The following is a 57,671-nucleotide window of genomic DNA, read 5'->3' as shown; positions in this document are numbered from 1 at the left end:
GGAACATCTTTCCAATCTGTTACCCAAATCGGCCAGGTCGCATCGTTGCTGAAATCCGCTTTGGTGTAATTATTTTTGTTCTTTTTGTCTTTTGCAAATGCATACAAAGTACGGCCGGTAGCATCTACAAAAAATTGCGTATCGCCCGTTCCTTCTTTTGAATCCGCTGTGTAATTTTTACCGTCATTACCAATCAACTGAGTGTTAGCAAGCATAATCGAGTAAGATTTTTTTGCAACTATCCATACATTTCCAACATTTTCACCATTAACATCACCAGCAGCAGCGTCGGGTGTGTAATAGTACAAGGGCCAACCTTTGAAAGTCGTTTGCGTTTTTCCATCAGCTCTTGTAATTGTACCAAAATCGGTAGCAACAAGTCCCGTGTCCAGTTTCGGAGTAGCAGCTGAAAATATCGGCCAGACATCCAGACAACCACCGGTACAAGCGGAAGTTCCGTTCACATCTTTTGTGAAAAAGTACAGCGTTTTGCCTTTCTGATCCACAAGTACATTTCCATACTTGGTTGATTTCTGTGCAATGTCGAAGGTCGGAGCAGGTGGCACAACTACTACCGGAGTAGCGTCATCGTCGGAACTGCATGACCAACCTGCCAGTGCGACACATCCCATCATCACAACAGAATGAATTAAACTTTTAGCTTTCATATAAAATTTGTTAGGGGTAAGTATTGGTTTTGTAGCCAATACGGGCGAATCTTCCGTCAGGTTGCGTGACTTTAAAAAGAAGATTTACAATTTCCCTTAAGAACCTTTATGAAAGCGTTAAGAAATATGAAATTTCAGGGTATTTAGCATTCTTCTGAATTCCGGTTGATAATCAGCCGATATGGTGATAATATCTTCATTATCAGGATGTGAAAATTTTATTTCCCGCGCATGCAAAAGCATGGTATCCATCTCAAAATGCTCTTTGAAAAATTTATTCTGTTTGTTGCATCCATGAGGGCGATCACCTATTATCGGATGAAAAATATGGGCCATATGCTTCCGTAGCTGGTGCATTCTTCCCGTGGTCGGGTGAAGATCCAGGAGCGAATATCTGCTGGTTGGATGTTTTCCAAAAGGTAAATCCAGCTCGGTTTTTTGTAAGGTTTCAAAAGCCGTAAAGGCGTCCTGAATCACACCGTCATCGCGTTTCAAGGGGTAATCGATTTCCAGATAATCAGGTGTAAAACCTCTGACGATAGCACTGTAATATTTTTCCACTTTGCCATCCTGAAACTGCATTTGCATCAGGCTGTTCATGCGGTCGTTCAGGGCAAAAAGCAGGACACCGGAAGTTTTTCGATCAAGTCTGTGCACGGGATAAACGCGCTGGCCAATCTGATCCCGGAGGATCTGAACGGCAAATTCGGAAGTATCTGCTGCAATAAAAGAGCGATGGACAAGCAGTCCGTGAGGTTTATTAATGGCTACAAGGTCCGCATCCCTGTAAATAATTTCCAGCACCGGAATGGGAGAAGGAACAGGTAAAATGAGATCTTTTATAACAGAAAAAATTAAAATATGGAAAGATCCTTTTCTGTTTTCGACGTCAGAACCACATACGCATTGGGCTTTATACCAAGAAGATAAGGGAACATTTTAAGTAAGAACATTTTCAGTTTTATGATATAAAAACCCACCTTGTTATTTTCATAAAGCGGTTTTAAAACATCATCCTGAAAAAGATAACATTTGTCTTTTTCTATCTCGAAATTTTCAGACAATAACAGAAAACGAAAAAGACCTGGCGTATAAATATTAATATGACCGTAAGCCAGAAAATGTTTTATTTTTTTATCAACATAAAAAGAAAAATCAATCGGAACCTCAAAAATCTGGTTTTTGGAAACTCTTTTTATTTCACGCAATAGTATACGCTCATGTTCAACATGTTCCATTACATGTGAGCAAATGACGAGATCGAAGTGATTATCCGCATAAGGAATTTTATAACCGTCAAAAAGAAGAACATCTTTCAAATGTTCAATATTTTTTGACTTGATCATTTCAATACCACTTTCAGAAATTTCAACACAGTTCAGATTCTTACAAAAATCCCATTTTGACAGCCAGTAAAGAATACTTCCTTCACCGGCCCCTACTTCCAGTACATTTTCAAATTTTATATTTTTGGCTAATTCTATGATATTCTGCGCTTTGTATTTGGCACCCATTGTGCGCCAGGCCACAGATTTTTCGTCGTACTGGGAAGAATAAGAATCTTTTACTTTTTCGGATACATTCATTCTGAAAAGTGTCTTAGGATAGCCCTGAAATCAAAGCGTAATTATTCTGCAAAGTAAAACATTATTGTCTCAATTTAAGCAAAACCGCCATGTCACTTTTCAGTTATCTCTCTTGTTGTACCGTACCCTGAACCTGACAATTGCCCAAAGTACCAGATAAAGCATACCTAAAAGCAGACCGATTTCAAGACTGATCACGAGCGCTGTCCTGTCTAACATACTCTTAAATAAATTGTCAAGTATCAGGCGCGGATCGTGAATAATATCCCAGCTGTTCATCCGCCTGACCCGCCCCAGATAAACACCAAAACCAGCCAGCGGCAAACTGGCCAAGAGAAAAGTAGTACTAACCGATTTTCTGAAAACCCTTCGCCAGGTCTGGTGAATCCAGTAAAGAGAAACCAGACCGTTGAACAGACTTACTTCTGCATAGCAAAACAACATAATGGTGTCATGCCAGGTAAGATCACGCTTTAAATCAATGCTTAAATGCGAAATATCGGTAATCATGTAAGGCGCATTTGGGAAAAATGCAAGCCAGAAAAGACTGGAAAAAATGACTAAAACATGCAGATGCCCAAACCTTCTTGTGATATTATTGATGAAAAATGCAGTCATCAAGGGTATCCAGCTCAGAAAAAGATTCCAGTCCATGGAAAAATCAACCGGAGCATTAAAAAGAATGCGGACAAGATGAAAAAATACCGCTAACAGGCTCAATACCAAAAGCAAAAGCAGTGGATAAAGCCCCTCCATCGAAATTATAGGAGGATCTGCTATACTAAAACGATAATTTTTCCACCATTGAAGGATACGTTCCAAGTGTATTTAATTTAAGTTTTTCATAACGTCTACAAACAGCCCGGATACGACAGAAGTATAGGAAAAGGCTTAAAAAAAATTATACCGTCAGAATTTCTCAATGACCTTTTAACCGTACTACTTTTTCAAGATTTCATCCCAAAAATCCGTCCATTCCCTGTTTTATAAACGCAAGATAAGGCTGATTACGTTTGCAAAGGACTTTTTTTGTCATTCTTTTGCTTCGGTCGCCTGCTTTTTGAAGCGCCTCCCTGATTATTACGGGTTCCCTGAGAACTTTTATTTCGGGGAGCTGAATTACGAAATTTGGCTGGATCAAACTTAGGTGCTTCACCTAATCCCAGCTCTTCTGTCACCGATTGTTTCTCTACTTCTTTCTCAAAAAGTTTTTCGATCTTCAAAACATATTTCTGATCATGCTCATTGATAAAAGTAATAGCAGTTCCTTTTGACTCAGCGCGCGCTGTACGGCCAATACGGTGAACGTAGTCTTCCGGATCACGCGGTACATCGTAGTTTACCACATGGCTTAAATTATCAATATCAATTCCCCTTGACAATACGTCCGTGGCAACAAGTACCGGAAAAGTCCTGTTTTTAAAATCACGTAATACAATCTCTCTGTCAGCCTGATCCGAATCCGAAGAAATTCCGCGGGCTTCTAAACCCAGTTTTCTTAACGCTCGGACAATAGGCTCTACCGTTGATTTCCTCGAAGTAAACAAAACCATACTGGTATTTTGTACCTGCGAAAGCAAATGAGCCAGCAAAGGCAGTTTTTGCTCATCCGTTGTCATATAAAACTGTTGGTCAATTCGTTCGGCAGGTCTTGAAACCGCCAGACGAACTTCCTCTGGTTTCTGAAGAATCCTTTTTGCAAGCTCTCCAATTTTAGGAGGCATCGTTGCAGAGAACATCAAAGTCTGACGTTTTGCAGGCAAAAAGCTCATGATTTTTAGAATATCACTCAAAAAACCCATATCCAACATCCTGTCCGCCTCATCCAATACAAGATGTCTGATCGACCCAAAACTTACATAACCCAATTGCAAATGTGCAATAAGCCGACCCGGTGTAGCAATAATAATGTCAGCTCCTTGTGTCAAAGCACGTTTTTGCTGATCCCATTCCGGGCCTTTGTTACCACCATAAACGGCAATACTGGTTGCTCCAACAAAATAACCGAGCCCCTGAATCTGCTGGTCAATTTGCTGGGCCAGCTCACGTGTTGGCACCAATACGAGTGCTCCAATCTGGCCCATCGGATTGGTTGCAATTTTATCAAGAATAGGAATAAGATAAGCAGCCGTTTTACCAGTACCCGTCTGGGCACAGGCCAAAAGATCTTTTCCAGCTAAAATATAAGGGATTGCCTGCTCCTGAATCGGGGTAGCCTGTTGGTAGTTCATAGAATCCACGGCGTTAAGTACGTCTTCGTGGAGTTCAAATTCGTTAAAATTCAAAATTCAGCTTTTTAAGTCAAAACCATCAAGTGTGTTGATACTTTTACAGGTTTTAACAGTTGTTTAAAAATAAGAAGCTGACTTTTAATTTCGCTAGTCAGCAAACCGCTTGATTATAAACAAAGATACTCAATAAAGTTGTAAAAATGACAATTGAAGCAATTGATTGATTGTCAATTATTTAGCTTTCATTTTTTTAGCTAAAAATACGACGGGATCAGTATCACAAAAGATTCCGCAGACAAGTTGCTATTTATTAACCAATTAGCCTCCCCGGTTACATTTTTTTTGTATTATTGTACAAAAAAATGTAACGGTCATGAAAAACTTAGTTCCTGTTTTGCTTTTCACTCTTATATTTCTTTCTTGTTCTAAAAAACAGAAAACAGAAGATCCTGTTATTGAACCAACCAATGAACTTGTAGGTACAATCTGGGAAAGATATCTGACCAAATTCCCTGAAAACAATAAAGATCTGTACAATTATCTTTCGTTTAAGACTGCGTCAGAAGTTGAGTTTTCAAGTAAATTTGACAGAGTTGAACTAACAACCGCTCCTATAATTTTCCCATACAGCTATGACAGTAAGAAAGTTGTATACAGCGGCGACGGCTACAATTACACCGGTACATTTTCAGGAGATACTTTGAAAGTAATAGGCACCGCTGGTATTTTGTACTACACCAAAATGAAGTAACGCAGCATTTTTTAAGTGATAAAGAGAAATGGCTCTTTTCACTACTCCCCTTGGCATATATGAATTCATGTCCAAAATCGATATATTTACAAAAATAAATCAGACCATGGACTTAAAAAAAATAGAGAAAATTTCAAAAGCTTTGGGCGATCCGTACCGTTTAAAAATTATCGAAGCGATCAATAAAGAACAAACATGGCTGCCGTGCTCAACGATCGTTGAAATGTTCAATCTGGCCCAATCTACGATTTCTCACCATTTGAAGCAATTGTCCGATGCAGACCTTCTCATAACTGAGAAGGATGGTCGTAACACAAAATATATCGTGAATAAGGAAGTTTTCAGTTCTTATATCAATTTCTTAAACTCTTTTAAAGACTAACGTTCGTTTTATTCCAATTCGAACTGACAAAATTATTTTCAAAAGAGACAAGATACCTAAAAGTATTTTGTCTCTTTTTTTGTTGTGATATTACGCCATCCTGTGCCACAGGAATTGTTTTACTATTACTATTAGATTGAAGTAAAATGGATAAAATAAAAATTGCCGTTCTTGATGATTACCAGAACGCCGCTATAAAAATGGCTGACTGGACAGCGCTTGATAAAGCCTGTGAAATCACTGTTTTCAACGATCATTTATTTGGACAAGATGAAATCGCAAAGCGTTTACAACCTTTTGATATTATTTGTCTGATGCGGGAAAGGACGCCTGTGAACCGCGCATTGCTTTCAAAACTCCCAAATCTTAAACTCATCGTTTCAACCGGGCTTCGAAATGCTTCTATTGATTCTGCGGCCGTGAGTGAGCTTGGTATACAACTGGAAAATACGGGATATATCGGTACGGGTGCGCCGGAATTAACCTGGGCACTACTGATGGCAATAGCACGAAAGATCCCTCAGGAAAATGCTTCCGTCAAAAAAGGTGGCTGGCAAAATACAATTGGTACGGACATAGCTGGCAAAACGATCGGAATTATTGGCCTTGGCAAAATAGGAGATAAAATTGCGTCCATGGCCCGCGTTTTCGACATGAACGTCATTGCATGGAGCGAAAACCTGACAGAAGAAAAAGCCTCAGAGAAAGGTGTAAAAGCAGTTTCAAAAGAATATCTCTTTCAAAACGCCGATTTTATTACAGTGCATCTGGTTTTAAGCGAACGATCGAAAGGAATAATTGGAGCGGCAGATCTTGCGTTGATGAAACCCTCTGCTTATCTTATCAATACTTCTCGCGGCCCGCTAATCGATGAGAATGCCTTAATTGATGTTTTAAAAGAAAATAAAATCGTAGGAGCCGCACTTGATGTTTTTGAAACAGAACCGCTGCCGCCTGATCATCCTTTCCGGACGCTGGACAATGTGCTGGCGACTCCGCATATTGGCTATGTTACCGAAAATACTTATAAATTATTCTTTGAGGATATAGTAAAAATCATCGAAAACTGGATTGCAAAAACAAGACCTTAAAATTTTCGCCTGCCTAATTTTTTATACTAATTTACAAAAATGAAGTCCCGCGTTTTTCCTGACGCGGAACTTCATTTTTATTTCAAAGCAGTGAAACCAGCTTTTCAGAAGCACTCTGGATTTTGATTTCCTTAATCAGCGTTTGTTTTTTGCTGTACAATTCGAAATAATAAACACCATCTGTCAAATCATTCATATCAAATTGTCTGCGGTATTTTGATTGTTTGTCATCATTTGTTTCAGAGTAATAAATTTTCCCGTCCTTTCCGGTAAGCAGTATTCTCAATCTGCCCTCCGTGTTTTTGTCAACCATCAGCTTTACTTTATTGGTGTTAGGGACTTTGACCAAATAAGCTTCAAATGCTTTTTTTGTTGATTCCTCTTTTTGGGGATGTTCCTTTTTATCGGAAGCCTCAGAAGTAAATGAACCAAGGGAAAGGGCCAACGCAAGTACGCATGGCAGGATTAAAGTGCTTGTAATTTTCATGGCTATTTTGATTTATGGTTAAACAATGTTTTACACATTATTACACCTTACTGGAAAAAGGTCGTACCAAATTAAATTTGCCTGATATGCCACTACCTAAAAAATACACAACTAACTTATAATCAAATATTTAAAATACAAAAAAAATATAATGATACAAATTTAACATGTTCGTATTCGAACATATTTATTACAAACTGTGCGTTTATATGTAAAAACAAAGGAACCTGATTTTCAAGTACTTTCACCGCTGTTCAACGGTAACCGCATTTTTCTTTTTGTTTAAACAGAACAAAATTTTCGAATAGGATTTTTACGGGTACAATAATTGGTATAAAAATTAACAGGCATTGAAAAGTCGCCGCATTTTTAATTTTTATAATCAACAGATCAGACAAATATTACTATCAACCAGCTATTAATGGATCATTTATTCTCACCCCAGTTATATCAAAAAATAGCTCGAAATGCGGCGCATATTGATCATGAAGGCTGTTTTCCGGAGCAGGAATTCAAATTGTTCGCAGAGGCAGGTTTGTTGGAAATCGTTCTTCCCAGCAATTCTCTTGATTTTGAGAAACATAAAAATCAGGGACTTTTAACTCTTTTGAAAACAATTGGTAAAGCGAGTTTGCCCGTTGGCAGAATTTATGAGGGGCATATTAACGCACTTTTTCTTGTTTATTTATTTGGTAAAACTGAACAAAAACAAAGGTGGTTTGCCGATGTGATTTTGGGTAAAAAAATGTTCAGTGTCTGGAATACGCAGGATTCGGAAGGCGTGCGGATTTATGATCTGGGAAATGGTAAATATAGATTGCAAGGCTGTAAAACATTCTGCTCCGGCGCTTCCAGAATCGCAAGGCCGCTTGTAACGGGAGAACTGGTTTCTGCCAAAAAAAAAGGCTGGCAAATGTGCATTATCCCCACAGAGCAAGTAAAGGAAATCAAGGTTGACAACAGTTTTTGGAAACCACTGGGTATGCGCGCTTCCGCCAGTTTCAGAATGGATTTTTCTGGTATTGAAATCAGTGAGAGTGATCTGCTTGGTGCTCCGGATGCCTACTATCAACAACCTTATTTTAGTGGAGGAGCGATTCGTTTTGCGGCAGTGCAACTGGGAGGAGCGGAAGCATTATTTGAAGAAACACATACGTTTTTGAAAGGTTTGAAACGTACCGATGACACCTTTCAACGCGCCCGTATTGCGGAAATCGCTTACCTGATCGAAACCGGAAATCTTTGGATTAAACAGGCAGGTTTAAAAACCGATTCTACCACAGAAAATACGGATTCAATAGCTCAGCTGCTGGCTTACGTCAATATGACCCGAACGATAATAGAAGAAATTTGCCTCCGTTGCATGCAACTCGCAGAACGATCCATTGGTGCGCGTGGATTGATGCGGCCCAATCCTATGGAGCGTATTCACCGGGATCTTACAACGTATCTTCGTCAACCGGCTCCTGATGCAACGTTGACCGCTATTGGAGAATATGTTTTAAAACAGGAAAGTACAAAGGGAATCTGGGATAATATAGCAAAAAAAAGTCTCTGAAATTTTAGGTGACTTTTACAATTGCCAGAGCGATATTCGTTACGGAAACTGTTAAACTGATCTCCATTTCCTGAACTTTTTCAAGTTCGATAGTTTCAATTTCTCCTAAAAGTGTATTCCAAATGTGAACCTTATAGCATCCGTTTTCCAGACCCGGAACCTGAATTGTGAGCAAAACTTTCTTAGTATTAGATTGAATAACTTTATTCCTGCCAATTTTTTCATTTTTCAAAAGCCACACAACTGCCTGATTTCCATCACCGCATCCAAATGCAATAAAAGCCGGATCAGAAACTTTGATATGAGGATTTAAATTTTTCCTACTGAAAATTTTCCAGTTTATCAATTTTACAAATTCCGACAAATTCTGTTGCGCCCGGCGCATTCCATGCGTCAGCACATGCGGCTGACGGTAAGGCCAGCGCATTCCTCCCCCAGTCGCGCCCGAAGCCAGATGCGCCCACTGCATATTCAAAAAGTACTGATCGTCAAACAATTCTGGCAAATTCCGCTTTCTTCGATAATGATCAATAGGGCCATGTTCACTATCAAAAAAAGGTCTTTTTTCAGGCAAATGCATGATTGCTTCTTCAACCAATTTTCCGGAGGTAATTGCTGCATCAATAGCATTTCTCGGATTATTGATTGTACCCGACTCGTACAAATGTGTGCTGGCAAAATCAAGTTCAGGATGTCTGAAAATCAGGTCTTTCATTTGATAACGCGCTATCAATGGCGCAAAAACGGACACCGTTTGAGGATGCGTTTTGCCATAAAGCCCATTTTCCAAAGTTTTGACATGAACACTGAGCTCGTTGATAAATTCATACAGTCCATCTGTTTTTCCCAAAGCGTGCGCCGGATTTATTTCATTCCATAAATCCCAGGCAAACAAAACGCCGCTGCTCCCCCATCTTTCGGTCACAAATGTCAGTCTGTTTTTTATAGCTTCCAGCGTTTCGGGAGAAGTCAGCCATTGCGATTTCCTTTTGCAGGGACCATTATTCGAAGCGTTGTAGGGATGATTTTTCCAGCGCCTTTCCATCCAGAAGGTATCAAATGGAGTCAGTAAAATCCGCAATTTATATTTCTCGCACAAGACAAACAAGTCATCCCAAAACTGAACCATATTGGGTTGAAACCGGCCAGCCGGCCGTTCAAAATAACGGTTTTCTGTCTGACAATATTCCAGCATGATGCGCAGACAATTTACCCCATGAGCGGCCAGAAAAGCAAAATGCACTTCAACCGCCTTTATATTTTTTCTTTTGAACAATCCTTCCAGATCAGGCCAGATCATTGCATCGTTTTGCCCAATGGGCGTCCAGTTATTTCCTTTTTCATCAACAAAATAAGGAGAATCCATACTCAGCTGAATCCAGGTCAACTTTTCGTTTTCTTGATTTCCTGTAATCATAATTTAATTAAATCCTTACCGCTACTTCCATTTGAATTTGGAACGGTTTTTTTTAAGATGATAAACTATAAACACATAATGCTGTTAAAATCTGCGTGCCATCAAAAGAAGTGCATTTTACAAGCATTAAAATCGAACCGAAAAATTTTATGGAAAATCTTAACAATGTAATTATCCACGCAGCACGCCTGGGAAATATTGACGTGATAAGAGAAGTGATTGCTCGCGAGACGGACGTAAATGCAAGGGATGACAAAGGCTATACGCCCTTGATCATAGCATGTTATAACAACCAGTTGGAAGCTGCAAGATTTCTTCTTGAGTCCGGTGCCGATGTAAATGCACAGGATTACGGAGGAAATACTGCTTTGATGGGCGTTTCTTTTAAAGGATATGCAGACATTGCTACAATGCTGATACAAAAAGGAGCAAACCTGGACATGCAACACGGAAACGGAGGAACTGCACTCATGTTTGCGGCCATGTTTGGTAGAAATGAGCTTGTAAAAATACTGGTCGACAGTGGCTCAAATATATCCATACTAGATACACGCGGACTTTCAGTTTTTGATCTCGCTGCCCAGCAGGGAAATGAAGTGGCAATAGAAATTCTGGAAAATGCCCGGCAATTAAAGTCTTAAAATTCCGTTAATGCCTCATTTTAAGACTTTAATTGCCCAATTTTTTAAAAACTTAAAAATATCTGATTATCAATTGGTTAAATGATTATTTACTGAGCATAACTGAACCACTCAGGAGTAAATCCGGGGTGGTTTCGATTTTCTTGACCTTTACGGCTCACCAATACTCCTTCTGACTTATTTCTATATTTAAAAGTATATTAAATTAATGCAGGTGCGGCACCAAACGCTTTTTGAATGCAAAAGAAAAGTGAGACAAATCTTCAAAACCGACTTCCAGGTATACATCAGAAGGTTTTCTGCTTTTTTTTCTGATCAAATAATAAGCCTGATTTAATCTTATAAAATAGCTTCCTGCACTTTTAAAGTTGTAAGCAATTTACTTACCGGTTCACCATTATTTTCGTACGGCAAAAGTGAAGCCGCGAAATCGCTGTAAAGTATATTTCGTTTTAATAGGATCAGTTCTTCCGGGGAATGTTTTTTCTTGACTAAAATTCTATTCTGCGTACTAAAATCCTGCAAGGTTTTCTGATCAAATATGACACTGATCGACATACATTCTCCGTTTTGCAGCAGGATATTTTTATTATTACAAGCTGGTTTCTTTTGACAAAATAAGAATCAACTTCATTAAAAACGATCTTGAAAATATATCTTTTGTCAATAGTTAGCTCTGCTATAAAGCTCAAATTGGCTTTCCTGAAAAGTTCAGTTTCTAAAATTCACTTTATTACATCACCTCCCGGAATAATTTCTTGATCACCTCAGTTTCACTCACATAAATCGTTTTCTTTTTAGTACCAAAATATAAAGTATTGGTCAGTTCTTTATCACCTTTCCAAATCATTTTCACCAAACCGTTCTCCACTTCTTTTTTACAAAGGAAATCGGGAATAATTGCCAACCCCTTTCCACTGGTAAGGCACCGCACTATGGAATTCAGGTTTGGAACAATGTAGTTTGGCCTGAAATCCGGATATTTATTAAAATTCAGTTGCCAGAATCTTCTCAGATGCTCCATATCACCCGTTGTGCCATACCATTTCTGCTGTTTCAACCAAGCTTCCAGAGCTTCTGAATCACCTTGGGCCAGTATTGTATTGAAAGCCTGATCATCAATCTCATGCCCTCCTACCATCACGATTGTTTCAGATGAAAAAGCTTCATGCTCAATCTCAGTACTAGTCCCTTTTTGAGGAGTTATGATCAGGTCAAGAATCCCCTTTTCCAGGTTTTCCAGCATCTCAGGATACTGTCCAAACTGAATAATGACATTGAATGGCAAAGTAGATATATACTGTTCCAAAGTGATCTGAAACGTTTCAAAACACATCCCCACACTGATCGTTGGTGTCTGCTTTTCGGTACTTTTCTGAAAATTCTTTTCTGCTTCTTCCAGCTTGATAAGCGGCTCTATAATAGCATTATAAAATACTTTCCCTTTTTCGGTAGGAATCATTTTCCGGGCCGTTCTGTCGAACAATTTATAGCCAACATAACTTTCCAATGAGCTTAAATGCAAACTCACGCCGGGTTGAGAAATAAATAAAGTCTGGGCGGCGCCCGTCAGCGTTCCGGTTGAATATATCGCTTTAAAGGTCCTGTACCACTCTAAATTAACCATTTTCTTATCTATCAGTTAAATAATACCAACCTATAAAAGTACTTATTTTTATGATATTTCTTTTCATTGCAATTTTGTAAAAGAATTACAGAAACGGCGGGTCGATCAATGACAAACTAGCTGTAAGCAATTCTTTTATTCAAAAGAAAAAAGCAGTTTCCATTTCAATAATGGAACAATAAACAAATTCAAATATGGAATACAGGAAATTAGGAACAACGGACTTAAACTTATCAGCGATAACGTACGGAGCATTTGCCATTGGCGGTTCTATGTGGGGCGGGAATGAAAAACAGGATTCTATTGACGCCATCCACGCATCTCTGGATCACGGCGTAACCAGTATTGACACGGCTCCATTTTATGGTTTCGGACTTAGCGAAGAATTAATTGGTGAAGCTATAAAGGGCCGGGATCGCTCTAAAATCCAGATCCTTACCAAATTCGGACTTGTTTGGGATAAAAGTAACAATGGAAAAGGTGAACATTTTTTTGATGCTGCGGATGATCATGGAAATGCCATACCGGTTTTCAAATTTGCTTCAAAAGAAAACATTATTAAGGAGGCGGAAGAAAGTCTGAGACGTTTGGGAACGGATTATATTGATCTTTTGCAGATCCACTGGCCGGATGCAACTACGCCGATTTCAGAAACGATGGAAGCAATGGAACTTCTGATCCAGCAGGGAAAAATAAAAGCGGCCGGTGTTTGCAATTATGATCTTTCCAAAATGCAAACGGCCGCTGAAACGATCAAACTTGCTTCAAACCAGGTTTCTTACAGTATGCTGAACAGGGGAATTGAAAATGAACTGGTCCCCTATTCCGTCGCGAATGATATTTCAATTATTGCTTACAGTCCTTTGGAGAGAGGACTTTTGACCGGCAAATATTTTAAAGATGCTAAACTGAAATCCGATGATCACAGAAATGGTTATTTCGGCCAGTTTGATCCTGAACAGGTTGAAGCTTTTTTAAACAAAATGCAACCTCTTGCAGATCGCAAAAATGCAACTTTATCACAACTTGTTTTGCGCTGGACTACCTTACAACCTGGCATTTCAGTTGTGCTTGCCGGTGCCCGAAATGCAAAACAGGCTATTGAAAATGCAGCTGCAATCAATATCAGCCTTTCGGACGAAGATTTAAATTTCATCAATAAAAATCTTGCATTCATAAATCAGCAATTGGCTTAAAAATCAGAAATCATGTCAATAAATAAAGTATTCATCACGGGCGCAACCGGATATTTAGGAGGTTCCGTAGCACATTTGCTGCTTCAAAAAGGTTATCAGGTTTCTGCTTTGGTCAGAAAAGATTCGGATGCTGAAAAATTGCAGGCACTTGGAATTACTCCGATAATGGGTACAATTCACAATATGCCCGTTCTCAGAAAGGCAGCAACCGACGCCGATGCAGTAATTCATACGGCAGATGCGGATGATTTTTTCTCGGTGATTACTTTTTTGGAAGAATTAAAAGGAACCGGAAAAACTTTTATTTTCACTTCCGGATCAAGCCTTGTAGGTGACAATGCAAAAGGTGAAAAAGGAAATATTGTATATTCTGAAGATATTCCTGTACAACCCAGGCTTGAAAAGCTTCATCGAGTAGCGATTAACGATCATATTCTGGCCGCAGCGAAAGATAATGTGCGAAGTATTGTGCTGGTGCCGACAATGGTTTATGGAAAAGGTTTAGGAATAAAGCCCGACAGTATCCAGGTTCCTATGCTGATCGATATTTCCAAACAAAAGAAAGCGGGTGTTTATATTGAAAAAGGTGAAAATATCTGGAGCAATGTACACATCGAAGATTTAGCCGAATTGTACATTCTGGCATTGGAAAGGGCTAATGCCGGTTCTTACTTCTATACTGAAAATGGCAGTGCATCCTTAAAAGACGTTGCAATAAGTATAAGTAAAATGCTTGGTTTTGAAGGAAAAACAGAATCAATCAGTCTGGATACTGCGATTGAAAAATGGGGACCTGATGCTTCGGCTTTTGGATTCGCTTCAAACAGCATCGTTAATTCTGATAAAGCAAAGAAATTGCTTGGCTGGAATCCTAAACATTCTTCTATTCTGGAAGATATCGCAACGGGATCTTACCACAAGATTCATGTAGCTACACGGGAAATTTAATTATTCCGTTAACCAGTTTTCAGCAGATCTCCGTCATTTTTTCTTGTAAAAAGAAGTAAAGGCGGAGATTACTTTTTTTTGAAAAATTAGTAATTTTTTTATTCAAAAACTGCTTGACATTGCTGAGATTAATTTTTATACTTACTTATATTTCTCACAAAACAACCAGACTCTGAATTATGAAAAGCGTTCAAAAAACACCTTCTGTTATCGGATTTAATAACGAATCCTACATGCATTATCTTGCTATTCGTTACATCTACAACTCAAACGATCCAAAATGGGAATTGATCCGTTGGACAGGGGTTTCCGAGATTTCTGAACAAACCTGGATAGAATTGCACCATACTGCAAAACATGATGTAGAAAATGAAGGAGGAAGTTTGAAAGGTTACGAGTTTGTAAATAATGAACTTGTGTCTCATGACTGGATCAATACAAAATCATGGCCGACTAACTGGATGTGGGTCATTCAATCTTAAAAAATTTCTATTTGAAAAAACTTTGCTTTTGAAATAATTAAATAAAAATCCATAGGAGCTCAAACGTTCCTATGGATTTTTATTTAAGTGCAATCTTTGACTATCTCCTGTCATTACAATTGATTTACAATGAATGATCGTATGCTCATTTGTGACAAGCACATAACACCCATCGTTATCCCTGTCTATCGTTTCAACGACTTCACCCAAGGAAAAACCAGGATTAAATTCTGCGATTTTCTCCAATAATATCCTGTTCAGCGATTCATCATCGGAATTTTCCAATAATTCCATGTATCCGAAAGACGACCCGTCAAGGACATGACAGCGCATATTCAGCAGCCCGGCTTCCAATACTGCGAACAAACCAGCAGGCCCGGCTCCAACAATACATAAGTCAGTTTGAATCATTTTCTTTTTTTGATAAAGATTACCAAAAGGCAGCCTTAAGCATTTCCAGCAAAAAATACAGGTCACTGGCACTTTTAAATAAAACATGTAACTGCTTTTCGTCCCATGGCTTAGAAATATATCCGTAAATCTTTGCCGTATTATCAACGTAAATCCCAGGATAGTCAGTCACCAGAATTCTTGCACACTGGCTATGGCTTATCAGCGTTTCTTCCAGGAATTTAATACCTGCAACATTCGCAATGTGATGATCGCTGACAATAATCTGAACATCATTATCCCGCAACACCTGGAAACCTTCTTCGGCTGAACTCGCCAAAAGAATCCTGTAATCCTTTCTGAAAATTGCAGTAAAAGCAGACTGGTTATTTACCTCACTGTCAACATAAAGAATGGTCGCTTTTTTGTTCATTTTTTCGGAGGAAAAACCTAAGCCCTGATGCCGGTTTAGATACTGTAAAAACAACTTACCGACCGTTTTGCCCCAATGCTTTTTTATAGGCCGCTTCATTGATCTTGTATTCAACTTTGGCATCAATAATGTTGCTATTGGCCTGCTGCCATAGTGTCTGCGCCTCCAAAACATCCTGTCCGGTTACGGTTCCTGCTGAAAAACGGTCATTACTAAGACGAAGGTTTTCCTCCGCCTGTTTTACAGAAGCGATCGAAAGGTCGATACGCTTGGCTGATTGATTTAGCATCAAATATGCATTTTGGACTTCGATTGAAATCAGCTCTTTGGTTTCATCCAACTGAACCTGATTCGCTCTGATCTTAAAAGACTGCTCTTTTACTTTGCTCGCTTTTTGTCCCCAATCCCAGATCGGGATGCTTACGCTTACAAAACCCAGATAGGAAGAAAGGAAATTATTCCCATTTTCAAAATTCATTTTTGGACCGATACTGGCAAAACCGCTTGCCAATAATCCAACGGTTGGCTTAAAATCAGCTTTTAATAATTTTTCCTGTAATTGCTGCGCTTCAAGTGATCTTTTCAGCAAACGTATTTCCGATCGGTTTTCAGCAGCGAGCAAAAAACTATCGGCAGCAAACGTGTTAAATGAGCCAGTAATCGAATCGCCAATCATGATGTCGGCATTTCCGACCATGCCAATACTTTGTGCAAGGCCTAATTTTGACATAACCATACCGTCTTTTGCTTTGCTCAAATTCAATTCGGTTTCATTCAATTGTACCTGAACACGGAGAATATCATTTTTGTAAATCATCCCGGCATCATAAGAATTCCTGAGTTCATGAAGCAGTGATTCCAATAATGTCCTGAAACGGTTGGCGAGTGCAATTTTCTCATTCATATTGGCAACCTGCCAGTATGCCTTTTCAACATTAAATAATACTTCCGATTCTGTAAGAACCTTTTGCTCTTCATAAATTTCAATTCCCTTTTCAGCAGCCTGTCTTCCCAGTTTTATTTTTCCTCCTGCATATATAGACTGCTTGACAATCACGGATGGGCTCACTCCATATTCAGGTAATAAAGAACTGAGTGGCTTTCCAAAATAAAAACCCGCCACCGAGCCGTCAATGGTCGGCTTGTCCATGCCGTTCAAACCTTCACGTGCTGCTTTCGCTGCATCAATATTAAACTGAGACGATTTTATCTTTTTGTTTTGGGCAAGTGCCATTGAACGCGCTTCTTCCAGAGAAATAAGTTTTTGCCCGAGTACGGCATCACTATTTCCAAGTAAAAACAAGATGGAGAAAATCACACAAACATGGGTATATTGAAGTGCTCCGGTTTTAAAAAGTTTCATGATCTGATTATTAAAATGTATCGATTATTTCAGGTTCCTGATGTTTGGCAGTTTTTAAAATTGTCAGCGGCCAATGTTTTCAGCTGACAATTATCCATTATCAGACTATACTCTAAACATGACAGGAGCTTTTTACCAGGATAAATATTTTTTTGAACAGGTTTCAAGTTTGATAAAATTGAAAGTGGCGACGGATCTGCCGCCACTTTCAATAAGCACTACTCGTACATTATAAACCTTGATCAATTTATGCGTGTGATGGCTTGTACTGAATATGCCCGCTTTCTGGCTGTGGCATTTCAGGCTCTGGTACTGGTTTTATAAACCGGTAGTACAAAACCGGTACAACAAATAATGTCAGGATCATGGAAACAATTAACCCGAATGCGAGCACACTTCCCAACGGTCCCCACATCGGCGATTTGCTCACGATCATTGGTACCACACCTACGGCAGCAGCCGCTGATGTAAGGAAAATCGGTCGCATCCTTCTTTTTGCTGCGGCAAGAGCGGCGGCTTTTATGGTATATCCATGTTCAATAACAAGCTCATCTGCATAGTCTACCAGGATGATACCATTCCTTACCACGATTCCGATCAGACTGATAATACCCATGAAGGCTGTAAAACCCATTGGATTTCCTGTAACGTAAAGTCCAAGAAAAGCACCCAGAAGACTCAATGGAAAGGTTGCCAGAATGATCAGTGTTTTCCCAAAATTCTTGAACTGGAAAAGTAACGTCAGGAAAATCAATATCAAACTCACACCAAGCGAAACGCCCATACCAGGGGCACTTTCTCCACTCGATTCCAGCTCTCCGCCATAGCCGATTCTAATTCCATCGGGCAATTCCAGTTTATTTATTTCAGGTAAAACATCGGCCATAATCCTTGAAGCTTTTGTTCCCAACTGCGCTTCTGAGAGAATTGTCAGCGTACGCAGTCCGTTTCTGTGTGCAAGTGTTCCTGTATGCCATGCAGGAACAAGTTCAGCAACTTCTTTCAAAGGCACTTTTCCTCCGTATTGCGTACTCACATAAAGATTTGCGAGGTCATTAAAATTCTTCCGGCTTGCATCGTCCAGCCGCATAAAAATATCGACAGGCTTATCCCCTTCCCAAAGTGTAGACACCGAATAACCTTTTAAACCAGCACCCGCAGTTTGTGTAATTACCTGATTTGAAACACCCAAACGGCTTGCAACGTCTTCTTTGATTTTCAGCGTTACACCCATGTAATCCTGTTCATAATCGCTGCGGACCCAGTTTGTTCCAGGATGTTTTTCAAGTATTCCGGCAATTTGTTCCGATACACGTTTCTGATTATTCAGATTATTTCCAATCACCCTTACCTCTATTGGCGAACCGGCCTGCATACTAAGTTGCTTGATACGGACATATCCATCCGGTACAATGCCATCAAACCTCGAAAGATATTCTTTCACCATTTCATTTGTCGCTTCCGGACTTGTGGTAGTAATAAATATCTGCGCGAAATTTCTTCTTGGTACTTCCGGCGCATAGGTCATTTGAAAACGCGGTGAACTTGTACCGACAAAACTGGAAAGTCCAGCTACTCTTTTGTCTTCTTTTAGTATATTTTCAACCTTTTTGACAACACCTTCCGTTGTTGAAAGAGAACTTCCACTTGGCAACCAGACCTCGATATTAAACTGATTTCTTTCCGATGTCGGGAAAAACTCCTGCTCTACATTCGCTGCCGTTAAAAAGGCAAGGCAAACAGAAAGTACTGCTGCGACCATCGTAGCTTTGGGCCACCGGAAACAAAATTCTACGCCGATGTTGAACATATTTTGCAAGTAATCCAGCAAACTTTTTTTCGGGGGCCGGTCACTCACTTGGTGTTTAAGTCCTTTTTTGATAAATACATAACACATATACGGCGTCAACAGCAAGGCCACAAGCATGGAAGCGATCAGCGCGACCGCAATAGTCAACGGCAAGGCCGCAATGAAATCCTTTGTGATACCGTCCAGAAAAAAGGCAAGCGGTGCAAAGGCAAAAATAATGGCAAGCGTCGCCGTAAAAATAGGAAGCGACAATTGTGTAGCCGACTGCCAGGCCGCCGTCCAGGGTGTTACGCCTTCATCCAGTTTTTCTATATAATTATCAACAACGACGATCGCATTATCGACCACCATTCCCAAAACGATAATCAATGCCGCCAGCGTAACCTGATGCAGTTCAATACCCATAATATTGATAATCCCGAACGTGATGGCAATGGAAATTGGCGCAGCTACCGATGCAATAGACGCTACGCGGAACGGAAGCAAAAACATCACCACCAGAATAACAGCCAAAATGGCAATACCAAATTCCACCATAAAGTGCGAAATACTATCGCCCACAACTTTTGGCTGGTCAACGATCGTTGTCACTTTTACGTCTTCGGGAAGGCCGGACCGAATTTCTTTGATCTTAGCCTGGACCACATCTCCGAATTTCACAATATTATTTCCAGGCTGCATTTCGATACTAAGCATCATTACTTTGTCCTCACCCATACGGATATACGACGACACTTCTTCATAACGTCTTTCGATCGCAGCAACATCTTTCAAACGGACCACGGTGCCGCCAGGATTACTATAAACGATCTGGTTTGCGATATCGGATTCTGTCTTGAAATTACTATTGGCAAAAATCGGAATGTTGTTCGCAGCAATCGTTAATTCCCCGGAATAGCCCGTTACATTTTGTAATTGTAAGGCTCTTGCCAAAACGGACACATCAAAACCATACTGACGTAATTTATCATTATCAACTTTGATATAAATCTGCTGTTTCTGCCCTCCTGTCCTGTTTATTTTAGAAACCGTCGGAATTGTTTTCAGGCCATCTTCCAGTTCATCAAGGTATTTTTCAATTTCAGCATAACTTCTTTTCGGCGAAGAAACGGTGATCATTTGAGCCACTACATCACCGAAATTACTATTTACAATAGGCCCAAGAACACCCTGAGGTAATACCGACCGCATATTCATATTCAAACCATGCTGTAATGTTGACCAGAATTTCTTCCTGTCTTTTACACTGGTGTGCAACTCAACCGTAATAAAAACCTGCCCGTCTTTTGTAGACGACTTGGTTTTATCTTTTCTGATTTCTTCAAATGAAAACAGGTACTGCTCAATTTTGTTGGTGACCTGCTTTTCCATCTGCACTTCATCAGCACCCGGATAAAAAGCCATGACCATCGCTACCGGCATGTCAATTTTCGGATCCTCACTGCGCGGCATATTCAGCAGGGCATTGATTCCAAGCACAATCAGAAGTAAAGTAACGACGATCGTCACTTGCTTATACTTCATCGAAGCTTCTATAAAATTCATTTTATGCTTTTCCATTTACGATTACGGATTTTTTGAGGTTGTAGGGTTACAGCCGTTGCAGACCAATGCTGCCTCAGAAAATAAAAAATTCCTCACTTTTTATTGCAATACAAAACGACTATAAAGTTACCGAAGCACCATCTTTCAGACGGGTTTGCCCGGTTACGACAACCTTGTCTCCCTCTTGAAGCCCTTCCGAAATAATCACATCGTTCCCTTGTACACCCGAAGCGGTAATTCTCTTGCGTATCGCTTTCTGATTTGCGTCCGCAACGTAAACGTATGTGATATCATCTGCGTCACGAATCACTGCAGTGGCCGGAATTGTTATAGCATTCATGGAAGCACCCGTGGATATTTTTGTTTGTGTGATCATGCCTGGTAAAAGTTTACCACCGGGGTTTTTAAGCTGAACCTTCACTGAATATGTTTTGGTAGCGGGATCGGCTTGCGGATTAATAATCACAATTTTCCCTAAAAACTCCTGATTCAAAGTTCCTATAAAAACTTTTGCATTTTGTCCTTTCACAACTTTTCCTATTTCACTTTCCGGGACAGACACTTTTGCATAAACAAGATCCGTTTTTATAATGGTAAAAGCAGGAACTCCCGGAGCCGCCATGGCACCTTTTTCGATAGATTTGGCTGTAATAATACCCGACATCGGCGCGTACAATTTGGCATCATTTACCCTTTTAACAGAAAGATTTTTATTTGCTTTTGCCTGAGCGACCTTTGTTTTTATCTCAATAAAATCCTTGGCGGGCAAGCTCCCTTTCTGGTATAAACCGCTGAGGCGTGTAAACATATCTTCCGCCTGCTCCAAACCGGCATTTGCAATCAACATGGCATTATCGTATTCAGTTGCATCAATAGTGGCCAAAAGCTGACCGGCATTTACAAACTGGCCTTCACTTACCCGAACGGAATTTACGGTACCCGGTACTGAAAACCCAATTGCCACCGAATTATCGGCTTCAATGGTTCCTGAAAAACTTAATTCTTCTTCCTCTCCGTGACTTTCAATTTGCTGAACTGTCACTTTAACTGCACTCTGTTTGATCTTTTTCTCTTCTTTTGCTGTACAACCTGCCAGAAAAATGGTGAAGAATGCAAAGATAAAAACGGGTGTAATAGTCGATTTAATAAACTTGCTTTTTTTCATTTTCAAACTTTGGAATAACTATAAAGTTGGGTTTGCAAAATTGGACGCAGCAGCGTTTACATAAAAGGTTCGAAGATCGGTTTGATTGGTCTAAAAGTCGGTTATCATATATTGGGGAGGATAGATAACGATTACGTTATTTTCATATTTTGGATAATGATATGAAAAGAAAAATCTTTAAAAAAAACCAAAGAAACATGATTAAGTATTCAGAAAGTAAATTAACAACTATTTATTTCTTGTTGAAGTACAAATAAGTCGACCTGTTTACCTAAACCCACTTTCTATACATTTGGTAAAATTGTCGCCCATTTAATCGGACTATTGCAGGGTGCTACGGTACTTCTTAGGAGAAATACCCTCATGTCTTTTGAAAAACTTACCAAAAAATGACTGATCATTAAAATTGAGCAAATTTGCTGTTTCACTAATACTTAAAGATGGATTTCCAAGCAGAAATCTGGCTTCGAGCATAACAATGTTGTCAATAATTTCGCCGGCGTTTTTTCCTGTAAGTTCTTTGATCGTTTCCGTGAGATATTTTGGTGTAATATTCAACTGTTCAGCATACTGGCTTACACTTCTTTGATGTCTGAAATTCTTTTGAACCAGTAACATAAATTCCATAGCCAAATTCTCCTTTCTGGAAAAATATGGATTCACAGGTTCTGCATAAATTTTACTCAATCCTCCGATCTCATAAAGAAATGTCTGAAAAACAGTGTATAATAATTCCTTCCCAAAAGGATGTCCTTTCAAGCCATTTTTTCTGTTATGCATATCTCCCATGAGCCTGAGTACCATTTCTGCATCATTTTCAGCTATGTTCCAATAAGGAGAAAATTTCGATGAAAAATATTCAAATAAGTCTGCTGTAAGATTTGGAACCGCTATTTTATTCAAAAAATCAGCGGTGAAACTTACAATCGAGACTGTTGCTTCGGGACTTGCTTCAACCAATTGTTTCAATGCATTTGGGGGTGCCAAAATCAATCCATTGGTTATAAGATTATATTTTTTAAGATTGATGCTGAATGTAACAAAACCGCTCGTGACAACACAAATAACCATATAGTCAGTCCTGAAATGGCCTTCTATAAAATCATCCGTTTTTATTTTCTCATCCAAATTCACTGAAAATCCAACGATCGCCGCATCAGTTTCCGACGAAAAAGACTGCATCAGCTCAGCATGTTTATGAATTGTCGTGATTTGTTTTTTTGGAAGCATTGAATTTTAAAGTCAGTTGCACAAAACTAATTGGTTAATTGCAAAAACGATGAACAACCCTTTACAAATTAAAATAAGTTGATAACAAGCATTACGCTTTTTACATCCATTTAATAAAAACGCTAACAGACAAGGCAGTCTGTCCGACTCCTAAAAAAGACGCCGGACGGATAAAACCTAATAGCAAAAAATCAAAATGTAAGATTTTAATCAAAAATGCCGTATCCGTTTTCTTCAAACTTTTAAAAACAATTTGTTCCGGTAAAGAAAATACAGGAAAACAAGCTCCACAATTATTACTGAGATTGACTTTAACAAAACATGAAATGGCTCTGCGGCCTGATTTATTAATCCACCGAAAATAAAATCCGCCGTATACCCAAAATTTAATACACCTTCAACAGCCATATAAATCACAATGGAATTCATACCGATCAGAAGAAATGGGGAAGTCCATTTTTTCCAGCCGAGTACATCAATAAGGAGATAAAACAGTGCAAAAAATGCAATACTATATCCTCCTACAAACAACACAAACGAACTGCTCCACAATCTTTTATTAATAGGGAACACACAATCCCATGCAAGGCCGAGTAAGATAAAAAGTGCCGCCGCCAAAAGCAGGAAATACACCATTTTTAAAGGATCATAGCGTTTTTCCTTCACAAATGTACCTGTAAATATTCCCAGTAAACCTGTCGCAATGGCTGGAATGGTTGATAAAATACCTTCCGGATCGTGCACTTTACTATGTAATTTACCAGGTAAAAAAAGCCTGTCGATATAAGATTCCAGCGAGCCTTCCATCGTCAGATTTCCGGCACCAAAACCAGGAACCGGAATAAAAACCATTGCCAACCAGTAACCGATCAAAAGGAAACAAAACCAGATAATCTGTTTTTTTAGATTGAAATTTAGATAAATCATTCCTGCAAAAAACCAGGCGATACCAATCCGTCCAAGAACGCTCGCAAACCGGGTATTCTCAAAACCGTTAAATTTAAAAAGGCCATTAACAATCAATCCCAAAAAGATCAAAATCAAGGTACGCCTGATCATGGTTTTATACAGCTGCTTCTTCACGTCAACCGGAAGTTCATAAACATATTGAACGCCTGAAACATCCAGTTTTTTACCAAAAGAAAAGGGCATGGAAACGCCTGATATAAAGAGAAAAAGCGGAAAAATCATATCATAAAAAGTGCAGCCGTTCCAAACGGTATGGTGCATCTGCGCGGATAGCCACAACATTACCGGCCAGCCGGTTATTTCTGCCAGACTATGAATGATATGCTCTCCTCCAATTATCCAGAACATGTCAAAACCGCGCAAAACGTCCAGAGAAACGAGGCGCGTTGAACCTGAATTTTTATTCATTAGTTAGTTTTTTCGTTGCGTATTTCTGTAAGCCGCATCCATTTTTGAGCGGTATTTTGCATGAAGTTTTATAGCAGTTTCAATACTGTTTCCATTTGCTGTTACCGGAAAATCCTTTTGCGTTTTCACCCAGTCCCACTCCCATTCCGAAATTGTTTTTTCAAAAGATTTATAGTCCGGCTGCTTTTTACTTTCCATAGATTGGTTTAACATGACAAAGAATTTTTGCCAGCGCACTTTGTAAAAATCATTAAGCAACCCGCTCCATTGACGGTTCGAATATTCATGTAATGGACTGTTTGCATCACCCCAGAGCGTGATCAGATCTCTTGCATTTTGTTCGTAAAGTGCCTTTTCCTCTGCATTTGTCCCCCATTTACGGGCATCAGAAATCCATGGCCCCAGCAAAAAATCCTTTCTGGTCGCGAGCAGCCTATCCATATCCGAGATCAGTTCCAGAAACTGCTGACTGTATTTTTGAAAAGCGACTTTGTCATTATTTTTAAAAGCGATCACCCAGTTTTTTTGGACGACAAGTGCATAATTGGCCAATACCTGCCGGGAAATATCCGTAATATCATATTGAAAACCATCTGCCTTTGTTCCGTTTTTAGCTGATTTGATAAAAAGATCCCAAGCTGGCAGAAGGTCATCTGGCAGGTAATTCAGTTTTGTCCTCGTCCATATTGTCGTTGAATCCAGCGTTGGCCTGCCGGTAATAATTGATTCTGCACCGTCGCGGATATCTTTTCCGTTATAAACCGTTTTTCTCAAAATCTGCCAGGCTTCTGTCAGATCAGAATCGTCTTTTCCATACCTGTTTCTTGCATATTTTTTCAACCAGCTGTTCAATTCAATAGGCGCAGTCTGCCAGGTATGCTCCATCATCAGCTCATAAATGGCAGGATTTTGTTCAATGGCCTCCATGGTAAGACCGATACCTTCCAGTCTTTTTTTGTCCGGACTGTTCCAGGCCTCAGATGGTCCGCTGGCTACGCCTTCCATCCGGCCAAATAAATTGACATTTCCACCAAAATTATTGAGCATATTCCAAATCCAGGGTTTGCCATAAAATGCACCTGTTCTTTTCCAAACCGGCTCAATTTCTGCTGCCAGATCCAGCAGTATCATTTTATCATCCGGAACTGCTTTGAGCAAGGCCTCAATTTGCGGCGCTTTCCAGAATTTCCTGTCGCTGTAAAAAAGCCAGCCCTGCATGACCCAAACAGCTTCCGGATCGGCCTGTTTCATTCCATCGTAAATTCTTTCACTCAGTTTTGAAAGATATTCAGGATCATCCGTTGGCGGTTCGTTTTCATTAAAAGTATCGGCAGAATAAAGATGATCAGTACCATACAAGTCTGTCTGTTTGGCGAGAAACTTCTTTCCGATTTCAGCAAAAAGCGGATCCTGTGAATCCAGGATATATGTATCACCAAAGCCATTTGTCCAGTTGGTAGCTTTGAGCTGAGCATTCGGAAATTTCTTTTTAAAAGCTGCCGGAACATGTCCTGTAAAAGCCGGTAATACCGGTTTCATTCCCAGTTCACGTTCTCGTTTTACAATTTGCTGTTGCAAAGTTTTATGGCTTTCCATCCATTTCAGAGGCAAAGGTCCACCCCAACCATCCAGATTACCCATCCAAAACCAGCCAAAATAAGCTGGACCACTGAAAAAATCTTTCAGATCAGTTTCTGTAAAACCCATGTCTTTGTAAACTTCCAGCCAGGTATATTCTTCGCCTGTAATGGCCAGCGGCATATTAATTCCGTGTAAAGCCATCCAGTCAATTTCCTTTTGCCATCTTTCCCAATCCCACCAACTCATGCTATAATTGAATGTGCAATAATTCAGGTTATAGCGGTAATTGTAGACAGTTGCTTTTTTGATTTTCCCTGCAACTTCGGGCAGTTTTTTTGGTAGATTTAAATTGGTACCGTTCCAGGTAATTTGGCAGTGTGCATATTCTGTCAGATAATGATATAAAGCAGAAGCCACCGCTACACCACTTGATCCACGCAATACGATTTTTCCATTTTTACTTTCAATTTCAAACTCGTCTTTGCCAGATTTGGAAATCAATTCCTCCACTTCAAAATTAGATGCATGTAAGGGAATAACTCTCCCAATGAGCGACTTACCTGAATTTACAATATTTTGCGCTTTAACTATTTGTGCCGATAACAGAAGGCACATGACCAGACAAAGCCGGTTAACTCTCTTCAAAAAATGAAGAGAAAAACAACCTTTTCGGATGATATTCATTTGTAGTTTATTGTAGAAAAGTGTTCGAAACGGGAAGATGCAAGGATATAGCTTCTATTCTTCAAAAGCGTTTCACAGAATTAATCGGGATAAAAATATACTCCGTAACTTTTTAGCTACGGAGTATATTTTCTTAATAACCAGGATTTTGTTTCAATGTAGGATTCAGCTGTAAAGCGACTCTCGGAATTGGGAAAATACGGTGATTAATATCAGTATCCGTTTTAAAACCCCATTTCCCTTCATATTTCCCGAAACGGATCATATCATTTCTATGCCATCCCTCCCATGCAAATTCACGGGTTCTTTCCGCGTACAAATATTCAAGATCAACGCTGGCCAATGGCGCAGCGGTTGTTCTTTCTGCCCTAAGCTGATTAACAAGCGTCAAAGGAGAATCTCCCAATGTTGCTGCTCCGCCTCTAAGAATTGCTTCCGCCTTCATCAAAACGATATCCGAATAGCGGAAAATCGGAATATCGTTGTTTTGATTTCTGTTTAAAGAAGTAGCATCCGGGAAAAACTTGATGTTGCGATACCCCATGTGCCAGGCGATTTCATCATTTCCGGCATCAAATGCAGATACATTTTGTCTCAGCGTTACATCTGGCGTCAGGTTTACCTGATAAGTATATGCCGCAGAAGGAGCATCACCTTTGTAAAACTGATCGTAACCAATATTGGTCGTTGTAACATTTACCGGGGTAACACCGTCGCTCATGAATTGCAGGCCCGTCAACCATTGTCCGTTTCTAACATCTGCTTTATCATTAAAGTAAGCATAGTATTCGGGCAGGGTACTTGCACATCCGGCAGGCGTGAAAGGCAGACTGAACTTTTTAACTTCACTTCTCGGAACATCATATCGGGATCTGTTATTTACAGATCTAAACGGAAATGTATTGGTAGTAGCAGGATCATACGGAATGGCGAAAATAAATTCCTTCATCTGAGGGCCATTCGTTGGATAAAACATTTTAAGATAACTGCTTTTTGGTTCCAGCGCATACAAACCCGAAGCCCTTATTTTGTCGCAGGCTGCAATACAATCATCGTAACGTTTCGTGCCGGTATAGTACTCAGCATTCAGATACATTTTCGCAAGTAGCGCATAGGCTGTCCATTTATTGGCACGGCCATAAGTCGCAACTCCCGAAACATCACTTAGATTAGGAATTGCATTTTTTATTTCCTTTTCAATAAAATTGAATACTTCAACCCGGGACGCATTGGTCCGCGGTGTAAAATCACCGTACAAGGTATCGATAGGCACGTTTCCAAAATTATCCATCATCATGAAATAAGAAAAAGCTCTCACCATTCTCATCTCGGACAGACCAGTCTGCTTATCCGGACCTTCCGGCATTTTTGCCTGTAAAATTGAAATCGTCTGATTTGAGACGCCAATGATGGTCGACAACCAAGTCCAGTTTCCATTGATATAAGTATTATCAACGGTCCAGTTGTGGTAGTGAAATGTCTGATTTTGTCCACCATCGTACCAGTTTCCACCACGGGCAGGCATGATACCTTCGTCCGTTGTATATGACTGCTGCTGAAAATATTCTGCTCCAAAGTTACCTCTCAAAGCTACATAGGCAGGACCGGATGCCGAAATAAATTGTTCTGTTGTCGTAGGAAATACATCCGTTGTCAACTCAGTGGTTACGGGCACATCCAGGTCGTGGCACGAAACCATGACGGAGGCTATTAACACTGAAAAAAGTACATTTATGTATGATCTTTTCATGATTCAAATTTTAAAATTAGATTGAAATATTCACCCCAAATAAAAATGTACGGGTCTTTGGATAGAAGTTATTATAATCCACACCCGGAGCTATACCGCCCTGATTTACTTCCGGATCAACGCCTGTGTATTTCGTTATTACAAAGAGGTTGTTAACCGAAGTATAAATCCGTAGATTTTTAACGAACGAGCCCAGATTTTTGAAGTTATATCCCAAGGTAGCATTGTCCAATCTTACAAAACTTCCGTTTTCCAAAAAGCGGGATGAATAAAAATAGGCATTGATATCTTTCACCGATTCGTTTCCGGCATCTCTCAGGATATTAGAATATTGAGCCGTATTTGGCCTGAATAAATCGGCGCGTGTTGCATTGAATATTTTATTACCAAATGCTCCTCTGACAAAAATATTCAAGTCTAAATTCTTGTATTTGAAGTTGTTATTCCAGCCCATAAGTAATTTAGGCTGTGAGCTTCCCAAATAGTGATAATCTTTTCCAACGATGGGTGCAGTTGTCAAACTACCATCTCCTGCCAGAAATTGCGATACACCATTATCATTTTTCCCTGCATATTGAAAAGAGAAAAACTGACCAAGAGGCTTACCGGACTTCAAAATCTGTAAAGATCGGCCGGACTGTCCACCACCTTCCGGGCGAGAAAGAAGAACCGAATCTCCTCCGGCAAATAATGGATTTGATAAGCTGGTGATGACGTTTTTATTGTGTGCAAGGTTCACACTTGATGTCCAGTCAAAATTACTTTTGGAAATCAGTTTTGCCGTTACATTGAATTCGATACCCTTATTATTTACACTTCCTCCGTTGGCAACGATCGTACCGGAAGGAACAAGAATTGGATCAACCGTGTAAGAATAGATCATTCCCGTTGTGTTTTTGTCATATAATTCCAACGATCCGCTCACTTTATTTCCCAGAATAGAAAAGTCGACACCTAAGTTAGCTGTGGCTGTTTTCTCCCACTTCAAATTCGGATTTTCAGATTTGGTCGGCCCATAAGCACCTGTCAGTGAACCATTATAGTAGTAAGTACCAAGGCTACCCGATATAAATTTAGAGGTATATGCATTGAAACCCGTTGCATTTCCAGTCACACCATAACTAGCCCGAAGTTTCAAATCAGAGAATAAAGTCTGGCTTTCCATAAAATTCTCCTGACTGATTCTCCAGGCCGCTCCCACAGAAGGAAAATAGCCCCATTGATTGTTTTGACCAAAAACAGAACTACCATCTCTTCTGATCGATCCCTGTAAGAGATATTTACTTTTGTAGTTATAATTAAATCTTGCAAAATCAGATATAAGCTGTGTTTCCTGATACACTCCATCAGGCCCCAAATTAATCTGATAGCCGGAAATACCATAAGGATTACTCAGCGCAAGGTTATTATAGCTAATATTATCTACTGGTAAGTTACTGGTTGTCACCTGAAATCCCTGTCCAATTTTATTATTCTGCCATGAATATCCAACGACCGCATTGATCGAGTGGTCACCAAATTCTTTATTCCAGGTCAAATAAGTCTCTAAAATCTTGTTTGAATTCTGGTATGAACTTCTGCTCGCCTGACCATTCTTACCAAATACCTGCACGCCGTGAAATCCTACACCCGGATCCGGATTATCGTACATATTGTTGTAATTGGTCGTAAAATATTTGTTGTAATACGAACCCTGCAATGTATTTGAATTCAGGTACGAAAGATTCAAATTGTAAGTTAAACCAAACGGAAGTTCAAGCTGGGTTTTAAAACTACCTACAAGATTATTGGTTTTCGTGTTCATCTCACTATTATTCAACATCGCAACCGGATTATAATAGTTGGTATGCTGGAAATTTTCAAAATAAGTGCCGTCTGCATTCTTAATTGGCGATACCGGCAAATACAACGCCGATTGAAGCAATACTGTATTTCTGTACGGAATATCGTCGGCATTACTATTTGAATTTGTAACAGAAATCCCAAATTTCAATTTATCCTTCAATGCCAATTGTTCAATACCAAGGCGTCCAATTATTCTCTGCAATGAACTATTAAGCAAAATACCTTCCTTTTTCACAAAGTTTAAACTGGCACTATATGTCGTGTGCTCGGTTCCGCCATTGAACGAAAGGTTATGATTTGTAGAAATCGCCGTTTTCTTCTGAATGGCTGACTGCCAATCGGTACTTGCACCTTTGTCATCCGCAGGAGCAAATCCGATCCCATTTTTATCTAAAAAAGCTCTCAATTCACCTGCACTCATCATGTCCAGTTTGTTGGAAACTTTTTCAATGCCGATGTATGAGTTGTACGAAATTTGAGATTGCCCAGGTTTACCTTTTTTTGTGGTAACCATAATCACCCCATTCGCCGCTCTGTTTCCATATATAGCTGTCGCTGCGGCATCTTTCAAAACATCAATCGAAGCAATATCGTCCGGTGCAATTGTAGAAATATCCGCTCCCGGCACACCGTCTATTACATAAAATGGACCTTGTGCACTATTAATTGTTGACGCACCTCGCATTACTACCGCAGACGGTTTGTTTGGATCGCCGCTGGCTGTGATATTTAATCCAGGAACTTTTCCCTGCAAAAGCTGACCAACATCTGTAATTGCACCTTTGTTAAGTTCTTCTGTTTTAATCGTACTTACAGCGCTGGACAAGTTTTTACGCGATTGCTGGCCGTAACCAACAACAGCCACTTCGTTCAAAGTCGTATTACTTTCAGTCATAGAAACAGACATATTGCTCTGTTTTCCAACCAGGACTTCTTTGGTATTAAAACCAATGTAGGAGAAAACCAGAACATCGGTATCTGCTGCGTTCACCGTAAAATTACCTTCTGTATCTGTGGTAGTACCCAGCTTACTGGCTTTCACAATAACAGTAACCCCAATAAGCGGCTTACCATCAGAACCCAGTACCTGGCCTTTAATTATTTCCAGAATCTGTTTTACCGGTACTACATTTTTTATTGTCTTTTTGGCCTGTAATACAACCGTCTGATCTACAATAGCATATTCAAATGGTTGGTTTTTCAAACATTTCGCCAGAGCATCTTCCAGATTGCTGTCTTTGATGGCAATTGTTACCTTTTCAGATTTCTGCATCAATTCGGTTTTATACCAAAATGAATAGCCACTTTGTCTTTGAATGTCTTTAAGCACTTTTTCCAAAGAAGCGTTTTGCGCCACAAGCGTAATTTTCTGTGCAGAGCTGCTGGCGCTTACCTGCAAACAAAAAGCCAGCGAAAAAATAAAGATCAGTTTCATAACCAAAATAGTTCTGGTTGGTAGGAAGCGGGCATACCTGTCGCCTATATACGATAGTCCCCGCCTCTTTTGGATAAAAGAGTTGTGATTCATACTTTTGTTGTTGGGTTGGTACTAAACGGTTTGAGATAATTGTTAAGTAATGCTGACTCATTTGAGAAGCGGGAGCGGTCGCAACGTTCCCGTTCTTTTTTGCTTTGTAAAAAGCCTGTGAGACAACACCAGTTTTCCTAAAATGTAAAGGTGTCTAATTTGTCATAAGCTGATCCGGGTTATGGTGTTACAATGATTGATTTTCCTTCGATTCTAAATTTTACGCCGCTGAGTGATAATATTTTTAAGACTTTCGAAACATTGGCATTTCGGGGTAACCGCCCTGTAAAATGTTCCCGGCTCAGATTTCCCTCATACCTGATATCCACATCATACCAACGGGAAACCTGCCGCATGATACTTTCCAGATTATCATCTTCAAACTGAAAATATCCCGTTTTCCATGCCATTTCTTTATCGGTATCCACATCATCCAAAACTCTTATATTTTCAGATGTGCTTGTTAGACGAGCCTGTTGGCCAGGTGCCAGCATTGCCGATTTACCGGCCTTGGTTACTTTGACCGATCCTTGCAAAAGTGTTGCTTTCATCACTTTTTCATCCGGATAGGCCATTACATTAAAATGGGTACCCAGTACGACAACTTCTGCATCGTTGGCTTTTACGATAAATGGCATTTTAGCATTATGGGTTACCTCGAAATAAACTTCACCTGTAATTTCTACACGCCGTTCTTTTCCGGCAAATGAAGTTGGAAACCTTAAACTGGAAGCAGCATTCAGCCAAACTTTTGAACCATCCGGCAAAACGATTTGATATTGTCCGCCTTTTGGTGTCGTTACTGTATTGTAAACAATGGCCTCCGCGGCCTTATTATTTGATTTATAAACCAATTCACCTTTCCCTGATTTTATAATATTCGAATTTCCCTGATCCGCCAGATTTCCGTTTCCTGCACTATCCAGAATAATATTCGATCCGTCGCCCAATGTAAGAACTGCCCTATTTCCGCCCGGAACGATATCTGCAACGAGCGTAGAAGGAATATTTTTCATCGCCATTTTATTCTTTTCCCGAATACCCGACCACCAGTATATCCCAATTGCCATAATCAAAACTGCGGCGACAGCGATTTTGGCCCAAAGTTGAGAAGTAGAAATATCATCCTCTTCGTAAAATTCGTAGGGTTGAGGTTTTTCCTTTTCCGGAAAAATAGAATTTAAAATCCTGTCCGAAACATGATCCGGCATCTTCAGCTCACTATCAAACTTATCCCATGCATTTTCCAGAATTACGGATAATTTGTCATCGGGGTTTTCCTTGATCCAGATAGCTAGTTCATGTTTTTCAGCTACGTTACACGCATTTCTAAAAAATTTTTCCGTCAAAAAATTAATCCGGCTTGAATGCATAAAATATATCCCAATCCTGTCAAGTACTTATTTTAATTTCGGGATAAGCGATTTTAATTCAATAAAAATCAAGTCAATATCAGGTATCACCAAATAAAAGACAAATGGCAGAAACGAAGGGACTAGTGAGGAAGGAAAAAAAATGAAATTATTTTTTGACGGAGATTATCGCAGCTACCAGGAACATCGTATCCGCATGTTTACGAAGCTGCGTACGAATTGTCGACATTGCCTGAACAATGTGGTTTTTTACCGTATTGGGAGATATTTTAAGCAGATTGGCAATTTCGTCGTGCGTCCTTCCCTCTTCCCTGCTTAAATGATAAACCGCTTTTTGCTGTGGAGGTAGTTTTTCCAAAATATCACCAAGAATTTTTTCTACGTCTTTCAAGGCAACAATTTCCTGGGTATCGTTATGCCCAACCGGATTCTGGTGAAAAAGCTCAGCCATGATCAGCGTTTCATGAGCCATTCTTTTAAAATGATTAATCACCTGGTTTTTCGACATTCTGAAAAGATAGCTTCCAAAATTATCAATGGAACTCAATGAATGATGGTCGCTCCAAAGTTTCATAAAAACATCCTGGACAATATCTTCAGCCAGCATTTCCGATTCGGTCAGTCTCAAAACATAAGCGTACAACTTGCTTTTATACATATGAAAAAGTGTTGAAAATGCCCCCTGATCAGCCTGGGACGCAAGTACAAGCAATTCTTTTTCATGATGTAAAGCCTGAATTAGCACAATCGGTTACAATTAGTATAAAACATAATAAAATTCAAAAGAATCAATATTTTATTTTGCAAACAGTACAAACATATTAATTACTTATTACAATAAACATAAATTGCAGATTTATATAAAAATTTACTTTTTAAAAATTAATGCTAACCGGTCGTTTTCTAAATAATTCCGGCAGTGACAAATCTGATTAAAACATCATTTCAAAAGTGAATTATGCGCAAAAGGTTAATTACGATCACCTTATATCAACTTTTTCTTATTTAAAACCACAGGTTACAAGTTGAATAAGAAAACTTAAATAGGGTTATAAATCAGCAATGCAGGGATTACGGTTAAAACCCATTTGTTCCAAAGAACTCCCTCTGGAACGGAATTTATAATATTATATTTTTATAAGGTTTATCAATATTTACAGACAATTAACGTCAGCGATTTCGAAAAATAATAGTCTATATCAGCATCTATATTCTTACAAGTAATTTTATTTTCATCAATGAACGGCCAAAACAAGCCTTTTAGCCCAAATAGCAGCGTCGAAGTAGAAAGATTGGAAATGGCTCTGGAAGCTGCCAATGTCGGCACCTGGGAACTGGATTTATCAAACAATACTGTGCGCTGGTGTAATCGTACAAAGACTTTGTATGGATTTTCTGGTGACGATATTGTTTCCTATGATGATGTACTTTCGCTGATTGATCCTAATGATAAAAAACGGGTAGAGGAAAATTTAAAACAGGCGCTGGACGGTACAATCCGAAAACCGTATAGTGTGGAGTTTCGTGTAACACCCAATATAGATGGGCACACAAGATGGCTTTTATGCAAAGGAATGGCTTATTTTGACATAAATGGAAAGGCTGAAAGGTTTTTAGGGACCGTACAAAATGTATCGCAGGATGTGCAAAACCGACAGCTTTTACGGGAAAACGAGGAAAAATTCAGAAAGCTGATCAATAATACACCTGATATCGTAACCCGTTGGGATAAGGATTTAAAAATGGTTTTTGCCAACGCATCTTTTAAAGAAAAAACGGGAATTTCCAGTGAATTTCTTTTTGGCAAAAATAATACAGAAATGGATCACCTGGATTTCATATCAAGTCCGGAAAGTTTAATCCAGGTTTTTAAAACCGGAGAACTTCAAGAACATTACAATTTTTTCACCACACCTAAGGGCGAACTGCATTTTCATTCACGACTTATTCCTGAATTTGATGAAAATGGATCAATAGAAAGCATTCTTGCTATTTCCCGCGATATAACGGCTGTTCAATCAGGGGAAACGCGGTTTCAAACCTTGGTTGAGCAATCTCCAATGGCCATTGGTCTGCTGAGGGGAAGGGATATGGTTGTTGAAATTGGAAATGACAAGATTTTTGAACTATGGGGAAAAGACAAATCGGTCGAGGGGAAAACTATACTGGAGGCTTTGCCCGAAATTAAGGATCAGGGCTTTCTGGAATTATTGCATAAAGTTTATGATACCGGTGAGCCATTTTTTGGAACCGGTATTTTGGCTAAAATAATAACCAATGGTGTCTTAGAAGATAAATATTTCGATTTCGTTTATACACCTTTGCGTGATAAATCCAATACCGTATCTGGGGTGATCATTCTGGCCACAGAAGTTACTGCTCAGGTAATGGCCAAGAAAGCTGTTGAATCCAGCGAAGCAAAATTCCGGTCACTGATTGACGAAGCACCAGTAGCAACCTGCCTTTTTGTTGGACGGGAATTAATTGTTGAGGTAGCAAATGAGCGAATGCTTCAGTACTGGGGAAAGGACAAATATATACTTGGAAAACCATTGAAAGACGGTGTTCCTGAGTTAATCGGACAGCCATTTCTTGAAATTCTGGATCACGTTTTTACAACGGGTGAAACCTATGTGGGCAAAAGTGAAGCGGCTCAACTGGAAGTTGATGGCAAGATAGATACTTACTATTTCGATTATACTTACAAGCCTTTAAGAAATCCGGATGGAGAAATCTATGCCGTAATGGATATGGCCCTGGACGTGACCAATGAGGCACTGGCACGTAAATCGCTGGAAGAAAGCGAATCGAAATTGCGTTCTGTCCTTGCAGCTGCACCGGCCGGAATGGTTGTTTTTATAGGGAGGGACATGATTATTGATATGCCCAACCAGGCTTTTATTGATATCATTGGCAAAGGCCCGGACATAGCAGGAAAACCATTGCGCGAGGTTATGCCCGAACTTCAAAATCAGGAATTCCTTAAAATTCTGGATCATGTTTTCACGTCGGGCGAGATGCACAGAAGCGATGAGAGGCTGGTTGAAATTGTAAAACATGGCGTAATGACCCATAATTTGTATGATTTTACCTATACCCCGCTTTTCGACCAAAATGGGGAAGTTTTTGCGATACTGGATGTGAGCGTGGATGTCACAGCATCCGTCCGGGCAAGACAGGAACTGGAAGAGAGCGAATTGTTTTCAAGAAACGTTATAGATAATTCCCCTGTCGCGAAGCTGGTACTGATCGGTGAGGAAATGAGCATCAGAACAGCCAACGCCCGAATGATTGATTTACTTGGAAAGGATGAATCAATATTGGGAAAAGTCATCCTGGATGCTGTTCCGGAACTTGCCAATACCAATACCTTGGAACGACTTCTGCATGTTTTACACACGGGTAAAATCTTTCATCAACCCGAAGAAAAAATAGAACTCGTCCGTTACGGAAAACCCTATACGGGCTATTACAACCACATTTACAAACCGTTGGCAGATACAAATGGCAAACGCTATGGCCTGATCATAACCGCTAACGAGGTAACTGACCAGGTTCTTTCCAGACAAAAACTGGAAGAAGTCGAGGAAAGTTTGAGGGATGCCGTGGAACTGGCCGAACTTGGGACATGGATTATTGATCCTGCCAGTATGACTGTAACGTATTCCGAACGCATGGCAAAATGGTTTGGATTTGAAAAGCAATACATAGAATTTGCAGAATTCACCAATGTCATTGATGAAAAGGACAGGCCTCGGGTTCAGCAAAATATTATAAACGCACTGTCCGATATTGAAGACGGGTATTATGCCGAAGAGTATGTAGTAACCAGCCGGAGCACTGGCCAGCGTAGGATATTACAGACACGTGGCAGAGCATTTTTCAACCAGGAAGGGCAGGCTTACCTGATGCGGGGAACAGCTCAGGATGTAACCGAACAAAGATTGCTGCAGATAGGACTGGAACAGCAGGTCCAGGACCGTACTGAGGAACTGGAAGCCAGCAATGAAGAACTGGCTGCGATCAATGAGGAATTCATGGCAACGAATGAAGAACTTGCAGAATCAAATTACCTTTTGACCCAGTCGAACCAGAATCTTCAGCAGTTTGCCTACATCGCCTCACACGATTTGCAGGAACCGCTACGCAAAATCCAGTCCTTTGGTAACCTGCTCAGCAGCAGGCATGGTGGAGAAATCGGAGAGGGAGTTCACCTGATCGAACGTATGCAAACTGCCGCAAATCGTATGTCGGTACTGATTCAGGATCTTCTGACTTTTTCCAGAATATCATCCAAACAGGATAATACTGAAACGGTTGTGCTATCAAAGGTTGTGGACGCGGTTTTGTCAGATCTGGAATTGACAATTCTGGAAACGGGCGCACAAATTACTGTAAATCAGCTCCCTGTAATCAAAGGTGACGGATCTCAATTGGGTCAGCTTTTCCAAAACCTGATCAGCAATGCCCTGAAATTCAAATATCCAAATATTGCTCCGCTCATTAAAATAAGCGCTGATAGCATCCACTTCTACCAATTACCCGCCCATGTGAAACCGGCGAAATCGGTTAGCAATTATTACAGGATTGAAGTTTCTGACAACGGAATTGGTTTTGATCAGAAATATGCAGACCGCATTTTTCAGGTTTTCCAGCGCCTCCACGGACGAAGTGAATTTGCAGGAACAGGCATAGGTCTTGCTATTTGTGAAAAAGTAGTCTCAAACCACGGAGGTGCCATTTGGGCAACAAGCCAACCGGGAAACGGAGCAGTATTCACTATTTATTTACCCGAATAATAAAATACTCAAACGAGATTTTAAAAATATTAAATCTCCTTATCCGTCATTTTTGATGGTTCCTTAGGAAAATATTGCCAGTTAAATCAGTGTATTAAGCTCATTTAACAACGGAATCTGGCGCTCGTTAATCTTAATTTTTGCTTCATACAATGTGAACCATTTCCCTTTATCATTTTCAGGGAATTCCTTCATTTTTCCTGAATTGGGCGGCCACACCATTTCAAAAGTATTGCTCACTATATTTTCCGCATCAATATCTCCTTTCACAGCCCAGGCATAAACCACCTTTCCACTTTTTTGCGTGATTGGTTTCAGCTCAATAAATTCTCCCTCAATAACTTTTCCAGTTTCCTCTTCAAACTCTCTTTTTGCCGCTTCTATTGCTGTTTCAGTATGGTCAAATTCACCTTTTGGAATAGACCAGGAACCAAGGTCTTTTTTAGCAAAAAACGGCCCGCCCGGATGTACCAGAAAAACTTCAATTTCCGATTTTATTCTGAATAAGAGTATTCCAGCACTTTTTCTGGCCATTCTGATGTATTTATATTTTAAACAATCAAACGAAAAGTAAGATTGATCCTTTCATTATTTATTTTTTTTGATTTGGGAATGCGGTGCTCCCAGTTATGCTGCAAATCTCCTTTCATAATCAACAAAGATCCGTTTTCAAGACTTAGCCCATACTTTCGGCTATGATCGGTTTTATGACGAAACTCAAATTGTCTCGCTTGCCCGATGCTCAAAGAAGCAATGTGGGGATTAATACCCAATTCCCTTTCATTGTCGCTGTGCCAGGCTACGGAGTCATTTCCGTCACGGTAAAAATTCAATAGCACACTGTTAAAAGAAAGTCCGGTTGCTTTTTGGATTCTTTCCTTCAAATTGTATAGGTCTGCAGTCCAGGGTACAGGGTCAAATTTTGTGCCGGAAAACTTGTAGGACTTATTCGAATCACCATACCAGGCCGTCAATCGGGGCGTAATCACTTCTTTTCCATACATAGGGATGACCTGCTGCCGCCATGAAACTTCCTTAACAAGCTGATTCATAAGCAAAATACTTTGTTGAAACGCTAAAAATCCGGGGAAATATTCCAGCAGATCCTCGGGAAAACTTAAACTTTCGTTCGCATCAAAAAGACTTAACTGCTCCATGTTTGCTCCATTTTTATGAGTGGTCGCGGATTTACGGACAAAGCCATTCCACTTCTTAACCCAGGCATATTTTTTGTTTCAATCAGCGATATTCATTAAATGCAAAAACGAATTTTTCTAACAAAAGTTACCCGATCCGGCCGACATGTTTATATGTTTCCTTATCGGCTCTGTGATGCAGTCAGTTTTAATCTGAATCATTAACTATACAGACCATGACCTTAGTTAAGTATAATGAAAAGAGATCGTTCAACAAGACGCCGGAGCCAACAGGCGGTAAATCGAAAACTGCTCCCCTTCGTTTTGTAATTCAAAAACATGCAGCCTCGCGTCTTCATTATGATTTCCGGCTGGAAATGGACGGTGTGCTGAAAAGCTGGGCCGTACCCAAAGGGCCATCGACGGATCCTTCTGTAAAAAGACTGGCAATGATGGTGGAGGATCATCCCTTTGACTATAAGGATTTTGAAGGTATAATTCCAAACGGAAACTATGGGGCTGGAACCGTAATGGTTTGGGATGAAGGAACGTACGAGCCGATCGAACCAACAAAAGGAAGGAAAAAACAGGAAGAAAAATTATTGGAAGAATTGAAATCCGGTTCTTTGAAATTTATTCTGCACGGCAAAAAACTGGAAGGTGAATTCGCATTGGTGAAAACCAAAGGTATGGCGGATAATTCCTGGCTGCTTATCAAACACCGGGACGAATTTGCCAGTGATGAAGATATTACCCAAATGAACAAGTCCGTGGTTTCAGGAAAAGAACTTGAAAAAATTGCTGAAACAAGCGAAAATATTTATGGTTCCGATGAAGAGAGAGAGTCGAAATCTACGGTTAAAAAAAAACTAAAAAAACAGGTTAACCCGGATAATTCCGAAGTTCCGGAACCAGATACTGACGTTCATGAAATTTTAAAAAAAGCACAAAAAGAAAAATTTCCGGCATTTTTCACCCCCATGTTAGCGACGTTGGTCGACGACCCTTTTGATGATCCTGGCTGGGAGTATGAAGTAAAATGGGACGGATACCGTGCACTCGCTTTTTTGAATAAATCTGAAATTGAGCTCCGATCCAGAAATAACAAATCGTTTAACGAAAAGTTTTATCCTGTATTTGATGCTGTCAAAAAATGGAAAATAGATGCGGTAATTGACGGTGAAATCGTGGTTGTTAATGATAAGGGAATTTCTGATTTCAATGCCCTTCAAAACTGGCGCAGTGAGGCGGACGGACAACTTTTGTATTATGTTTTTGATGTGCTCTGGCTGAATGGAAAAAACCTGATGGAGCTGACGCTGAAAGAACGCAAAGTAATTTTGCAAACCCTCATTCCTGAGGATGGTATCATCAAAAGCGGATTTAGTATGGATGCCCGCGGTACCGAATTCTTTGAAGTTGCTAAAAGCATGGGATTGGAAGGTATTATCGCTAAACGATCTGACAGTATATATCGCCCCGGTGACCGCTCTAAAAACTGGCTCAAAATAAAAGTAAAAAAGCGTCAGGAAGTTGTTATTGCCGGTTATACACGCAATGAAGGCACTCCCAAAGCATTCAGTGCTCTACTTTTGGGTGTTTATGAGGATGGAAAATTACAGTATGTCGGGAAAGTCGGGACGGGATTTAATACCAAACAGCAGAAAGAAATGCTGGAACTTTTCAAGCCGTTGATTACGAAGAAAAGTCCCTTTCAACAAATTCCTGATTATAACAAACCATCCCGTTTCCGGCCAAACCCGCCGGATGCGTCGGCAACCTGGCTTGAACCAAAACTGGTTTGTGAAATAAATTTTGCCGAAATAACAGAAGACGGCGTTTTTCGTCATCCTTCATTTGTAGCCATGCGTGAGGATAAAAATCCAAAAGATGTGGTGAAAGAAACCGAAGCACCAACAGCTGAGGTGATCAAAAATGAAACGGGCAAGAAAGAAACGGAATCCATCATCAAGGCCCCGGGAAAATCAGACAGGAAAACTTTGCTGAATCCATCGGAGAAAACGCAGGTCAGAAAAGTGAATGGACAGGAATTGAAATTCACCAATCTTGACAAAATATTCTGGCCGGACGAAAACATTTCAAAACGTGATATGCTGAATTATTACTATCAGATAGCGCCGTATATTTTACCGTATTTGAAAGACAGACCGCAATCGCTGAACCGTTTCCCAAATGGCATTACCGGACAGAGTTTTTATCAAAAAGATGTAACAGGAAAAGTGCCCGACTGGGTGGAACAGTTCCCCTACCGTTCCAATGATGAAGATCAGGAAAAAAATTACATGCTGTGCAATGACGAAGCAAGTTTGCTCCTGATGGTCAATATGGGTGTTATTGAAATAAATCCATGGAGCAGCACCATTCAAAAACCAGACAATCCCAACTGGTGTATTCTGGATCTTGACCCCGACAAAACCAATACTTTTGAACAGGTTATAGAAACGGCCAATGTAATCAGGGAGATTCTGGATAATGTCAAAGTCCCCGCTTACTGTAAAACTTCCGGCTCAACCGGAATTCATATTTACATTCCGCTAGGTGCAAAATATGATTATGAACAGTCCCAGTTATTTGCTAAATGGGTGGCATCCAGTGCCAATGAAGCCTTGCCGGATTTTACCAGCATTGAAAGAATGACAAAAAACAGGAAAGGCAAATTGTATATCGATTACCTGCAAAACCGCCCGGCCGCAACACTCGCAGCTCCCTACTCTATACGTCCGAAACCTGGCGCAACGGTGTCCATGCCGTTACACTGGTCGGAGGTAAAAAAAGGGTTGCAGATGAAGGACTTCACGATTGTAAATGCTCTTGAACGAATAAAATCAGAAGGGGATATTTTTAAACCCGTTTTGGGAAAAGGCATTGATCTGGAAGCCGTTTTGGATTCGTTGTGATTTCGGCTTAGCGGGGGGCACGCAAAGCAGCACAAAGTGTTTTCAACTACAATTCCTTTGCGCCCTTTGTGAAAAACTCAGTGCTCTTTGTGTTGTAAAACCAAAGATTCGTTTTACCACAAAGCGCACAAAGTGTTACCACAAAGATCTACAAAGTGTTTTCAACTACAATTCCTTTGCGCCCTTTGTGAAAAACTCAGTGCTCTTTGTGTTGTAAAACCAAAGATTCGTTTTACCACAAAGCGCACAAAGTGTTACCACAAAGATCTACAAAGTGTTTTCAACTACTATTCCTTTGCGCCTTTGTGAAAAACTCAGTGCTCTTTGTGTTGTAAAACCAAAGATTTGTTTCACCACAAAGCACACAAAGTGTTAACACAAAGATCCACAAAGTATTTTTGACTACTATTCCTTTGCGCCCTTTGTGAAAAAACTCAGTGCTCTTTGTGTTGTAAAACCAGAGATTTTTTTACCACAAAGCAGCACCAAGTGTTAACACAAAGATCCACAAAGTGTTTTAATTACTATTGCTCTTTGTGGTTAAAAATTAAGTAAAAGCTCGTAACATCCGATTGGCATACCCTAAGAGTAATACCCAGAAGTGCCGCAATTTCTTTCACAATAAGGAGCCCCAGGCTTGTCCGCGCCTGCACGGGATTTGGCGCACCCTTCAAAACCGGCAAAGTCATATTTTTCGTTTCCGGCGAGTTAATCATATCCTGAAGCTCCATTGGAACACCAACTGTGGTATTGGAGATCACAAGCTCCTGTTCCGTTTCCCCATTGATATTAAAACAGACTCTTATCTCACCATTACGGGTAAACTTGGCAGCATTGTCAAGCAAGTTATGAATCATGATCCCGAGCATCTGGCGGTCGCAGTACACACGGGTATCGGCGCCAATTTCGTTTTTAAAATCTGTCCGGTTTTCAATCATCATATTTTTAAAAATCCCGAATTTTTCATCCACCAGCTGCCACAGATCTATGTTTTCAAAGTGCAGGCTGTTTTCATACACGTGCGCTTTGATATAATCCAGCAATCCGCTCAGCAAGCTGCTCATACTCAGGGAAGAATCCGATATCACTTTACCCACCAGAGCAACATCTTCATATTGCTCTTTTTGTATCATTTTCGGGATATTCCCCGAAGTAAGTCTGATAAAATTCAGCGGCGACTGGATATCATGTGTCATCGAAGTTAAAAGTCTTGAAAGCATATGCACCTGGCGGGTCATTTCATTTTTAGATACTTCCAGGTCCATCAGCGTTTCATTGAGCCTTGTCGTACGCTTGGCCACCACTTCTTCCAGTCTTGCATTTTCAAATTTCACGTTCCTCAACTTCCATACATTGAAAACATATATACCTGCAATTAGCAGTAATACTAGCAAAACACTGGCCCACCAGGTTTGGTACCACAGAAGCGGCACAACAAAAAAGATCTTTTTGGTCGTATAATTATTGATCCCGAAACCATTCAGTTTCCTCACCACCAGAGTATAATTCCCGGATTGCAGATTCGAAAATCCTATTTTAAAATCGACGTTATCCATTGGAATCCAGTCTGAGGGCTTCACAGACGCGTTTTCTTTCACCAATGCATAAGAAATTTTAAGATTATAAGGATGCCCAAAATACGCCGTTGAAAAGTTCAGCTTTACCTGATTTGGGTTCAGGGGAAAATACATTGTGTCGTTTGAGGCAGTCAACAACTCCTTATTCACCAGCGCATTGTCGAGTACAATTTTCCCGTCGGATGCTGCATTGTTAATTTGTTCGGGCCTGAACCAGACAAAACCATTCATCGAAGGCAGCGATATATACCCATTTGCGAGGTTTAAGCCACATGGGGTGCAGTTTCCGTTGAACTCATTGGTGTTGAAACCCGCCTCTTTGGTATGATACTGATAAAATAATTCCGTTGATTTTTCTTGCAACCGGGCATAATCAAGCAGGTCCTTTATTAAAATCTGGAAAAGCCCTTTGTTGGTAGGAATCCAGATGTATCCCCGTCCATCGTTAACAACACAATGGGGATTGGCCAGATACCGGTTTTTATCCAGCGGAAACGTCGTCAGCTTTCCGGTTTTGTCCATCAGCATCAGGCCGCTCCCCAACGCAGTGATAAAAATATTGCCATCCGCAAAAGCATGGATACTTTTGATCGCCAAATCCTGAGTCCCTGCAATCAGCGTTACCTTTTTTGATGGTATGTCCAGCGCATACAATCCTTTCCATGTTCCGGCCAGCAGCTTGTCCTTACTTACAGACTCCAGGCAGGTTAAATCCAGATTCCTGTTTTTAATATATAACTCAGATTTCGGATCGGTTTGTTTCAGGCTGATCCTGTGTAACCCTGTATTAGCTTCGCCAACCCATAAAAAATCAGATTTTCCAATATGCATTATATCAACACTATTTGAAAAGTGCCCGACTTCTATAACTTTCCCAAGGACACTGTCAAGCTTAAAAACCGATTTCCCCTCCGGTATCCAGGCATTGCCATACTTATCTCTTACAAGTGTTCTTTTGTTTGCAAAATTCACTGCGCGGATGTAGGGAATTTTCCGGTCAATCATCTTTCCGCTTTCCTGATCTTTGCCAACAACATCACCGGATGCCGTAAAAACAGCATTATTTCCGTAAGGTAATTGTGCATAAAAAACATTCTGCAAATAGTCCCCCATGGCTGTCATGGCCTGAAACTGGTGTTTGCTCAATACATAAAACCCGTCCGTCCCACTGCCCAGATATACTTTTCTATTGACCTTGTCGTGATGAATCTTCTCAATACCCTTGGAAACAAGATCAAAATCTTCCACAAGAAGCCTGGTTACCAATACATTACGCCCATTTATTGCTGACAGATCAAGCGTGTAAAGATTCTGATCCAGATAAAGGAAGGTCTGGTCTGAAATATTGTTCCAGAATATTTTGATCCGGCTTTTTCCAACCTCATAGTTCCGGTCATTGACAATATCGCCGGAAAGTGCCATGTCCACCACTTTTCCATTAAGAACACCTTGGAAAGAAGCATTCTCGTGCATATAAAAAAGCCTGTCTGCAATTGTGAAAAAATTCCAGTAAGCGCCGGTATGGAAAGGAAGGTTGTATTTTTTCTTAAAATCTTTATAGAAACTTACCTGATCATACGCGCAGAGATAAAAATCGCCCTTCTTTTCTCCGTAAGGAACCATATAACGGCACGACCTTTCCATGCGGGTAATCCTGTCGGGCAACCCTAACGATGCATGTGCATTGCCGAGTGTCTTTATGAATGATTCAAAGTATTTCACGTTTTTTTGACGGACAGTATCCAGCGCCGCTGTTCCGTTTTCAATTTTTGCTTCTTCCTGTGAGTAAAAAGAGGCATACAGCACGCGGTTGTTTCCCGCCTTATCGCTCCTCGTTCCCGGTTTGATATAATTGACCCGGTTCCATCTTACTTTCAGGTTAAATTCATTAAAAACATAAAAATGCTGTCCGTCAAACCGTACGAGGCCGTCTTCTGTGGCGAGCCAGATAAATCCATCCGCATCAGCTGCTATGCTTTTTACACTGTTTTGGGGTAAACCGTTATCACCGTTGTAATGGGTGACAGAATAATTTTTTTGAGCGTTTCCCTGCCTTGGTAGCAGCAAAAGGAATTGGACAAGCAGAATCAGCAGAACTCTTTTCATAACGTTTTCTTTTTTAGAGGGGGGTTGATTAATAACATTGCGATACGTTTACAGTAGACAGTTCATATACAAATCCGTCCTATATTCTACGTAGGATTTGTAGAAAGTCACTATAAACATAGAATTTTCTCTAACTTTTTTAAGATACGTTGAGTTCGTCACGCCGAAGACTATGCCATAGCCTCCGGTAATTGTAAGCATTTAGTCAATCGGGAAAGTTTTCCCAGGGAAGATGATTTTAATATAATCACTTTTTTCCTTCCGGATTATTCAGTTTATCTCTTTCATGTGTTGGATAAAAGGGCCATCCCCTTGGGGGTATTCTATTTTTTTGAACCGGTTTTTTTTGACTAACAACTACTTGTAAATGGATTGAAGAACTAATATTAATCAAAAATATCAAATACCAAAACTTACACCCATTAGATTTTCTACAAAGTTTTATCCGTCTTATACGCGATAAACCGCCAAAATCCGCCGCCAGGGTAAAATTTTAAAACCAAATTAAGTTTAAAATCAAATCATTACAGTTACCACCGGGTGAATGACATACCCGGAAAATTCTACTCCTGTAACATAGAAATACTTCGAAAATTTATTTAACGGTAAATCTACATAAACGCTTTTGTTCCGACGCGACCCGTAATTTGTGTAGGATAGGCTGGAAAGTGCATGTAGTATTAGTAGGGTTACAACACGCGAGAAATCGAACCAGTACCAAGAGATGGTTCTATTGAGAAGACTATACGGCTCTACAACTTTTTACTTTTTCAAAACAGTACTTTGCATTGTTAAAAAACAAAAGAAAAAAGAGAACACTTCATCATAAAAATTAATAAACATCATGAGACCAAACTTTTACTTTGGCTATTGGCCGTCAGATCTTCTATCATCCCATGTTCATCCTGAACATGGATCCCCGAATTAAATAATATGGAGGTTTGGCCGGGCCGCGTAGGCCGGGCCGCGTAGGCCGGGCCGCGTAGGCCGGGCCGCGTAGGCCGGGCCGCGTAGGCCGGGCCGCGTAGGCCGGGCCGCGTAGGTGGGGCCGCCCAGGCCGGGCCTACTAAACCGGACGTCATAAGTTAGGCAGCTCAACAAAGTCTGTTGCTCTAAGCCGACTGCCGAAAGCCGACTACCGAAAACCACCTCGACATTTCTCAGGAGATCTTTCTACAAAATGGAAAAGTGCACTCTACAAAGAAAAAGCTTTGTTATGATCAGATTTGACGCAGGAAATATTCATACAACGCATACTATATGTAAAAATGGATTAAAACCTGCCGGAACTGTGAAACAACGGCCAAAACAAAAAGAAATTGTCCTTTTATACCAAAATACACAATCACTCTATGAATAGATTTTACACTTCAAATGCAGTAACAACCTGGTTAAAACTCATCGGCTTACTCATCCTCATGGTCCTGGTAAAACTGTCCCGGCCCTAACGCACTACACAATCAACTATTATTTAACACTATACACACAACCAAAAACAAAGCAACCCAGTCATTTTCCGCAGCGGGAAATGTTCTGACAGGCCCGTTAATACCTGCCCTCCAACATTAACATCATTTTAAAAATTCATCATTACAAACACACTTTTTATTTAATCCTACACTAATCCAATACACACAATGAAAACAACACAATTATTTTCCAAGACACTTTGCGCGGCACTGGTTGCTGGCGCTATGCTTTTAAGTTCTTCTCTCTTTGCTCAGGTGAAGATTGGTACGAATCCTACAACAATTGGAGCAACTAATAATTTAGAAGTAGAAGCTTCTACCGCTGGTCGAAAAACGAGTATTGATAAGACTACTGGTAAGGTTACAATCGCAGATGGGTCTCAAGGTTTAAATAAAGTATTAACATCTGATGCAACTGGGATAGCTACGTGGCAAACACAGAGTGTTGGCTGTGCATCTTTCGAAGCAACTGGTACACCACAGAATGTCATAATATACGATGTACTCGGCCAACCAAATGTTAAAATAATTGCAGGAAATGAGAGTTATGATCCAATGAATACTTATAATAGCACCACAGCGGAATACACCGTTCCTACAACTGGGATGTATATATTCAAGGCAAGTGGTGGAGATTTCATTTTGACAAATGATGCAACTAGAAATACAATTTTGCTGTTAAATTCCGCTCAAAAAGGTATATTAACTTTTACATCAAGCGGCAATTTGGTTTATGGAACAGCAACTTGGCAAAATGTAACGAGTGTTAACTATTTAAATGCTGGGGACGTCATTACAATGGTCGTTAACGTCGTTCATAATGTTGGACCTAAACCAGCTGCAACTACTCCTTTTCAAAACATACAATTTTCTGGCTCCCGTATTGATTGTAATGGGAATTAATTAAGCAAGTCTTTTATCAAATATCTAAGCCTGGTTGAATAGCTAATCTTAGGTCTGTGTCGAAACAGACCTATCCAGCCACAACTTGCATAGCTAACCATCAAGCTTAAAACCAGTTAACCCAACCATTACCAATCATTCCCAGTTTTCACACACATACTTCCATGAATTTCAAACCATCCAGATCTCATTCGTTTACCGCAAAAATGTTTTCGTTCCTGTTTACTTCGGGGATGCTTTTAAGCACGTTTGATGTTTCCGCCCAGGTCAAAATTGGCACAAACCCAACGACGATCAATGCGGCAAATAATTTGGAAGTGGAGGCTTCAACAAGCGGGAGAAAAACCAGTATTGATAAAACGACGGGTCAGGTAACGATTGCGGATGGTACCCAAAAGATCGGGCGGGTATTTACTTCGGATGGAAATGGTGGCGGAAGCTGGCAGGCTGGTATTGTGTTTGCGGGGTATGCGCCTAGCCAAAGTGGCGGGCAGGATAATGCGGCATCAGGTATCAATATCATTCCGGATTTTGACCCGGAAGCAGCCTGGGACAATGCCAACAGCGAATATACCATTCCAGAGGCAGGTTATTATTCCATTGCCTTTTCAGGAGTGCAGTATTTCGATGATGGTTATTCCACACCAATAGCAACCGGTGGGTTTACCATCCTGCAATCAGGGGTGCCGATACTCGTCTCGCTGGTTACGTCTCCGGAATTAAATGACATGCCTTTGGGCGGTGCGCTGGCCATCAAAGCAGCAGCCGGGGATAAAATCAAACTGGTAAGCACAACCGGCGTATACCCCGGCCCGCAAACCTGGACGGTGAAAAAGGCAGCCCTGGCGATTATTAAACTTTATTGATTATCACCATCCCGTTTATAAATACGTACCGATGAAATTCCGACAAACACCATACAATCCGCTTGCCGCAAAAACAATGTCCTCCTTCCTGATTGTTTCGGGGATGTTGTTGAGTGCGCAGGATGTTGCCGCACAGGTCAAAATTGGTACTAACCCAACGACGATCAACGCGGCAAACAATCTGGAAGTGGAGAGTTCGACGGCTGGAAATAAGGTGAGTATTGATAAGGAAACAGGGAAAATGACGATTGCGGATGGTTCACAGGGAAATGGAAAAGTGCTGACCTCGGATGCAAACGGCGTGGCAACCTGGGAGACAGGTACCAATGTTTCCTGCAATGCCTTTGAAGTTGCAAAAAGTATTTCGTCAATCGCTCAGGGACCGGCCTTTGTGCTGCATCCTTTCAATTCGTTGGTTACGGATATTGCAGGCGCGTATGATGCGGCAACAGGGATTTACACGATTCCGGTGCGTGGTACTTATATTTTTACAGCCACGGCCGGTGAAGGGAATTCTACGGAAACGGGACGCGTAATTCCACAATTTCTATCCAGACATCTGCGAAAGGAATTGTTTCGAAAAGCTCCCAGTACCGCGTAAGTTATGCGGATCCGCTGGCACATTCGCTTTCAGTAGTGATGGTTGCAGAAGCCGGTGAACAAGTTTTCGTAGTCATGAACTCAACCCATGTCTCAGGAACACCGCTCATTTCGGGCTCGGCAGACGTGCTTACCTACCGTTTCGCAGGTTCACGGATTGACTGCAACCGACAATAAAATTCAGACACACAAATTTCACACTTACAAACTTTAAAAACATGAAAACAAAACAACAATTGGTTAAGGCATTATCTGCCAGCCTGTTTGCAGCAGCACTATTTTTCAGCTCCTCAGCGGTTTTTGCGCAGGTGAAGATTGGGAGTAATCCGACGGTGATTAATCCGGCGAATAATTTGGAGGTTGAAAGCACTGATCCTGCAAAAAAGGTGAGTGTTGATAAAACGACGGGTAAGATTACGATTGCTGATGGGTCGCAAGGAGCGGAAAGAATTTTGACTTCCGATGCAAATGGAACAGCAACTTGGAAACCGATAAAATCAACAGCAATTACTTCTTTTCCTCAAACCTCGGGATTCGCTCTTGATTTGGGATACGAAGCAGGAACGTGCTTGGCTCCGCGTGGATCTACTCCTCCGGCATGTGCTGTTGATATTAATCAGAATGCATCATTTACTGTATTAAATCCAGTTAATGATGTGATTATCAATTTGGAGGATGCCGCCTCTGTTGCAAGTAACAGTACTACCGTTTATTTTTCTATACTTGTTTATGTAGATAAGACTACGCCGGGTGTTTATGAAAATGTAGGAGGAGAATTTATAACATACGCAAATATAGGGTGTGGTGCTGCTGTAACCCACGCGACAGTAGCTTTAAAAAATCTCCCGGCAAGAACGTACAACGTTAAAGTATACTACGTCCCATGGGTTAATTTCGGAACTACTGCAAGAGTTGGTATAGGAGCGCAGGCAATTCCCGGTTGTGGCTCAGTTACTCCTGACGGGAACAATTTGATTATTTCTGTAAGTCAATAAGTAGCTATCCAAATTAGACACCCAGCTAACCTCAATTCTAATCAGTGGTCCATGTCTTCACAGACCTTGCTGACCTACTTCAACCAAGTTAAACCTGATTTGCAATCGGGTGTTGAATAGTGAAGCATTCACAACGCGAGACCCATTACACACTTTAAATCAAATTTTCTCAAATTAAACTACTATACACAATGATCAAAAAGCAACAAATCTACAAAGCGCTCTTGGCGGCTTGTATGCTTTTCAGCTCCTCTGCGGTTTTCGCGCAGGTGAAAATTGGAACGAATCCTACGGTGATTGATCCGGCTAATAATCTGGAAGTGGAAAGTTCTACGGCTGGAAATAAAGTGAGCGTTGATAAGACTACTGGGAAGGTTACGATTGCGGATGGGTCGCAGGGAGTTGGGAAGATTTTGACTTCTGATGCGAATGGAGGTGCAAGTTGGCAGGCAGTTAGTACACAAGATTCACCCGTTCTGTTTTCAGTTGTAAATTCGATAAATCAAACGGGTTCTTTCCAAACAATAGATAAGGCGGATTTCGGCACTAAACATTTCGACAAAAACAACAGTTTTAATTTAGGAACTGATTCATTTACAATTCCGGCTAATGGAACAGGACTTTACCAATTATCAACGATTTACGGAACGTTGAATGCAGGTAATTATGATAAAGGAGTTTATCTAATTGTATATGTAAATGGAGTGTCGTCGGGAAGATATTTATCCATAGGCAATAGTACTGCGGGCGCGGGTATCGGCGGATCGGGAAGTATTCTAATGCAATTTAACTCCGGAGATGTTGTTGATATTCGAATCCTACCTTCTCTTGGGGCGGCTGGTCAAACCATAACATTCTTTCATCTAAGTTTAAGTGTTTCATTGATATCGAAATAAACTAACACAATCTAATTTATTGTCTGTGCCTCCACAGACCCGTCCAGCAACTAATCCATGGCCTATGTCCTCACAGACCCGCTCACCAATACATTGAGCATACCAAAAGCGGAAGCGATCAAAAATGACAAACAATTCAATGATCAATTGAATTTACAAATAACAAAAAATTTGTCAACTCAATCCGTCACACACTTTAAATCAATTTTTCACAAATCAAACTACTACACACAATGATCAAAAAACAACAAATCTACAAAGCGCTCTTTGCTGCTTGTATTCTTTTCAGTTCCTCTGCGGTTTTTGCGCAGGTGAAAATTGGAACGAATCCTACGGTGATTGGAGCAACTAATAATCTGGAGGTAGAAGCTACCAATAACAAAAAAGTGAACATTCGAAAGGCTGACGGTACTGTGGTTGTTGAAAATACACCACCGGGCGCCGTCACCGACAGTATTGTAACTGTTGATGCATCAGGAAATATAAAGGCGATAGACAAAGCCACTCTTAAAAAGAAGTTGGGTTTATCCGGATCGTCAAGTATGCTTACATCTGCTACACAGAACATGCCAGCCGGTTCCCAGTTTATTCCAGATTTCACTACTGTGCTTTTTGATGAACAAAACGGAATTGATCTGACAAATAATTTATTCAATATAAGTCTTTCAGGTACCTATACTGTTAGCTGTACCATTAAAGCACTAATACCAGGTCCTTTTACAGGTACACAGGACGCGAACATAGATATTTACCTTCAAAAATTTGTATCCGGAGCCTGGGCAATTATTTCAAGTGTACAAAAGAAGCAAAACGCCACTGCAACCTTGGTGTTAACACTTTCTGTAACGGATCAATTTGTTGCTGGTGATAAAATTCGATTAATGATTCAGCCATGTATAGGATGTATTGCAGGCAATCCAGATTATCCACTCTATTCAGCAAATTTCTTTGCTTTAAGAAATCTATAACTAGCTGGTTTAGTGTATTAAAAATTCCAAACCAAGATAACCCCGATTTGCAATCAGGTATTGAATGGTTAAGCGTTAAAACGCGAAACTCTCACTATTGTGAGAATAGTGATTCAAAATTAGAAAAATCAAAAAAAAACTACACACAATTAACAGAACTTTCAAATGAAAAAAAATTATATCAATCCTTCCTTTTTCAAGGTATGGAAAAATGCAGCGGCTATGCTGGCTTTGTTTACAGCGGCTTCGGTCGGCACTGCCATGGCCCAGGAAGGCAGCCTGGGGAACACCACTATTTTCGGTGGTGCACAAATGACGTTTTTTGGTAACAGCGATTTTATGACACCTACGGGTGGCACCCAGCCAGGTGTAATCCTGACAGAGCGCGCCACGGCTACGATCAGCTACCTTAACTATTTCGGTAACAACCTTACGGCCAGCGGCGTAACGGATGCGAGTTATGTGGATGGTTATGTGCGAAAGTACGGCACAGGCCAGTTTATTTTCCCGGTTGGGGACAATGGTAATGCGGGCCAGTTTGCAGCTTCGGCGGATGGGACGAGCGGAGCGTATTTTCATGCGGATCCATCAGTAGCTGTTACCACTAATCTTTTTACCGGTGGTAGTTATACTGCTTTGCCAGCTGGCGGCCCTTTTGACAGAACGTTAAAAGCCGGAACGCTGGGAAGCATCGATGCAGTGGAATACTGGGATATTGATGGTGCAACGGCCACACCGATCACGTTAACATGGGATGCTGGCAGTGATGTTACTACGCTAACCGGCGGAACACTTTCAAAGCTGACTATTGCCGGCTGGAATGGTACGCAGTGGGTAAGCATTCCTGCTACGATTAATGCAACATCAATATTGGGAGGCCCAAGTACGGCGGCGGCTGGTTCTATCACCACGAATGCATCCATCGTGCCAAACACATATACGGCCTACACACTTGCCTCCCTTGTGGCGGATCTTACCCCAACTACCGATATCGACGCACTTAGTTTTCCAAATGCAGGTGATAGCAAGGATTTCATCATAAATCTGTATGAGATCAATAATGTTTTGGCAAATGGCCAAATCCGTTTCCGTATCACAAAACTTTCTTCTTTCACGATCACCTATCCAACTACTTCCGGAACATCCAATGTTTTTGGTGGCACTGCTAATGAAAACGGAAACTGGGATTTCACAGAAAATACGAGCTTCATAACAATTACAGCCAAGCCAGGAATTACGATCCCTGCGAATGGTCAGGCATCGCTCGGCTTCAATATAACCCGCAAACCAGGAGTACCTGCCGGAACGGGCCAAAATATCACAGCGACGATCATCAGTGGTTCAGGAGGAGAAGTGAATTTTGTGAACAACCAGGTAGTCACTACGGTTACAGCTAATTAATTTCAATTAAATACATAACACTAGTTTATTATGAAGAAGATTATTAACTATCTGATTATTGCGGTTGCTTTGCTAAGTTTTCAGTTCAGCTATGCGCAAGATGTAAGTATCAATATTGCAACGGATTTACCATCCATTCCTTTGGGTACGTCAACAGCGGTTCTGGTAACAATCTGTAACGAGGACCCAAGCCCTATTGACGCACCTTCAAACAAATTGCGTCCGCAGATCTCAGTAGGTCCAAACGTGACCATTACCGGAGCAACCAATGCAGATGGATCAGCGCTTACTGGTTGGTCAATACAAAATTTATCAACTGGGAATGCCAATACGATCAGGTTGGTCAACACGGTTCCGTTAGTAAATGGTGATTGTGTGCAGTTTCGCGTTACTATTTTAGGAACAGTAGTTAGCCCTTCTACCGTATTTAATGGTACACTTGGATTTGTCGGCCCGCAAACACCCGGTAATAATACGGCTAATGATAACAGCCCTACAAGTGTGGCTGTGACAGCCCCGGTAGCAACGCCTCCTGTTGCAACACCTAACGTTGCCACCACGCCAGCAGGTACGCCAGTTACTTTAACAGTAACAACCAACGACACACCAGGTTCGGCTGCAATTGCACCGGCAACAGTAAAACTGATCGATCCTGCAACAAATTTGCCAGCGGTTGGTAACACAGTTACAATTCCGGGTACAGGTACTTTCACAGTAGATCCAACAACTGGCGCAGTAACATTTACACCGGTTGCAGGTTTTACAGGTGCTGTTCCTCCTGTTAATTATACAGTAGACGACGTGAATGGTTTGACATCGAACCCTGCACCGATCACTGTAACCGTGACGGGAACACCGCCGGTGGCAACACCAGACCCGGCAACGACGCCAATCAATACGCCGGTTATGTTAACGGTAACAACCAATGACACACCAGGTTCAGGAGCAATTGCACCGGCAACAGTGAAACTGATCGATCCGGCTACAAATTTGCCAGCGGTTGGAAACACAGTTACGATTCCAGGTACAGGTACTTTCACGGTGGATCCAACAACAGGCGTAGTTACATTTACTCCTGCAACTGGTTTTATCGGTGTTGTTCCTCCTGTTAGTTATACAGTAGATGATGTGAATGGTATGACATCTAACCCTGCACCGATCAACGTAACCGTTACAGGAACACCGCCGGTGGCTACAAACGATACGGGTTCTTCGACACCCACAGCTCCGGCGATTATTCCGGTTGTAGTAAACGATATTCCAGGATCTTCTCCACTTGACCCAACAACGGTAAAACTGATCGATCCGATAACAGGTCTGCCATCGCCAAGTGTAACGATTCCGAACGAAGGAACGTATACTGTTGACCCAATCACAGGTGTTATCACGTTTGTTCAGGATCCAGGCATTACAACCCCGATCACAAGCACTATTACTTACACCGTAAAAGATGTGAATGGTTTGACTTCAAACCCCGCCACGATCACGATTAACGCAACGCCGCTTCCTGTAACACTGACGGTTTTCAAAGTAACAAAAGAAGGGAAAGTAGCCAAACTGAACTGGGAAACTACTGAAGAAACCAACAGTGACCATTTCGAGATCCAGCACAGTATTTCAGGAAAAGACTGGAACAAGATCGGAACAGTGGATTCGCATGGTGACAGCAAAGTGAAAAATGTTTACACTTTCACTGACGTAAATCCTGCAAACGGCGAAAACCTTTACCGTCTGAAAATGGTTGACAGAGATGCAACTTATGCTTACAGCCGTATCCAGAGTATTAAATTTGACGGATTGAACAGTGCAGCCGTAAGTGTTTACCCAAATCCATCTTCGGATAAGGTATTTATCCAGGATATGGATCTTGCGCAGGTTAAGCAGGTTTCAATAGTGGATATGAACGGTCGTGCACTTTTCAGCAGCGATAAAGTTTCTGCTGACGGGATCAATGTAAGTAAGTTCAATCCGGGCACTTACATTCTTCACATCACGAATGTGAACGGTACTGTGAGCAATCACAAGATCGTGATCGCAAAATAGCATAATCTCCCTCCTCATAAAGTTTCGAAAAATATCCTTCTGCTTCTGGCAGAAGGGTATTTTTTTTCCAACCAATAGTAATCAACTCCATGAAAATAAATATACCTGTACGCAGCGCATTTCTGGCAACGATTCTTATGAGCTTGTTTTCTGTTTTGGGCTATGCCAAAGCTGAAAATGGTATTACAAAAATGCTTGCCATTGATACCCCTCCGGTAGCAGTTCCTGATGTAATAACTACTGCGCAAAAAACGCCTGCAATCATTGCGGTAACTGCCAATGATTTGGCTGGCTCAGCCGCAATTGATCCGCAATCTGTCCGGCTGATCCAGCCATTCTCAGGAGCTCCTGTATTGTCGTTTACTTATCTGAACGAAGGAACATATACGGTCAACCAAGCGGATGGTACCATTGTATTTACTCCCGTTGATGCTTTTGGGGGAGTTCCCACGACAATAAACTACACTGTTAAAGACATAAACGGCCTGGAATCCAACCAGGCTAAAATCACGGTGACAGTCACACCAACACCTCCCACGGCAGTAGCTGATTTCGCCACGACGAAAGCCGGTAAGTATGACGGTCTGGAAAAATGATATATCCGGTTCGATGATGCTCGACCCTCAAATGGTCAAATTCATAGATCCGGTTTCGGGCCTTCGGGTGTTTTTCGTTCAAATACCAAATGAAGGACTCTTCGCTGTCAATTATTTCACAGGTGAAGTAACGTTTACGCCGGATGCAGGTTTTGTTGGCGTATCAACAATTAACTATGATATACAAGATCTGAACGGCGAATTTTCCAACCCTGCTGCCATTACAGTTACTGTCACAGATACCCCGCTTCCTGTAAAATTGACTTTTTTTGAAGTCATCAAAGAAGGAAACACAGCCAGATTAAACTGGGAAAGTATTGCCGAAACAAACAGCGATCATTTCGAGATTGAGCACAGTATTAGCGGTAAAGAATGGAACAGGATAGGACTAGTAACTTCCCAAGGCGAAAGTGCAGCGAAGATTAAGTATTCATTTACCGATAAAAATCCTGCAAATGAAGAAAATCTCTACCGTCTTAAAATGATCGACAAAGATGCAACTTTCGCTTACAGCCGTATCCAAAGTATCAAATTTGACGGACAAACTGGCCCGATGGTGAGCATTTACCCTAATCCTTCTGCGGACAGAGTATTCATTCAGGATATGGCGCAGGTGAAACAGGTTTCTATTATGGACATGAATGGCCGCGCAGTATTCAGCAGCAATACGGTAACCAGCAACGGGATCAATGTAAGCAAATTCACTCCGGGTACTTACATTCTGCATGTAACCAATATGAATGGTACTGTAAGCAATCATAAAATTGTGATCGCAAAATAATAAATATCCCTCCTCTTAAATAGTTTGTAAAAATACCCTTTTGCTTTTTGCAGAAGGGTATTTTTTTGGTTTCGGTGTTTTTTTGCACAGAGAACCAGCGAGGACAGGCGAGAGCCACAGAGAAAATTAACTACGAAGTTCACGGAGTGGACGCAGTGCAGTTTTACACGAAGGGCACCAAGGTGTTATTGGGCGGCCTCACCCGTTCAGAAGTTTCCGGGACCTTCCGTCCTACGGTTTTTTTACCGTCGGACGGATCATAAAACTGGTTATCATCTTTGAAATAATATCAGATCCGGTAAGGTGATTTTTAGCGATACATCTCCTTTGGAGATTCCTGTTTATAGATCCAAATTGCATCAGCGGATCCTCGCTCCATCGGAGCATCCTGCAAATGTCAGGAAACTCCAATGGAGTTTGGATTCATATGTTTTCATGAACAGGGCTATAAACAGGAAGCTCCGAAGGAGCGTCAAAT

General features: G+C 40.7%; 45 protein-coding genes (1 of these 45 running past the window's edge). 21 read left to right on the top strand and 24 right to left on the bottom strand.

Features of this window, described 5'->3' with window-relative positions:
• The 5 genes from FZF08_RS14260 to FZF08_RS14240 form a co-directional block, all read right to left on the bottom strand.
• A protein-coding gene (locus FZF08_RS14260; RefSeq protein ID WP_229216531.1) for a hypothetical protein crosses the window boundary here: on the bottom strand, positions 1–668 show its 5' portion. It extends 190 nt beyond the left edge of the window; only the first 668 of its 858 coding nucleotides appear in the window; it begins with the start codon at positions 666–668; the stop codon falls past the left edge of the window.
• 117 nt (positions 669–785) lie between these two features.
• Positions 786–1,472, bottom strand: a complete 687-nt coding sequence (locus tag FZF08_RS14255) for a pseudouridine synthase (protein ID WP_159469847.1) — start codon at positions 1,470–1,472, stop codon at positions 786–788.
• A gap of 50 nt (positions 1,473–1,522) precedes the next feature.
• Entirely contained in the window at positions 1,523–2,254 is a 732-nt protein-coding gene (locus FZF08_RS14250; RefSeq protein ID WP_159469845.1) for a class I SAM-dependent methyltransferase, read from the bottom strand.
• 99 nt (positions 2,255–2,353) lie between these two features.
• The gene (locus tag FZF08_RS14245; protein ID WP_229216530.1) at positions 2,354–3,076 is read right to left on the bottom strand and encodes a DUF1361 domain-containing protein; all 723 of its coding nucleotides are present in this window, start codon (positions 3,074–3,076) and stop codon (positions 2,354–2,356) included.
• A 185-nt stretch (positions 3,077–3,261) separates the two neighbouring features.
• A complete protein-coding gene (locus tag FZF08_RS14240; RefSeq protein ID WP_159469843.1) occupies positions 3,262–4,539 on the bottom strand; it encodes a DEAD/DEAH box helicase in 1,278 nt (425 codons plus the stop codon).
• A gap of 319 nt (positions 4,540–4,858) precedes the next feature.
• Between FZF08_RS14240 and FZF08_RS14235 the strand changes: the two genes are divergently transcribed.
• From FZF08_RS14235 to FZF08_RS14225, 3 genes are all read left to right on the top strand, one after another.
• Complete coding sequence (locus FZF08_RS14235) at positions 4,859–5,236, top strand: hypothetical protein (protein WP_159469841.1); 378 nt, start codon at positions 4,859–4,861, stop codon at positions 5,234–5,236.
• Between the two features lie 106 nt (positions 5,237–5,342).
• On the top strand, positions 5,343–5,618 hold the full coding sequence (locus FZF08_RS14230) for a helix-turn-helix transcriptional regulator (protein WP_159469839.1): 276 nt from the start codon (positions 5,343–5,345) through the stop codon (positions 5,616–5,618).
• Positions 5,619–5,764: 146 nt separating this feature from the next.
• Positions 5,765–6,709: a D-2-hydroxyacid dehydrogenase family protein gene (locus FZF08_RS14225; protein WP_159469837.1), complete on the top strand. Its 945-nt coding sequence runs from the start codon at positions 5,765–5,767 to the stop codon at positions 6,707–6,709.
• 82 nt (positions 6,710–6,791) lie between these two features.
• On the opposite strand, the gene FZF08_RS14220 is transcribed toward FZF08_RS14225, so the two are convergent.
• On the bottom strand, positions 6,792–7,196 hold the full coding sequence (locus FZF08_RS14220) for a hypothetical protein (protein WP_159469834.1): 405 nt from the start codon (positions 7,194–7,196) through the stop codon (positions 6,792–6,794).
• Positions 7,197–7,617: 421 nt separating this feature from the next.
• On the opposite strand from FZF08_RS14220, the gene FZF08_RS14215 reads away from it, so the two are divergent.
• Entirely contained in the window at positions 7,618–8,754 is a 1,137-nt protein-coding gene (locus FZF08_RS14215; RefSeq protein WP_159469832.1) for an acyl-CoA dehydrogenase family protein, read from the top strand.
• Positions 8,755–8,758: 4 nt separating this feature from the next.
• Here FZF08_RS14215 and FZF08_RS14210 read toward each other — a convergent pair whose 3' ends face one another.
• The gene (locus tag FZF08_RS14210) at positions 8,759–10,171 is read right to left on the bottom strand and encodes a hypothetical protein (RefSeq protein WP_159469830.1); all 1,413 of its coding nucleotides are present in this window, start codon (positions 10,169–10,171) and stop codon (positions 8,759–8,761) included.
• A gap of 149 nt (positions 10,172–10,320) precedes the next feature.
• On the opposite strand from FZF08_RS14210, the gene FZF08_RS14205 reads away from it, so the two are divergent.
• Positions 10,321–10,812, top strand: a complete 492-nt coding sequence (locus FZF08_RS14205; RefSeq protein ID WP_159469828.1) for an ankyrin repeat domain-containing protein — start codon at positions 10,321–10,323, stop codon at positions 10,810–10,812.
• 339 nt (positions 10,813–11,151) lie between these two features.
• Here FZF08_RS14205 and FZF08_RS14200 read toward each other — a convergent pair whose 3' ends face one another.
• Together FZF08_RS14200 and FZF08_RS14195 are read right to left on the bottom strand one after the other, a co-directional pair.
• A complete protein-coding gene (locus FZF08_RS14200) occupies positions 11,152–11,388 on the bottom strand; it encodes a hypothetical protein (RefSeq protein WP_409012659.1) in 237 nt (78 codons plus the stop codon).
• A gap of 157 nt (positions 11,389–11,545) precedes the next feature.
• A complete protein-coding gene (locus FZF08_RS14195) occupies positions 11,546–12,439 on the bottom strand; it encodes a LysR family transcriptional regulator (protein ID WP_159469824.1) in 894 nt (297 codons plus the stop codon).
• Positions 12,440–12,633: 194 nt separating this feature from the next.
• On the opposite strand from FZF08_RS14195, the gene FZF08_RS14190 reads away from it, so the two are divergent.
• The 3 genes from FZF08_RS14190 to FZF08_RS14180 all read left to right on the top strand — a co-directional run bounded on the left by FZF08_RS14190 (position 12,634) and on the right by FZF08_RS14180 (position 15,065).
• Positions 12,634–13,635, top strand: coding sequence for an aldo/keto reductase (locus FZF08_RS14190; RefSeq protein ID WP_159469822.1), 1,002 nt, complete (start codon positions 12,634–12,636; stop codon positions 13,633–13,635).
• A gap of 12 nt (positions 13,636–13,647) precedes the next feature.
• A complete protein-coding gene (locus FZF08_RS14185; RefSeq protein WP_200837086.1) occupies positions 13,648–14,583 on the top strand; it encodes an NAD-dependent epimerase/dehydratase family protein in 936 nt (311 codons plus the stop codon).
• 179 nt (positions 14,584–14,762) lie between these two features.
• Positions 14,763–15,065 carry a hypothetical protein gene (locus FZF08_RS14180; protein WP_159469820.1) on the top strand — a complete coding sequence of 101 codons (303 nt, stop codon included), beginning with the start codon at positions 14,763–14,765 and terminating at the stop codon, positions 15,063–15,065.
• Positions 15,066–15,134: 69 nt separating this feature from the next.
• Here the strand turns inward: FZF08_RS14180 and FZF08_RS14175 are convergent, their stop codons facing one another.
• From FZF08_RS14175 to FZF08_RS14120, 12 genes are all read right to left on the bottom strand, one after another.
• Positions 15,135–15,476 (bottom strand): hypothetical protein, encoded by a 342-nt coding sequence (locus tag FZF08_RS14175; RefSeq protein ID WP_159469818.1) that lies wholly within the window; start codon positions 15,474–15,476, stop codon positions 15,135–15,137.
• 19 nt (positions 15,477–15,495) lie between these two features.
• Entirely contained in the window at positions 15,496–15,888 is a 393-nt protein-coding gene (locus FZF08_RS14170) for a response regulator (RefSeq protein WP_159469817.1), read from the bottom strand.
• A gap of 55 nt (positions 15,889–15,943) precedes the next feature.
• Positions 15,944–17,251, bottom strand: a complete 1,308-nt coding sequence (locus FZF08_RS14165) for a TolC family protein (RefSeq protein ID WP_159469816.1) — start codon at positions 17,249–17,251, stop codon at positions 15,944–15,946.
• Positions 17,252–17,498: 247 nt separating this feature from the next.
• Positions 17,499–20,621: an efflux RND transporter permease subunit gene (locus FZF08_RS14160; protein ID WP_200837085.1), complete on the bottom strand. Its 3,123-nt coding sequence runs from the start codon at positions 20,619–20,621 to the stop codon at positions 17,499–17,501.
• Between the two features lie 103 nt (positions 20,622–20,724).
• Positions 20,725–21,771, bottom strand: a complete 1,047-nt coding sequence (locus FZF08_RS14155; RefSeq protein WP_159469815.1) for an efflux RND transporter periplasmic adaptor subunit — start codon at positions 21,769–21,771, stop codon at positions 20,725–20,727.
• A gap of 321 nt (positions 21,772–22,092) precedes the next feature.
• Positions 22,093–23,001, bottom strand: coding sequence for an AraC family transcriptional regulator (locus FZF08_RS14150; RefSeq protein WP_159469814.1), 909 nt, complete (start codon positions 22,999–23,001; stop codon positions 22,093–22,095).
• A 234-nt stretch (positions 23,002–23,235) separates the two neighbouring features.
• Positions 23,236–24,378: an acyltransferase family protein gene (locus FZF08_RS14145; RefSeq protein WP_159469813.1), complete on the bottom strand. Its 1,143-nt coding sequence runs from the start codon at positions 24,376–24,378 to the stop codon at positions 23,236–23,238.
• Positions 24,379–24,381: 3 nt separating this feature from the next.
• Positions 24,382–26,643: an alpha-N-acetylglucosaminidase gene (locus tag FZF08_RS14140; protein ID WP_229216529.1), complete on the bottom strand. Its 2,262-nt coding sequence runs from the start codon at positions 26,641–26,643 to the stop codon at positions 24,382–24,384.
• A 133-nt stretch (positions 26,644–26,776) separates the two neighbouring features.
• Positions 26,777–28,393, bottom strand: coding sequence for a RagB/SusD family nutrient uptake outer membrane protein (locus FZF08_RS14135; protein ID WP_159469812.1), 1,617 nt, complete (start codon positions 28,391–28,393; stop codon positions 26,777–26,779).
• A 16-nt stretch (positions 28,394–28,409) separates the two neighbouring features.
• Positions 28,410–31,673 carry a TonB-dependent receptor gene (locus FZF08_RS14130; protein WP_200837084.1) on the bottom strand — a complete coding sequence of 1,088 codons (3,264 nt, stop codon included), beginning with the start codon at positions 31,671–31,673 and terminating at the stop codon, positions 28,410–28,412.
• 272 nt (positions 31,674–31,945) lie between these two features.
• Positions 31,946–33,115: a FecR family protein gene (locus FZF08_RS14125; protein ID WP_159469811.1), complete on the bottom strand. Its 1,170-nt coding sequence runs from the start codon at positions 33,113–33,115 to the stop codon at positions 31,946–31,948.
• 172 nt (positions 33,116–33,287) lie between these two features.
• The gene (locus FZF08_RS14120; RefSeq protein WP_159469810.1) at positions 33,288–33,884 is read right to left on the bottom strand and encodes an RNA polymerase sigma factor; all 597 of its coding nucleotides are present in this window, start codon (positions 33,882–33,884) and stop codon (positions 33,288–33,290) included.
• 493 nt (positions 33,885–34,377) lie between these two features.
• On the opposite strand from FZF08_RS14120, the gene FZF08_RS14115 reads away from it, so the two are divergent.
• Positions 34,378–37,938, top strand: coding sequence for a PAS domain S-box protein (locus FZF08_RS14115; protein WP_159469808.1), 3,561 nt, complete (start codon positions 34,378–34,380; stop codon positions 37,936–37,938).
• An 81-nt stretch (positions 37,939–38,019) separates the two neighbouring features.
• Here the strand turns inward: FZF08_RS14115 and FZF08_RS14110 are convergent, their stop codons facing one another.
• Both FZF08_RS14110 and FZF08_RS14105 read right to left on the bottom strand, forming a co-directional pair.
• Positions 38,020–38,472 (bottom strand): NUDIX domain-containing protein, encoded by a 453-nt coding sequence (locus FZF08_RS14110; protein ID WP_159469806.1) that lies wholly within the window; start codon positions 38,470–38,472, stop codon positions 38,020–38,022.
• 17 nt (positions 38,473–38,489) lie between these two features.
• Complete coding sequence (locus FZF08_RS14105; protein ID WP_159469804.1) at positions 38,490–39,095, bottom strand: alpha-ketoglutarate-dependent dioxygenase AlkB; 606 nt, start codon at positions 39,093–39,095, stop codon at positions 38,490–38,492.
• A 215-nt stretch (positions 39,096–39,310) separates the two neighbouring features.
• On the opposite strand from FZF08_RS14105, the gene ligD reads away from it, so the two are divergent.
• On the top strand, positions 39,311–41,992 hold the full coding sequence (gene ligD / locus FZF08_RS14100) for a DNA ligase D (RefSeq protein WP_159469802.1): 2,682 nt from the start codon (positions 39,311–39,313) through the stop codon (positions 41,990–41,992).
• Positions 41,993–42,516: 524 nt separating this feature from the next.
• On the opposite strand, the gene FZF08_RS14095 is transcribed toward ligD, so the two are convergent.
• The gene (locus tag FZF08_RS14095) at positions 42,517–45,675 is read right to left on the bottom strand and encodes an ATP-binding protein (protein ID WP_159469800.1); all 3,159 of its coding nucleotides are present in this window, start codon (positions 45,673–45,675) and stop codon (positions 42,517–42,519) included.
• Between the two features lie 1,216 nt (positions 45,676–46,891).
• Here FZF08_RS14095 and FZF08_RS14090 point away from each other — a divergent pair.
• The 11 genes from FZF08_RS14090 to FZF08_RS14040 all read left to right on the top strand — a co-directional run bounded on the left by FZF08_RS14090 (position 46,892) and on the right by FZF08_RS14040 (position 57,193).
• Positions 46,892–47,035: a hypothetical protein gene (locus FZF08_RS14090; RefSeq protein WP_159469798.1), complete on the top strand. Its 144-nt coding sequence runs from the start codon at positions 46,892–46,894 to the stop codon at positions 47,033–47,035.
• A gap of 277 nt (positions 47,036–47,312) precedes the next feature.
• Positions 47,313–48,047, top strand: coding sequence for a hypothetical protein (locus FZF08_RS31765; protein ID WP_229216528.1), 735 nt, complete (start codon positions 47,313–47,315; stop codon positions 48,045–48,047).
• A gap of 164 nt (positions 48,048–48,211) precedes the next feature.
• Positions 48,212–48,913, top strand: a complete 702-nt coding sequence (locus FZF08_RS14080; protein ID WP_159469796.1) for a hypothetical protein — start codon at positions 48,212–48,214, stop codon at positions 48,911–48,913.
• 31 nt (positions 48,914–48,944) lie between these two features.
• Positions 48,945–49,514 (top strand): C1q-like domain-containing protein, encoded by a 570-nt coding sequence (locus FZF08_RS14075; RefSeq protein WP_159469795.1) that lies wholly within the window; start codon positions 48,945–48,947, stop codon positions 49,512–49,514.
• Between the two features lie 217 nt (positions 49,515–49,731).
• Positions 49,732–50,508: a hypothetical protein gene (locus FZF08_RS31760; RefSeq protein WP_229216527.1), complete on the top strand. Its 777-nt coding sequence runs from the start codon at positions 49,732–49,734 to the stop codon at positions 50,506–50,508.
• 191 nt (positions 50,509–50,699) lie between these two features.
• Positions 50,700–51,404 carry a hypothetical protein gene (locus FZF08_RS31755; RefSeq protein ID WP_229216526.1) on the top strand — a complete coding sequence of 235 codons (705 nt, stop codon included), beginning with the start codon at positions 50,700–50,702 and terminating at the stop codon, positions 51,402–51,404.
• Positions 51,405–51,637: 233 nt separating this feature from the next.
• Positions 51,638–52,372: a hypothetical protein gene (locus FZF08_RS14060; RefSeq protein ID WP_159469793.1), complete on the top strand. Its 735-nt coding sequence runs from the start codon at positions 51,638–51,640 to the stop codon at positions 52,370–52,372.
• 165 nt (positions 52,373–52,537) lie between these two features.
• Positions 52,538–53,773 carry a hypothetical protein gene (locus FZF08_RS14055; RefSeq protein ID WP_159469790.1) on the top strand — a complete coding sequence of 412 codons (1,236 nt, stop codon included), beginning with the start codon at positions 52,538–52,540 and terminating at the stop codon, positions 53,771–53,773.
• A gap of 30 nt (positions 53,774–53,803) precedes the next feature.
• Positions 53,804–55,816 (top strand): Ig-like domain-containing protein, encoded by a 2,013-nt coding sequence (locus FZF08_RS14050; RefSeq protein WP_159469788.1) that lies wholly within the window; start codon positions 53,804–53,806, stop codon positions 55,814–55,816.
• Positions 55,817–55,905: 89 nt separating this feature from the next.
• Positions 55,906–56,412 (top strand): Ig-like domain-containing protein, encoded by a 507-nt coding sequence (locus FZF08_RS14045; protein WP_159469786.1) that lies wholly within the window; start codon positions 55,906–55,908, stop codon positions 56,410–56,412.
• On the top strand, positions 56,393–57,193 hold the full coding sequence (locus FZF08_RS14040; RefSeq protein ID WP_159469784.1) for a T9SS type A sorting domain-containing protein: 801 nt from the start codon (positions 56,393–56,395) through the stop codon (positions 57,191–57,193). Before FZF08_RS14045 ends, FZF08_RS14040 begins: the two co-directional genes overlap by 20 nt.
• The last annotated feature ends 478 nt before the right edge of the window (positions 57,194–57,671 follow it).

The sequence above is a fragment of the Dyadobacter sp. 3J3 genome (genome assembly GCF_009801115.1).
In the GTDB taxonomy this organism is placed as follows: Bacteria; Bacteroidota; Bacteroidia; order Cytophagales; family Spirosomataceae; genus Dyadobacter.
The sequence above is the reverse complement of the archived record's forward strand: the minus strand, read 5'-3'. Positions and strand labels throughout refer to the sequence as shown.

Excerpts from the sequence above, each read along its gene's own strand:
- FZF08_RS14250 (WP_159469845.1), bottom strand. The coding sequence starts at position 2,254 with ATGAATGTATCCGAAAAAGTAAAAGATTCTTATTCTTCCCAGTACGAC.
- FZF08_RS14235 (WP_159469841.1), top strand. The coding sequence starts at position 4,859 with ATGAAAAACTTAGTTCCTGTTTTGCTTTTCACTCTTATATTTCTTTCT.
- FZF08_RS14230 (WP_159469839.1), top strand. The coding sequence starts at position 5,343 with ATGGACTTAAAAAAAATAGAGAAAATTTCAAAAGCTTTGGGCGATCCG.
- FZF08_RS14225 (WP_159469837.1), top strand. The coding sequence starts at position 5,765 with ATGGATAAAATAAAAATTGCCGTTCTTGATGATTACCAGAACGCCGCT.
- FZF08_RS14220 (WP_159469834.1), bottom strand. The coding sequence starts at position 7,196 with ATGAAAATTACAAGCACTTTAATCCTGCCATGCGTACTTGCGTTGGCC.
- FZF08_RS14215 (WP_159469832.1), top strand. The coding sequence starts at position 7,618 with ATGGATCATTTATTCTCACCCCAGTTATATCAAAAAATAGCTCGAAAT.
- FZF08_RS14210 (WP_159469830.1), bottom strand. The coding sequence starts at position 10,171 with ATGATTACAGGAAATCAAGAAAACGAAAAGTTGACCTGGATTCAGCTG.
- FZF08_RS14205 (WP_159469828.1), top strand. The coding sequence starts at position 10,321 with ATGGAAAATCTTAACAATGTAATTATCCACGCAGCACGCCTGGGAAAT.
- FZF08_RS14195 (WP_159469824.1), bottom strand. The coding sequence starts at position 12,439 with ATGGTTAATTTAGAGTGGTACAGGACCTTTAAAGCGATATATTCAACC.
- FZF08_RS14190 (WP_159469822.1), top strand. The coding sequence starts at position 12,634 with ATGGAATACAGGAAATTAGGAACAACGGACTTAAACTTATCAGCGATA.
- FZF08_RS14185 (WP_200837086.1), top strand. The coding sequence starts at position 13,648 with ATGTCAATAAATAAAGTATTCATCACGGGCGCAACCGGATATTTAGGA.
- FZF08_RS14180 (WP_159469820.1), top strand. The coding sequence starts at position 14,763 with ATGAAAAGCGTTCAAAAAACACCTTCTGTTATCGGATTTAATAACGAA.
- FZF08_RS14175 (WP_159469818.1), bottom strand. The coding sequence starts at position 15,476 with ATGATTCAAACTGACTTATGTATTGTTGGAGCCGGGCCTGCTGGTTTG.
- FZF08_RS14170 (WP_159469817.1), bottom strand. The coding sequence starts at position 15,888 with ATGAACAAAAAAGCGACCATTCTTTATGTTGACAGTGAGGTAAATAAC.
- FZF08_RS14165 (WP_159469816.1), bottom strand. The coding sequence starts at position 17,251 with ATGAAACTTTTTAAAACCGGAGCACTTCAATATACCCATGTTTGTGTG.
- FZF08_RS14160 (WP_200837085.1), bottom strand. The coding sequence starts at position 20,621 with ATGGAAAAGCATAAAATGAATTTTATAGAAGCTTCGATGAAGTATAAG.
- FZF08_RS14155 (WP_159469815.1), bottom strand. The coding sequence starts at position 21,771 with ATGAAAAAAAGCAAGTTTATTAAATCGACTATTACACCCGTTTTTATC.
- FZF08_RS14150 (WP_159469814.1), bottom strand. The coding sequence starts at position 23,001 with ATGCTTCCAAAAAAACAAATCACGACAATTCATAAACATGCTGAGCTG.
- FZF08_RS14145 (WP_159469813.1), bottom strand. The coding sequence starts at position 24,378 with ATGAATAAAAATTCAGGTTCAACGCGCCTCGTTTCTCTGGACGTTTTG.
- FZF08_RS14140 (WP_229216529.1), bottom strand. The coding sequence starts at position 26,643 with ATGAATATCATCCGAAAAGGTTGTTTTTCTCTTCATTTTTTGAAGAGA.
- FZF08_RS14135 (WP_159469812.1), bottom strand. The coding sequence starts at position 28,393 with ATGAAAAGATCATACATAAATGTACTTTTTTCAGTGTTAATAGCCTCC.
- FZF08_RS14130 (WP_200837084.1), bottom strand. The coding sequence starts at position 31,673 with ATGAAACTGATCTTTATTTTTTCGCTGGCTTTTTGTTTGCAGGTAAGC.
- FZF08_RS14115 (WP_159469808.1), top strand. The coding sequence starts at position 34,378 with ATGAACGGCCAAAACAAGCCTTTTAGCCCAAATAGCAGCGTCGAAGTA.
- FZF08_RS14110 (WP_159469806.1), bottom strand. The coding sequence starts at position 38,472 with ATGGCCAGAAAAAGTGCTGGAATACTCTTATTCAGAATAAAATCGGAA.
- FZF08_RS14105 (WP_159469804.1), bottom strand. The coding sequence starts at position 39,095 with ATGGAGCAGTTAAGTCTTTTTGATGCGAACGAAAGTTTAAGTTTTCCC.
- ligD (WP_159469802.1), top strand. The coding sequence starts at position 39,311 with ATGACCTTAGTTAAGTATAATGAAAAGAGATCGTTCAACAAGACGCCG.
- FZF08_RS14095 (WP_159469800.1), bottom strand. The coding sequence starts at position 45,675 with ATGAAAAGAGTTCTGCTGATTCTGCTTGTCCAATTCCTTTTGCTGCTA.
- FZF08_RS14090 (WP_159469798.1), top strand. The coding sequence starts at position 46,892 with ATGATCAGATTTGACGCAGGAAATATTCATACAACGCATACTATATGT.
- FZF08_RS31765 (WP_229216528.1), top strand. The coding sequence starts at position 47,313 with ATGAAAACAACACAATTATTTTCCAAGACACTTTGCGCGGCACTGGTT.
- FZF08_RS14080 (WP_159469796.1), top strand. The coding sequence starts at position 48,212 with ATGAATTTCAAACCATCCAGATCTCATTCGTTTACCGCAAAAATGTTT.
- FZF08_RS14075 (WP_159469795.1), top strand. The coding sequence starts at position 48,945 with ATGAAATTCCGACAAACACCATACAATCCGCTTGCCGCAAAAACAATG.
- FZF08_RS31760 (WP_229216527.1), top strand. The coding sequence starts at position 49,732 with ATGAAAACAAAACAACAATTGGTTAAGGCATTATCTGCCAGCCTGTTT.
- FZF08_RS31755 (WP_229216526.1), top strand. The coding sequence starts at position 50,700 with ATGATCAAAAAGCAACAAATCTACAAAGCGCTCTTGGCGGCTTGTATG.
- FZF08_RS14060 (WP_159469793.1), top strand. The coding sequence starts at position 51,638 with ATGATCAAAAAACAACAAATCTACAAAGCGCTCTTTGCTGCTTGTATT.
- FZF08_RS14055 (WP_159469790.1), top strand. The coding sequence starts at position 52,538 with ATGAAAAAAAATTATATCAATCCTTCCTTTTTCAAGGTATGGAAAAAT.
- FZF08_RS14050 (WP_159469788.1), top strand. The coding sequence starts at position 53,804 with ATGAAGAAGATTATTAACTATCTGATTATTGCGGTTGCTTTGCTAAGT.
- FZF08_RS14045 (WP_159469786.1), top strand. The coding sequence starts at position 55,906 with ATGAAAATAAATATACCTGTACGCAGCGCATTTCTGGCAACGATTCTT.
- FZF08_RS14040 (WP_159469784.1), top strand. The coding sequence starts at position 56,393 with ATGACGGTCTGGAAAAATGATATATCCGGTTCGATGATGCTCGACCCT.